This is a genomic window from Aeromonas sp. 604443, assembly GCF_049170315.1.
Taxonomy (GTDB): Bacteria; Pseudomonadota; Gammaproteobacteria; order Enterobacterales; family Aeromonadaceae; genus Aeromonas; species Aeromonas veronii_A.
On the sequence record NZ_JAAKMI010000004.1, the window covers coordinates 1 to 57,671 of the forward strand.

At 60.0% G+C, this 57,671-nt stretch carries 51 protein-coding genes and 1 tRNA gene (1 of these 52 running past the window's edge); 28 read left to right on the forward strand and 24 right to left on the reverse strand.

What is annotated here, in order from left to right:
- Position 1 precedes the first annotated feature (1 nt).
- Positions 2-75 (reverse strand) — tRNA-Met (locus G5380_RS07575).
- A 196-nt stretch (positions 76-271) separates the two neighbouring features.
- Here G5380_RS07575 and glgX point away from each other — a divergent pair.
- Positions 272-2,335, forward strand: coding sequence for a glycogen debranching protein GlgX (gene glgX / locus G5380_RS07580; protein WP_421209289.1), 2,064 nt, complete (start codon positions 272-274; stop codon positions 2,333-2,335).
- Between the two features lie 67 nt (positions 2,336-2,402).
- Here glgX and G5380_RS07585 read toward each other — a convergent pair whose 3' ends face one another.
- The 3 genes from G5380_RS07585 to G5380_RS07595 all read right to left on the reverse strand — a co-directional run bounded on the left by G5380_RS07585 (position 2,403) and on the right by G5380_RS07595 (position 6,069).
- Complete coding sequence (locus G5380_RS07585) at positions 2,403-3,122, reverse strand: hypothetical protein (RefSeq protein WP_151285685.1); 720 nt, start codon at positions 3,120-3,122, stop codon at positions 2,403-2,405.
- A gap of 168 nt (positions 3,123-3,290) precedes the next feature.
- Positions 3,291-4,928, reverse strand: coding sequence for an ATP-dependent endonuclease (locus G5380_RS07590; RefSeq protein WP_421209288.1), 1,638 nt, complete (start codon positions 4,926-4,928; stop codon positions 3,291-3,293).
- 262 nt (positions 4,929-5,190) lie between these two features.
- The gene (locus G5380_RS07595) at positions 5,191-6,069 is read right to left on the reverse strand and encodes a helix-turn-helix domain-containing protein (RefSeq protein WP_421209287.1); all 879 of its coding nucleotides are present in this window, start codon (positions 6,067-6,069) and stop codon (positions 5,191-5,193) included.
- 168 nt (positions 6,070-6,237) lie between these two features.
- On the opposite strand from G5380_RS07595, the gene G5380_RS07600 reads away from it, so the two are divergent.
- Together G5380_RS07600 and G5380_RS07605 are read left to right on the forward strand one after the other, a co-directional pair.
- Positions 6,238-7,155 (forward strand): DMT family transporter, encoded by a 918-nt coding sequence (locus G5380_RS07600; RefSeq protein ID WP_421209286.1) that lies wholly within the window; start codon positions 6,238-6,240, stop codon positions 7,153-7,155.
- Between the two features lie 69 nt (positions 7,156-7,224).
- Positions 7,225-8,091, forward strand: a complete 867-nt coding sequence (locus G5380_RS07605; protein WP_421209285.1) for a LysR family transcriptional regulator — start codon at positions 7,225-7,227, stop codon at positions 8,089-8,091.
- Between the two features lie 76 nt (positions 8,092-8,167).
- On the opposite strand, the gene G5380_RS07610 is transcribed toward G5380_RS07605, so the two are convergent.
- The 4 genes from G5380_RS07610 to G5380_RS07625 form a co-directional block, all read right to left on the reverse strand.
- Positions 8,168-8,944 (reverse strand): TSUP family transporter, encoded by a 777-nt coding sequence (locus G5380_RS07610; RefSeq protein ID WP_199415461.1) that lies wholly within the window; start codon positions 8,942-8,944, stop codon positions 8,168-8,170.
- Positions 8,945-9,147: 203 nt separating this feature from the next.
- Positions 9,148-9,903, reverse strand: coding sequence for a tRNA-uridine aminocarboxypropyltransferase (locus G5380_RS07615; RefSeq protein ID WP_421352597.1), 756 nt, complete (start codon positions 9,901-9,903; stop codon positions 9,148-9,150).
- 178 nt (positions 9,904-10,081) lie between these two features.
- Positions 10,082-11,293: an ROK family protein gene (locus G5380_RS07620; RefSeq protein ID WP_421352598.1), complete on the reverse strand. Its 1,212-nt coding sequence runs from the start codon at positions 11,291-11,293 to the stop codon at positions 10,082-10,084.
- Between the two features lie 132 nt (positions 11,294-11,425).
- Entirely contained in the window at positions 11,426-13,093 is a 1,668-nt protein-coding gene (locus tag G5380_RS07625) for a methyl-accepting chemotaxis protein (protein WP_103251177.1), read from the reverse strand.
- A gap of 123 nt (positions 13,094-13,216) precedes the next feature.
- Between G5380_RS07625 and G5380_RS07630 the strand changes: the two genes are divergently transcribed.
- The 14 genes from G5380_RS07630 (at position 13,217) to G5380_RS07695 (ending at position 28,156) form a co-directional block, all read left to right on the forward strand.
- Entirely contained in the window at positions 13,217-13,672 is a 456-nt protein-coding gene (locus G5380_RS07630; RefSeq protein ID WP_421209284.1) for a YchJ family protein, read from the forward strand.
- Between the two features lie 242 nt (positions 13,673-13,914).
- The gene (gene glpA / locus G5380_RS07635; protein ID WP_150389008.1) at positions 13,915-15,588 is read left to right on the forward strand and encodes an anaerobic glycerol-3-phosphate dehydrogenase subunit A; all 1,674 of its coding nucleotides are present in this window, start codon (positions 13,915-13,917) and stop codon (positions 15,586-15,588) included.
- Positions 15,578-16,843 (forward strand): glycerol-3-phosphate dehydrogenase subunit GlpB, encoded by a 1,266-nt coding sequence (gene glpB, locus G5380_RS07640; protein ID WP_421352599.1) that lies wholly within the window; start codon positions 15,578-15,580, stop codon positions 16,841-16,843. Before glpA ends, glpB begins: the two co-directional genes overlap by 11 nt.
- 51 nt (positions 16,844-16,894) lie before the next feature.
- A complete protein-coding gene (gene glpC / locus G5380_RS07645) occupies positions 16,895-18,097 on the forward strand; it encodes an anaerobic glycerol-3-phosphate dehydrogenase subunit GlpC (RefSeq protein ID WP_040069181.1) in 1,203 nt (400 codons plus the stop codon).
- 624 nt (positions 18,098-18,721) lie between these two features.
- Positions 18,722-20,167: an ammonia-forming nitrite reductase cytochrome c552 subunit gene (nrfA, locus tag G5380_RS07650; RefSeq protein WP_421352600.1), complete on the forward strand. Its 1,446-nt coding sequence runs from the start codon at positions 18,722-18,724 to the stop codon at positions 20,165-20,167.
- 53 nt (positions 20,168-20,220) lie between these two features.
- A complete protein-coding gene (nrfB, locus tag G5380_RS07655; RefSeq protein WP_159143806.1) occupies positions 20,221-20,820 on the forward strand; it encodes a cytochrome c nitrite reductase pentaheme subunit in 600 nt (199 codons plus the stop codon).
- Complete coding sequence (nrfC, locus tag G5380_RS07660) at positions 20,817-21,497, forward strand: cytochrome c nitrite reductase Fe-S protein (RefSeq protein WP_103251173.1); 681 nt, start codon at positions 20,817-20,819, stop codon at positions 21,495-21,497. The genes nrfB and nrfC overlap by 4 nt, the downstream gene beginning before the upstream one ends.
- 87 nt (positions 21,498-21,584) lie before the next feature.
- On the forward strand, positions 21,585-22,538 hold the full coding sequence (gene nrfD, locus G5380_RS07665; RefSeq protein WP_421352601.1) for a cytochrome c nitrite reductase subunit NrfD: 954 nt from the start codon (positions 21,585-21,587) through the stop codon (positions 22,536-22,538).
- A gap of 119 nt (positions 22,539-22,657) precedes the next feature.
- Entirely contained in the window at positions 22,658-23,101 is a 444-nt protein-coding gene (locus G5380_RS07670; protein WP_421255417.1) for a hypothetical protein, read from the forward strand.
- Positions 23,102-23,147: 46 nt separating this feature from the next.
- Positions 23,148-25,115, forward strand: coding sequence for a heme lyase NrfEFG subunit NrfE (gene nrfE, locus G5380_RS07675; protein ID WP_421352602.1), 1,968 nt, complete (start codon positions 23,148-23,150; stop codon positions 25,113-25,115).
- A complete protein-coding gene (locus G5380_RS07680) occupies positions 25,112-25,726 on the forward strand; it encodes a DsbE family thiol:disulfide interchange protein (protein WP_368225333.1) in 615 nt (204 codons plus the stop codon). Before nrfE ends, G5380_RS07680 begins: the two co-directional genes overlap by 4 nt.
- Positions 25,723-26,940 carry a heme lyase NrfEFG subunit NrfF gene (gene nrfF, locus G5380_RS07685; protein ID WP_421352603.1) on the forward strand — a complete coding sequence of 406 codons (1,218 nt, stop codon included), beginning with the start codon at positions 25,723-25,725 and terminating at the stop codon, positions 26,938-26,940. The genes G5380_RS07680 and nrfF overlap by 4 nt, the downstream gene beginning before the upstream one ends.
- Positions 26,941-27,019: 79 nt before the next feature.
- The gene (locus tag G5380_RS07690; RefSeq protein ID WP_421352604.1) at positions 27,020-27,649 is read left to right on the forward strand and encodes a DUF2268 domain-containing putative Zn-dependent protease; all 630 of its coding nucleotides are present in this window, start codon (positions 27,020-27,022) and stop codon (positions 27,647-27,649) included.
- 54 nt (positions 27,650-27,703) lie between these two features.
- On the forward strand, positions 27,704-28,156 hold the full coding sequence (locus tag G5380_RS07695; RefSeq protein ID WP_421352605.1) for an NUDIX hydrolase: 453 nt from the start codon (positions 27,704-27,706) through the stop codon (positions 28,154-28,156).
- Positions 28,157-28,254: 98 nt separating this feature from the next.
- Here G5380_RS07695 and phnX read toward each other — a convergent pair whose 3' ends face one another.
- Genes phnX through phnW form a run of 3 tightly spaced genes read right to left on the reverse strand, consistent with a single transcriptional unit; the run spans position 28,255 to position 31,665 of the window.
- Entirely contained in the window at positions 28,255-29,094 is an 840-nt protein-coding gene (phnX, locus tag G5380_RS07700) for a phosphonoacetaldehyde hydrolase (protein WP_421352606.1), read from the reverse strand.
- Positions 29,087-30,526: an aspartate aminotransferase family protein gene (locus tag G5380_RS07705; protein WP_421352607.1), complete on the reverse strand. Its 1,440-nt coding sequence runs from the start codon at positions 30,524-30,526 to the stop codon at positions 29,087-29,089. The genes phnX and G5380_RS07705 overlap by 8 nt, the downstream gene beginning before the upstream one ends.
- Positions 30,523-31,665: a 2-aminoethylphosphonate--pyruvate transaminase gene (phnW, locus tag G5380_RS07710; protein WP_421352608.1), complete on the reverse strand. Its 1,143-nt coding sequence runs from the start codon at positions 31,663-31,665 to the stop codon at positions 30,523-30,525. The genes G5380_RS07705 and phnW overlap by 4 nt, the downstream gene beginning before the upstream one ends.
- A 265-nt stretch (positions 31,666-31,930) precedes the next feature.
- Here phnW and phnR point away from each other — a divergent pair, with 265 nt between their 5' ends.
- From phnR to G5380_RS07735, 5 genes are all read left to right on the forward strand, one after another.
- A complete protein-coding gene (gene phnR / locus G5380_RS07715; RefSeq protein WP_179214383.1) occupies positions 31,931-32,638 on the forward strand; it encodes a phosphonate utilization transcriptional regulator PhnR in 708 nt (235 codons plus the stop codon).
- A 132-nt stretch (positions 32,639-32,770) separates the two neighbouring features.
- Complete coding sequence (locus tag G5380_RS07720; protein WP_421352609.1) at positions 32,771-33,790, forward strand: putative 2-aminoethylphosphonate ABC transporter substrate-binding protein; 1,020 nt, start codon at positions 32,771-32,773, stop codon at positions 33,788-33,790.
- Between the two features lie 272 nt (positions 33,791-34,062).
- Positions 34,063-35,157 carry a putative 2-aminoethylphosphonate ABC transporter ATP-binding protein gene (locus G5380_RS07725; RefSeq protein ID WP_421352610.1) on the forward strand — a complete coding sequence of 365 codons (1,095 nt, stop codon included), beginning with the start codon at positions 34,063-34,065 and terminating at the stop codon, positions 35,155-35,157.
- A complete protein-coding gene (locus G5380_RS07730; protein ID WP_421352611.1) occupies positions 35,154-36,890 on the forward strand; it encodes a putative 2-aminoethylphosphonate ABC transporter permease subunit in 1,737 nt (578 codons plus the stop codon). The genes G5380_RS07725 and G5380_RS07730 overlap by 4 nt, the downstream gene beginning before the upstream one ends.
- Before the next feature lie 18 nt (positions 36,891-36,908).
- Positions 36,909-38,315: an FAD-dependent oxidoreductase gene (locus tag G5380_RS07735; RefSeq protein ID WP_421352612.1), complete on the forward strand. Its 1,407-nt coding sequence runs from the start codon at positions 36,909-36,911 to the stop codon at positions 38,313-38,315.
- Positions 38,316-38,398: 83 nt separating this feature from the next.
- Here the strand turns inward: G5380_RS07735 and G5380_RS07740 are convergent, their stop codons facing one another.
- Positions 38,399-39,097: a TetR/AcrR family transcriptional regulator gene (locus G5380_RS07740; RefSeq protein ID WP_266134848.1), complete on the reverse strand. Its 699-nt coding sequence runs from the start codon at positions 39,095-39,097 to the stop codon at positions 38,399-38,401.
- A 196-nt stretch (positions 39,098-39,293) separates the two neighbouring features.
- Here G5380_RS07740 and G5380_RS07745 point away from each other — a divergent pair, with 196 nt between their 5' ends.
- Complete coding sequence (locus tag G5380_RS07745) at positions 39,294-41,225, forward strand: amidohydrolase (protein WP_421352613.1); 1,932 nt, start codon at positions 39,294-39,296, stop codon at positions 41,223-41,225.
- A gap of 214 nt (positions 41,226-41,439) precedes the next feature.
- Positions 41,440-42,042, forward strand: a complete 603-nt coding sequence (locus G5380_RS07750) for a DUF6680 family protein (protein WP_216978899.1) — start codon at positions 41,440-41,442, stop codon at positions 42,040-42,042.
- A gap of 185 nt (positions 42,043-42,227) precedes the next feature.
- On the opposite strand, the gene G5380_RS07755 is transcribed toward G5380_RS07750, so the two are convergent.
- From G5380_RS07755 to sdhC, 9 genes are all read right to left on the reverse strand, one after another.
- Positions 42,228-42,824 carry a hypothetical protein gene (locus tag G5380_RS07755; protein WP_216978900.1) on the reverse strand — a complete coding sequence of 199 codons (597 nt, stop codon included), beginning with the start codon at positions 42,822-42,824 and terminating at the stop codon, positions 42,228-42,230.
- 174 nt (positions 42,825-42,998) lie between these two features.
- Positions 42,999-43,871 carry a succinate--CoA ligase subunit alpha gene (gene sucD, locus G5380_RS07760; protein WP_005333542.1) on the reverse strand — a complete coding sequence of 291 codons (873 nt, stop codon included), beginning with the start codon at positions 43,869-43,871 and terminating at the stop codon, positions 42,999-43,001.
- Entirely contained in the window at positions 43,871-45,037 is a 1,167-nt protein-coding gene (gene sucC / locus G5380_RS07765; RefSeq protein WP_216978901.1) for an ADP-forming succinate--CoA ligase subunit beta, read from the reverse strand. The genes sucD and sucC overlap by 1 nt, the downstream gene beginning before the upstream one ends.
- A gap of 171 nt (positions 45,038-45,208) precedes the next feature.
- Complete coding sequence (gene odhB, locus G5380_RS07770; protein ID WP_041210302.1) at positions 45,209-46,396, reverse strand: 2-oxoglutarate dehydrogenase complex dihydrolipoyllysine-residue succinyltransferase; 1,188 nt, start codon at positions 46,394-46,396, stop codon at positions 45,209-45,211.
- 33 nt (positions 46,397-46,429) lie between these two features.
- Positions 46,430-49,240 (reverse strand): 2-oxoglutarate dehydrogenase E1 component, encoded by a 2,811-nt coding sequence (gene sucA / locus G5380_RS07775; protein WP_335819352.1) that lies wholly within the window; start codon positions 49,238-49,240, stop codon positions 46,430-46,432.
- Between the two features lie 115 nt (positions 49,241-49,355).
- A complete protein-coding gene (locus G5380_RS07780; protein WP_216953467.1) occupies positions 49,356-50,072 on the reverse strand; it encodes a succinate dehydrogenase iron-sulfur subunit in 717 nt (238 codons plus the stop codon).
- Positions 50,073-50,088: 16 nt separating this feature from the next.
- Positions 50,089-51,855 carry a succinate dehydrogenase flavoprotein subunit gene (sdhA, locus tag G5380_RS07785; RefSeq protein WP_013723668.1) on the reverse strand — a complete coding sequence of 589 codons (1,767 nt, stop codon included), beginning with the start codon at positions 51,853-51,855 and terminating at the stop codon, positions 50,089-50,091.
- A 1-nt stretch (position 51,856) separates the two neighbouring features.
- Complete coding sequence (gene sdhD, locus G5380_RS07790; protein ID WP_216953466.1) at positions 51,857-52,201, reverse strand: succinate dehydrogenase, hydrophobic membrane anchor protein; 345 nt, start codon at positions 52,199-52,201, stop codon at positions 51,857-51,859.
- The gene (gene sdhC / locus G5380_RS07795; protein WP_005346101.1) at positions 52,195-52,572 is read right to left on the reverse strand and encodes a succinate dehydrogenase cytochrome b556 subunit; all 378 of its coding nucleotides are present in this window, start codon (positions 52,570-52,572) and stop codon (positions 52,195-52,197) included. The genes sdhD and sdhC overlap by 7 nt, the downstream gene beginning before the upstream one ends.
- 64 nt (positions 52,573-52,636) lie before the next feature.
- On the opposite strand from sdhC, the gene G5380_RS07800 reads away from it, so the two are divergent.
- From G5380_RS07800 to G5380_RS07810, 3 genes are all read left to right on the forward strand, one after another.
- Positions 52,637-52,825 carry a hypothetical protein gene (locus G5380_RS07800; RefSeq protein WP_216953465.1) on the forward strand — a complete coding sequence of 63 codons (189 nt, stop codon included), beginning with the start codon at positions 52,637-52,639 and terminating at the stop codon, positions 52,823-52,825.
- Between the two features lie 189 nt (positions 52,826-53,014).
- Positions 53,015-54,301 carry a citrate synthase gene (locus G5380_RS07805; RefSeq protein WP_005346116.1) on the forward strand — a complete coding sequence of 429 codons (1,287 nt, stop codon included), beginning with the start codon at positions 53,015-53,017 and terminating at the stop codon, positions 54,299-54,301.
- 91 nt (positions 54,302-54,392) lie between these two features.
- Positions 54,393-54,710: a DUF4377 domain-containing protein gene (locus G5380_RS07810; protein WP_216953464.1), complete on the forward strand. Its 318-nt coding sequence runs from the start codon at positions 54,393-54,395 to the stop codon at positions 54,708-54,710.
- Positions 54,711-54,787: 77 nt separating this feature from the next.
- Here G5380_RS07810 and G5380_RS07815 read toward each other — a convergent pair whose 3' ends face one another.
- Together G5380_RS07815 and G5380_RS07820 are read right to left on the reverse strand one after the other, a co-directional pair.
- Complete coding sequence (locus tag G5380_RS07815) at positions 54,788-55,228, reverse strand: acetyltransferase (protein ID WP_421209265.1); 441 nt, start codon at positions 55,226-55,228, stop codon at positions 54,788-54,790.
- Positions 55,229-55,286: 58 nt separating this feature from the next.
- Positions 55,287-56,132: a DUF5718 family protein gene (locus tag G5380_RS07820; protein WP_216953462.1), complete on the reverse strand. Its 846-nt coding sequence runs from the start codon at positions 56,130-56,132 to the stop codon at positions 55,287-55,289.
- 339 nt (positions 56,133-56,471) lie between these two features.
- On the opposite strand from G5380_RS07820, the gene G5380_RS07825 reads away from it, so the two are divergent.
- Complete coding sequence (locus tag G5380_RS07825; RefSeq protein WP_216953461.1) at positions 56,472-56,864, forward strand: NUDIX hydrolase; 393 nt, start codon at positions 56,472-56,474, stop codon at positions 56,862-56,864.
- A gap of 77 nt (positions 56,865-56,941) precedes the next feature.
- On the opposite strand, the gene pdxY is transcribed toward G5380_RS07825, so the two are convergent.
- Positions 56,942-57,671 carry the 3' portion of a pyridoxal kinase PdxY gene (gene pdxY, locus G5380_RS07830; protein ID WP_421352614.1) on the reverse strand. 134 nt of this gene lie beyond the right edge of the window, so the window shows 730 of its 864 coding nt (coding positions 135-864); its start codon lies off the right edge, out of view; the stop codon is at positions 56,942-56,944.

Here is a 57,671-nt window from a genome sequence, read left to right on the forward strand (position 1 = left end):
GTTGCGGGGGCCGGATTTGAACCGACGACCTTCGGGTTATGAGCCCGACGAGCTACCGAGCTGCTCCACCCCGCGTCTGAGGTCGCCAATAATAGGCGCCAGCGCACAGATTGCAAGTAAATATCTCAAAAAAAGTTTATTCGTAGATTAATCAGACAGAGAGTGAGGACATTAGCAGCATCATGCTGTTTTTTCAGGCAATAGAGTCAAAGCCACATACCAGGCACTACACTCAGTGAGATGAACACTCCTCATTTTGGGTAGGTATGATATGCGCATCTCCGCCGGTCACTGCCGTCAGTTGGGGGCGACACCCGACAACCGCGGCGTCAACTTCGCCATCTGGGCCCGCTTGGCCAGCCGGGTAGAGCTGCTGCTTTTCTCCAGTGCCGAAGATGATAGTCCCGAGGTAATTCCCCTCTCCCCCCGTTTCAACCGAACTGCCTACTACTGGCATATCCATATTGAAGGACTCCCCATCGGGCAACGCTACGCCTACCGTATCCAGGGACCATGGCGTCCCTATTGTGGCACCCGCTTTGATGGTGACAAGGTTCTGCTCGATCCCTATGGGCGCAGTATTGAACTGGGCCCCAACTATGACCGATGGGCGGCTGCACGCCCCGGCAGCAATATGGCTTGCTGCGCCAAAAATCGGGTAGTCGATACCCGCCACTACAACTGGGAAGGAGACAAACTGCCTGCTCACTCTCTCTCCCGCTCGGTGATTTACGAACTCCATCTGGGGGGGTTTACCAACTCCCCGAGCTCCGGGGTTGATCCTGCATTGCGGGGCACCTATCTTGGATTGATTGAGAAGATCCCCTATCTGCAATCTCTCGGAGTCACCGCCGTTGAACTGCTGCCGGTGTTTCAGTTCGATCCTCAGGATGCTCCCAGGGGGCTATCCAACTACTGGGGATACAGCCCCATGTCCTTTTTCGCCCCCCATGCCCAGTACGCCTGTGGCGATGATCCGCTGACCGAATTTCGCGATATGGTCAAGGCGTTGCACAGGGCCAATATCGAGGTGATCCTGGATGTGGTCTATAACCACACCGCCGAGGGGGGAGATGATGGCCCCACCTTCTCGTTTCGCGGCATCGACAACGAGGCCTACTACATCCTCGACAACAACCAGAAGGACACCAACTACTCGGGCTGTGGCAACACCTTCAACGGCGCACACCCGGTGGTACTGCGGATGATCATGGACAGCCTGCACTTCTGGCGCCAGGAGATGCACGTCGATGGCTTCCGGTTTGATCTGGCTGCCATTTTGTCGCGGGATGAATCGGGCCAGCCACAGGCCAATGCCCCGACCCTGCGCACCATAGATACCGACCCCAACATCGCCGATATCAAGCTGATCGCCGAGGCCTGGGATGCAGGGGGGCTCTATCAGGTGGGATCACTCGCCGGCGCCCGCTGGCGTGAGTGGAACGGCCAGTTCAGGGACGACGTACGCCGGTTTCTGCGCGGGGATGACAACAGCGTCACCGCCTTTGTCGAACGGCTGTGCGGTAGCCCCGACATCTACCACTATCACCACGCCGATCCCGAGAAGAGCATCAATTTCGTCACCTGCCACGACGGCTTTACCCTGTGGGACTGGGCCAGCTACAACAACAAGCATAACGAGGCCAATGGCGAGCAGAACCGTGATGGCTGTGATCACAACTTCAGCTGGAACCACGGCCATGAAGGGGTAACGGACGATCCCCAGATCAATGCCCTGCGCACGCGCCAAGCCAAGAACATGATGGTGGCAACCCTGTTATCGGTGGGATCCCCGATGCTGTTGATGGGGGATGAACTGCTGCGCACCCAGCACGGCAACAACAACGGTTACTGTCAGGACAACGCGACCTGCTGGATGGATTGGCAACCAACTCCCCGCAGCCAGGAGATGTTCCGCTTCATGAAGGAGCTGATCCAATATCGCAAACATCTGTTCCAGCGCCCGGAGCAGGAGAGCATGCCACTGTCGCTCACCGAAATCCTGCGGCACAGCGAGATCTGCTGGCACGGAGTCAATGCCATGCAGCCAGACTTCAGTCCCCACTCCCATGCCATCGCCATGTCGGCCCTGTCAAGCGAAACCCGACTGGCCCTTTACGTACTGTTTAACGCCTACTGGGAGCCCCTCACCTTCAACCTGCCCAGCCCGCCCAAGGGAGTTGGCGGCTACTGGCGGCGGATCCTCGATACCGCCCTCCCCTCACCGCAAGATATCTGCACTTTCGGCATGCCACTGGAAGGGTTGACCAGAGAGTATCTGGCCCAGCCACGCAGCAGTTGCCTGTTTATCTGCGGGGCCGATGACTTCTATTGATTCTCGAGAGTCAGATATGAAAAAGCCCCGGGCCTTGGCTCGGGGCTTGCTCTTTTCAGTACCAGTGTCAGATCAGCTGGTACAGCACGCTGGTAGCGGCGATCTGGGCGATAAGCAGGCCACACAGGGAAGTGGAAACCACCACAGGCGCGGTATCACGCTGCAAGTAGAGCGGGCTGAACCAGAGCAGCAGGGAAGCCACCAACAAGGCAGCCTGTGTCACCACCGCCGGGATCAGATCATCGAGATTGGCTTCAGCCCCTTGCCAGCCCACCAGCACGGCCAGCCAGATAAGGCTGGCCATGGCGCCCGCCAGCGCAGCCAGCGGCAGAAGAGTATTAAACGCCTTGAGGCGGTGACGGGCTCGCAACAGCATCAGGTGAGCAAAGGCAGCTCCCAGCATCACCATCTGCAATAAACCGCTCACCCAGCCCTGCAGCTGCAGCAGCCCGAAGCCATAAACAGCGAGTGGCAACGCCGGCAACCAGAGCAGCGTTGAGGGGACTGCACGCTTGCCCTCCAACCGTGACTGGGCCAGCGACAAGCCGACCCCGAGCACCAGTGCGGCACCACCACTCCAGATCAGCCAACTGGCCGCCTTGGCCTCTACCGCCAGCATCAAGGAGAGCGCGGTAATTACCCAGATGGAAAAGAGCTGCTGAGTGATGCGTGAGCGCTGGCCAGGGCAGATATCACCGCGCCACAACACGATACCGAGGGCAATGAGGGCACCAAGCGCCATCAAGCCGGTAAGGGGAAAGAGCCAAAGTGGGAGTTGGACGAACATGACGCCTCCAGCAGCAAGAATTCGGGGGCGCCACCGGGGCGCCGGAGAAGAGTGGGCGAGTATACCCAAACCTGCGGCTATCCCCAATCACGACAAACAGACCGGCAAAAAATGAGCAGATGCCCCGAAGGTCATGATGCTGCCGACAGGCCCATTATCACACCGACTTCACACCTGACCGCGAGCCAGTGCCACTACCCGCGCAAACATCTGACGCAGCACGGGAGGAATATGCTCGGCACCAAGCCGCTCGGCTTCTTCCACCACCGCCAGCGCCATCCCCGGCTTGCTGCGATGATGAATCGCCTTATTGATGATATGACTGGCACTCCACATGGCTCGTCCGCCCACCCCTGCTTCCCGCCGGAACACGGCTTCAAAACCATTGTGATAGAGGTAATGTTCAATGTCAGAGGCTGGCAACTGAGTCAACCGATCCCGTTCCCGCTCCCCTTTGAGTTGGCCCCGGGCCGAAGCAGCATACTTGAGCCCCGCCTCGTCGCCATCGGTCAACAGGTGCCACTCGATACCAAAATCCCGCGCCACCTTGATCAGCGGTGACTGGCCGCACTGGGCAAACTCGATAATCCGCACCCCTTCGGCCCGCAAACTGTAGCCACAGATCTGGGCCAGCTCGGAGAGCAGCCAGATCTCGGTTTCCCCCTCCACCAGCAGCCAGCAGCGGGCAAACAGCGACATGGGGCGGTTGATCCGCACGTGGAAGGCGATCTTGCGCAGATCGTCACTGCTGTAACGCTCGCCGCCCAGCTGGTGACAGAGAATATCCTGCTGACGGCGCACCAGCCGCCGCACCTGATTGAGCGGCAGGGAAGAGAGCAGATCTCCCGAGTTGGTGGTGAGCAGCTTCTGACCCGGCAGCTGTTCGAGCAATCCCCACGCCAGCGCCAGCATGGTGGGGTGCAGGCGGCTCTCAGGATCTTCGAGGATCATGATGGGGCGAGCCCCCTCCTCCAGCTCGCGATTGCCTCGCGCCTGCAGCAGGGTCGCCGCCATCCCGGCCATCGCCAGTTGCAGGGTGCGGTTATCGGCATGGCGCAGCAGGGTGTGCAGGTTGCCAGGATTGCGCAACGTCATGGGACGATTGATGATGTCACGCTGGCTGCGCGGTTTGTTCTTGATGGGGGCCAGAGCGTTGAAATAGTGATCCATCAGCTGGCGCACTGCTTGCAGCGCCTCCTTCAACTCCGGCTCTCCGATGCGCTGGGGCTCATCGATCAGCTTGTCGGCCAGTTCACTGAGTCTGTGCTCCGAGAGATCTCCCCACTGCAGGGTTTCCACCCCGTTGCGGGCACTGCGAGCGTCCCGCAGCCGGAACACCGGGTTCATGGTGATGAGCATGCAGACCAGCTCGTGGGTATTGGCGATGGGCAAGCTCTTGCCTACCCCGTCGAGAAAATCGTGAATGGTGAGCACAGAGCCATCCGCCTGCAGCTCGGCGCTGGCGCGATAGTGAATGCGGTGGAATTTGTCCTTGTGCAGCACCCAGGAGGGGCAAAGACGGGCCAGCCGACGGGAGTGCTGACACATCTGGGGTCTGTGCTCACTGAAGGTGAGCACCAGTTGCAGATGACGCGAAGGGGCCAGCTCGGGATCTTCCGGTTGGTGAAAATCATCGGCGGTGAACTGATAGGGCTCGGCATTTTGCCCCAGCAGACACCAGAGCGCGCGCAACAGGCTCGACTTGCCCCAGGTATTCTCGCCAATCAGCACTGTGGTGTGATCCAACCCGAGCGAAAGACGATTTATACCGCGAAAACCTTTTACTTCAATACGTTCCAGAAACATCCTGCAATGTCCACGTCACTCAGATTGAGCAATAGTGGCAAAGTTAACTGGAAAATCCTATCGGCAGCCGGGCTTTTTCAACGTGAACTGTGAGGCACTGCAGGTTCGGGAGGGGTGACGACAGCGGTGCGATCTTGCGGGGCATTCCAGTGGCTGAACCAAAGGTGACGGGTACGGATTTGACGTTTGCGATAATTCAATGGGCATTCCTTTCAATGGATAAGTGGTAGAGAGTACACCTCTTTTGCCCAAAGTCTCAGGCTTATCTGTGACGGGAAGATGACAATTGCGCCCGCCACTGCCCCGGCGTCAAACCAAACGCCTCGCGAAAACGATTGCCGAAATGGGCCTGGGAAGAGAAGCCACACTGACTGGCGATGCTGGCCAGCGGCTCGGGGCCAGTCAACAGCTGCTTGGCCCGTTTGAGCCGCAGCCCCAGCAGGTAACGGTGGGGCGGGCAGCCGAGACTCTGGCCGAACATGCGGGCAAAGTGATACTCGCTCAGCCCCGCCTGCTGGGCCAGCTCTGCCAGCGTGACCGAATCGGCCAGATGGGCCTGCAGATACTCCTGCACCCGCTTGATCACCACAGGCGCCAGCCCGCCGCGCAGAGGCGGCAGACCGGGAGCCTCCTCGGTGTGGTGGCGATAGGCGTGGAGGATCAACATCCAGGCGCCGTGGGAGAGTGCCAACCGATCGACCCCTTGCTGCCACTGAAGCTGCATCAACTGGCGCTGCACCAGCGAAGCCGCCTGCGGATCGTCGATAAAGGTCTTGTCCACCAGTTGCAGGTGGCGCCCCTCCTTGTCACACACCTCCTCGGCGATACGGGTGAGGTGAGTCGGGGTGAAGTAGAGATGAAAGAAGCGAAACTCTTCGCGCACCAGCCACTCAGATCTGTGGTGATCCGGCATGATGCACACCTTGCCGGTGCCACCGTGGCCACCCGGCCCATCGAGTCGCTCGGTCTGCTCGCCTCCTTGCAGATAGACGCTCAGGGTGTGGTGGCCCGGCTTGTGATAGCGGGTCTGGTCATAGCAGTTGCGCCAACTGGCGACGCCAAGCCCGGGTTCGAGCCAGCAAGCGTCGTCCAGCCGGGCGCCGGTGCTGACCAGAGCATCAAATACCCCTGCTGTTTTCATTCGCCCCTGCCGCCTGTTCCGGTGTAAGTGTTATGTCGCTGCCACCCATCTTACCGACCGCGCCCGCAGATGACAGCGCAGGGCGATGAAAAACCGCAAGATGGTGCAATCCAGCCATCAGGGCTTGCCCCATAGTGGGTCATCTCTCCCTGACTCACCGGAACAGTGATGAACCTGATGCTCTATCTTGCCACCGTGCTTATCTGGGGCAGCACCTGGATTGCCATCGCCTGGCAACTTGGCCCCATCCCCATCGAGGTGTCGGTGCTCTACCGCTTCCTGCTGGCTGCGGTGGCACTGTTTGCCCTGCTCACCGCCAGCGGCCGCTTTCCGCGCCTGCCGTGGCATGGCCAGCGCTATGCGGCGCTGCTCGGTGCCCTGCTCTTTTCCACCAATTTTCTCTGTTTCTACCACGCCACCCGCTATATCCCGAGCGGCATGTCGGCGGTGATCTTTGCCAGTGCCAGCATCTTCAACGGCCTCAACCTCTGGCTGTTCGAGAACAAGCGCCCCACCCTGCGCTGGCTGCAAGGCTCCTTGCTGGGGCTCTTTGGCACCCTGCTGCTGTTCTGGCCGGTGCTGGCGGATGCGCAACTGGGTGCAAACGGCTGGAAGGGGCTGCTGCTCGCCTGCGGCGGCACCCTCTGCTTTTCGCTGGGCAATCTGGTCTCGGCACGGGGCCAACGCCATGGCTACCACGTACTGCAACTGGTGCCCTGGGGCATGGTTTACGGCGTGGTGCTGTTGCTGGGCTGGGTCATATTGCTAGGCCAACAGCTGGTGGTGCCGACCGATGGCCACTATCTGGTGGCCATGGTCTACCTCGCCCTGTTTGGCTCGGTGATCGCCTTTACCGCCTATCTGACGCTGGTGGGGCGCATCGGTGCCAGCAAGGCCTCCTACGCCACCGTGCTCTTTCCATTGGTGGCGCTTACCCTCTCCACCTTCTATGAAGGCTTTGTCTGGCAGCCGGTCTCGGTGGCCGGAGTGGTGGTGAGCCTGATCGGCAATCTGGTGATCTTCGCGCCGCCCTTGAGCGAATGGCGCATTCGACCGGCCAAGGCAGCAAACGACCCTTGCTCCTGAGCCAGTCAGCCCCTAAGGTAGCGCTGATCAATCTGTGACGATCCTGATGGCGATAAACAAGGGGGCGAGATGTTACTGGAAGGGCTGGAGACGCTGAGCCTACTGGCAAGTGAAGGAACCATGGCCAAGGTGGCCAGTCGCCTCTATATCAGCCAGTCGGCGGTGAGCAAGCGGATTGCCCAGCTGGAGCAGCGCCTCGGCAAGAAGCTGATCGAGCCGGAGGGGCGCCAGATCCGCCTCACCCCGCAGGCCAAGGAGCTGCTTGAGCGAGTGGCCCCGAGTCTGGCCGAAATGAAAGGGGTGCTTGCCGATAGTCAGGATCTGGCGGATCAGAGTCCTCTCCCCATCGCCTGCTCCGAAACCCTGCTGGCGGGTTATCTCGCCCACTTCATGCGCGACTATCTGGAGCACGATCCCCACCTTGCCCTCTCTACCCACCACACGCCGGTCATTCTGGCGCGGGTGCGCAGCGGTGATGCCCTGCTCGGCATCTGCGCCGGTCGGCTCCCACCCGGCCATGGCCTCGGCGCAGATCTGCTACTGGAAGAGCCCTTCTATCTGGTTGGCGAGGGGCAGCAGAGCCTGCCGCCAGCCAGCGCAGAAAGCAGGTGCAAGATCCTCACCATGGATCTGGAGAACCCCTCCAACCGCTACCTGCGCGAACCGCTGGCTGATTTGGGGCTGGAACCCGCCATGGAGCTCGACTCCTATCTGGCGCTCATCGAACTCGCTAAGGCAGGTATTGGCCCTGTGCTGCTCCCCGCTGGCCTGCTGGGACTGGTGGGAGAACAGGGGGAGATGGCACGCCCACTGCCCGGGCTGGGCCGCCCCCTGCATCTGGTCTACCGGCCAAACAGCCTAAAGCGCGAGCGGATTGCCCGGCTGGTGAGCGCCCTGCACCAACACTTTCGCCACTGCAGCGATACACCGCGCTAGCGCTGTAAAACACCAGATATGACAACGGGGCCCAAGGGCCCCGTTAACAATTGCGATGCGGCAAGCAAGGCGCACATCAGATCCAGGCAAACAGCTCGGGATACTGACTCCACACCAGTTTGGCGGACATCAGCAGGGAGACGGTCACCAGCAGCGGCTTGATCAGCTTCACCCCTTTTTTCAGCACCATTTTGGAGCCAAAACGGGCGCCCACAAATTGCCCCAGCGCCATACAGAAGCCGACACTCCACACCACCTTGCCACCGAGGGCAAAAAACAGCAGGGAGGCGATGTTGGAAGTGAAGTTGAGCAGCTTGGTGTGGGCGGTGGCCCGCGCCATGCCAAAACCTGCCAGCGCCACGAAACCGATGGCAAAAAACGAACCTGTGCCGGGCCCGAAGAAGCCGTCATAAAAGCCGACACCGCCCCCCACCAGCAGCGCAAACAGCATGGGGGTGAGACGGCGGGAGCTCTCGGCATCGCTCACCCGCGGCGAGAAGTAGAAGTAGCAGGCAAAAGCCATCAGCAGGAAAGGGAGCAGGCGCTCGAGAATGGCGGCGTCTATGGTCTGCACCGCCAGCGTGCCGATAGCCGCACCGATAAAGGTGCAGATCACCGCAGGCCAGATCATGGCCCACTCCAGCAACCCCTTGCGGGCATAGAACCAGGTGGCGGAGAAGGAGCCAAAACTGCTCTGCAGCTTGTTGGTGCCGAGCACCAGCGCGGGGGGCATGCCAGTCGCCAGTAGAGCAGGCACCGTCAGCAGACCACCGCCACCGGCGATGGCATCGATAAAGCCGGCGACAAGCGCCACACCGAACAGGGCAAACAGGGTAACCAGTTCCAATTCCATCCATAGACCTCTCGAGAGTGGGTTGCCCGAAGGATCGAGCAACCGGAGCTAACCAAAGCGACGTTGTGCGGGGGGCTGCACAGGCTGTTCGCTATCCTAGCGGGCCACTGACCATGAATCTAACGAAACAGTGGCAGACAATTGATTCCTGATTTTCATTAATTAGAACGGGCACGTCCCTGGCCCAACCCTCAAAGTGTCCGTTAGCAAGCCGGTGAAGCGACGTTCGCTTCCTTGATGGCCGCCAGTGCCTCACAGAGATGATCCTCATCGGCACCGGGGAAACGGCTGACCCGACCGGCCATGTAGCGGCTGCTGAACAAGTTGAACCAGTGCTGCAGGGCCTGGCCCGCCTTGAGCTCTCCCGCCACTTCCAGCACACAGGCCGCCACTTCGGCGGTGCAGAGGTGCTCCTCGCTGTTGGCGACCCGCATGCCGTAGGTGGAGAGCGCATCGGGTTTGATGGCGAGCACAGGAAAACCGTCCAGATAGGGGCTCTTGTTGAACATCTTGCGCGCCTCCGGCCAGGTGCCGTCGAGCAGGATAAAGAGCGGCTTTTTGCCGGGTGCCAACGTCACCTCGCCGGTCAGGCGGGCAGGCTCCTTCTCGCAAGCGGGAAAGACTACATAGGGCTGCCAGGCAGGATCGGCCAGCAGGGCCAGCAACTCGGGATGGGGCTGGGTACGTGACCAGAGAAACGCCCAGGTGGTATCCGGCAACACATCGGCGATCAGGCGACCGGTGTTGGAGGGCTTCATCGGCTCGCTGTCATACATCAGCAGGCAGAAACCGGCCTCTGCTTTGAGCTCGGGGCGCCACTCGCAGGCACACCAATCCTCGCGCAGCTGACAGGCCGGACAGCGAACCAGGGTGCCGCCACGGGCAAGAAACGGTCGGGTAGAGATACTCTTGCGCCAGGCCCGCAGGCGGTTGACGGCGTGATCAGGAACAGGCTTCATCTAGGTTCACAACTGGAGTCAAAACAGGAACGGCGACGGTGCCAACATGTCTCGGCGCTATAAAAGCGCCCGAAAACAGGGGGGTCTGCCGGAAAAGCGCAAGATTGTACCGAGTTACGCGCTGGCGGAACAGCAATCCCTGCCCCTTTCGCCAGACACAGTGCCAACTCCTCTTGCCTTACGACTCCTGACAGCTGCGCAGCAGCTCCAGCAACAGGCTGCCATCGCGCAGTGCCTTGTGAACCTGCACCGAAGTGGGCTTGGTGGGATCTTCGTAGAAGTGGGTCGATTCAATCTGCAGCCGCACCAGATATTCGGCGGGTAACTGGCTGGCCAGCGACTGGTGCAGCATGGGGAACAGCAGCCGATCGGCACGAGTGATCTCGCCCCCCAGCAGCAGCTTGCCCGGATTGAGCAGGCAGATGAGATTGGAGAGTACCTTGGAGAGGCGGCCCGCCGCCTGATGGAGAATATCCTGACAGAGGCCGTTGCCCGCCAGCGCCAGCTCGCACAGCTCGCGGATGGTGACGCTCTCGGGCAAGTCGTGCTCCTGCATCCGCTCACGCAGATCCCGGTATTGCGCCTCCAGCGCCTGATTGGTCACCAGGGTGCAGGCGCAGCCAAAACCGCCGCAGTAGCAACGCTGGCCATAGGGCTCGAGCTGCAGGTGGCTGAGATCCCCCAGCAGCGCATTCTCGCTCTCGATGAGCTGGCCATTGACCACCATGCCGACCCCGATGTCGTTGTGGACAAACACCAGCACCGCATCGGCGCAATTTTTGGCGGCCCCCCACTCCCGCTCGGCCTGGATCCATGTGCGCACGTCACCGCTAACCAGCACAGGTACCGAGAACGCCTGTTGCAGAGTCGGGCCAAGGGGCCAGTTGCGCAGATCGTAGAAGGGGAAGTGCTTGACCATGCCGGAGTGGCGCTCTACCTGGCCCGGCAGGCAGAGGGCGATACAGGCCAGATTGAGGGACTTTCTTGGCAAAAACACCTTGATGGCGTGCACCAGACTGCCCAGCAGATCGGCGCGCTCCTCCTCGGTAAAGAGGTGGCGCTGGCGGGCCAGCGAGCGACCGGAGAAATCAAACAGCGCCATATCCACGTAGCCACGGCCAAGACGCATGGAGAGAAACTGAAAGCGGCGCTCGTTGATGCGCAGCAAGGTCTGACGACGGCCACGCCCCACCGAACTTTCACCACAGGTGACCACCAGACCCCCATCGAGCAGTTCCCTAGTGATCTTGGTGATACTGGCAGGCGAGAGGCCGGTCAGGCGGGAGAGATCGGTGCGCGACAGCTCCTTGTGCTCTTCCAGGCTGGCATAGACCAGGCCGTAGTTGAGCTGCCGGATCAAATCGATACTACCTTTCACGATCTCATTCATAGGGTATGGGGCAAAGGCTGAAAAAAAGAGGCTGGCAATTTTCACACATTATTGGTCAATCCCCAAATAAAGTGCGGCCTGAACCGGGGGTCAGGCCGCATCTTGTGGTTGCCGTCACGGACCATTACAAGATCAATAACGGAATTGCGATACCAGTTTGCGCAATTTGTCGCCGGTATTGGCCAGATCGCGGGTGGTGCTGTTGGACTCCATGGCTGCGTCGGTCAGCTCGCTGACGATCTGCTGGATCGCTACCAGGTTCTTGTTGATCTCCTCCGACACCGCATGCTGCTCTTCGGCGGCGGTAGCGATCTGGATATTCATATCGTTGATGGTACTGACCGCCATCACCATGCTGTCGAGGGAGCTGGCAATATGGCTTGCCTCCTGCACCGTCTCCTGACTGCGATCCTCGCTCGCCTGCATCACATCCACCGCCTGCTTCACCCCCCCTTGCAAGCGCTGGAGCATCTCATTGATCTCTTTGGTGCTCTGTTGGGTACGACCGGCCAGCGAACGCACTTCATCCGCCACCACCGCAAAGCCGCGACCCTGCTCACCGGCACGGGCCGCCTCGATAGCGGCATTCAGCGCCAACAGGTTGGTCTGCTCGGCAATGCCGCGAATGACCTCCACCACCGAGCCAATCTTGGCGGTCTCTTGGGCCAACTGTGCGATGACGCCAGCAGCAGTATGCACCTCCCCCACCAGTCGGTTGATGCTGTTGATAGCCGTACTGACCACACCACGAGCTGCGTCGGACTCACGGGCGGCATCACTGGTTGCTGTCGCGGCATTGGAAGCACTGGCCGCCACCTCCTGGGCAGTGGAGCTCATCTCGGTCACCGCAGTCACCACCTGATCGGTTTCCCGGCTATGGCCATGCATCTGCTGGTCATAGTGCTCGCTCAGATGGTGCAGCTTGTCAACAGCGGTGAAGAGATGGTTACTGGTCTCGCCAACCTGACTCACCACCGACTGGATCCGCTCGACAAAGCGGTTGAAGGCGCTGGCCAGCTGGCCAATTTCATCGTCGCTCTGCACCTTGAGGCGCTGGGTGAGATCCCCGTCACCATTGGCAATATCGTTCAATGCCAGCACGGCATCAGCCAGCGGCTTGGTAACCCGATTCCCCACGATCACGGTCGCCGCCAGGGTGACACCCAGGATCAGCAAGATCACCAGCACACTGCTCTGCAGCGACTCGTGCATATTGCTTTCGCGCTCGGCGCGCAGGGCCGCCAGCTCGTTGTCGATGTCATCGATATAGAAACCGGTACCGATAACCCACTGGTATTTGTCGAGCGCAATGTTGTAGGCGAGCTTGGGAGCATCACGACCAATGGAAGGTTTGGCCGTCCAGTACTCGGCAAAGCCATCCCCCTGACGGGCCACCTTGATAATGTCCTGGATCAGCAACTTGCCCTTGGCATCCTTGTCGTTCCAGCGATTTTTTCCCTCCAGCTCGGCACGGGTAGGCAGCAATATAGTGTTGCCCTCGAAGTCATAGACAAAGAAATAGCCATCGCTGCCGTAACGCAACGGCCTGAGCAGCTCTTTGACCTTCTGACGATTTTCCGGAGAATCCGGCTGTGCATAAACGGCATCGACGGCGGTTTTGGCCATCATGATGTAACTGCTGAGCAGCGCTTTACGCTCCTTGATGGCATTCTCCCTCGCCACCACCAGCTCAGACTCTAGGTCGCTCTTGGAGACCATATAGTTACTGAGATTGACCACCAGGGCCATCAGCAGCACGGGTACTGCACCCAATAACAGGATTTTCTGTTTTAGCGTCATCTTTCACATCCTTGCAGCTGTTTTTATTGGAATTCCTTGCTTACCCATCAGTATAGGTGCTGGCAGGGCGAGCCCAGCTTTCGTTACAATTCCCTTAAACAAATCGGCCAGAACGTGAAAATCATGAATCTTTGTCCTTGCGGCTCAACCCTTTCTCTCGAATTGTGCTGTGGCTCACGTCACAGTGGCGCGGTGGCTGACACCCCGGAGCAGCTGATGCGCTCGCGCTACAGTGCTTTTGTGCTTGGTCTGGGGGAGTATCTGGTCCATAGCTGGCACCCGGCCCACCTTGGCGGCCTCACCGCCAAAGAGCTCTCTCGCATCGACACCCGCTGGGACGGTCTCGAGATCATCGCCAGCCAGGGCGGCCCGGAGGATGAAACCGGAATGGTGGAGTTCAAAGCCTGGTTTCTGGAGGGGGATGAGCGCCACTGCCTCCATGAGCGCTCCCGCTTCGTGCGTTATCAGGGCCGCTGGGTCTACACCGAGGGAGAGCAGGATCCGGCGCCCCTCAAGGCGGGGCGCAACGATCCCTGCCCCTGTGGCAGCGGCAAAAAGCACAAGAAGTGCTGCGGCTGACCCCTAACACACCCACCAGACTCGTCAAACAGTGACAAGGGGCATCCGATGCCCCTTTTTTGTGCCTGTTATTCGCCACCAGCCCACAAACCGATGCGATAACAAGCGTGACAAATGTCACACAATGCTCATTAACGCGCGAGCAAATGAGCGTTTGCGAGCGCAAATTTGGCCCATATCAAACATTTCCACTCAGAAGTAGGCCACACTGGCCTCATCTGGAAGAGATGAGACGGGCAACAATGAAAAGAATAACTACACAAGTCGTCATCATAGGCGGCGGTGCCACAGGGGCCGGCATCATGCGCGATTGCGCACTGCGCGGCATCGACTGCATCCTGCTCGAGCGCGATGATATCGCCGCCGGCACCACCGGCCGCAACCACGGCCTGCTCCATTCCGGTGCCCGCTACGCGGTGACGGATCAGGAGTCCGCCCGCGAATGCATCCAGGAAAACCGCATCCTCAAGCGGATTGCCAGCCACTGTGTCGAAGACACGGGCGGCCTCTTCCTCACCCTGCCGGAAGATGACATCAATTTCCAAACCACCTTTATGGATGCCTGCGCCCTGGCCGGTATCGAAACCCGCCAGCTCGATCCCGGTGAAGCCCTGCGCATGGAGCCCAACGCCAACCCGGCGATGATCGGCGCCATCCATGTGCCGGACGGCACGGTCGACCCGTTCCGCCTCGCCGCTGCCAACGTGTTGGACGCTAAAGAGCACGGCGCCCGCATCTTCACCCACAGCAAGGTGCTGGGGCTCTTGCGCACTCAGGATCGGGTACACGGGGTCAAGGCGATCAACACCCGCACCGGCGAAGCGTTCGAGGTGGAGTGTCAGGAGGTGATCAACGCCGCTGGCATCTGGGGCCAGCAAATTTGCGAATATGCCGATCTCGGCATCCGCATGTTCCCGGCCAAGGGCTCCCTGCTCATCATGGATTACCGCATCAACCAGTTGGTGCTCAACCGCGCCCGCAAACCGGCGGATGCGGACATTCTGGTGCCGGGCGACACCATCTCCCTCATCGGCACCACCTCCAGTCGCATCGATTACAACAAGATTGACCAGCTCACCGTCGAACCCGAAGAGGTCGAAGTGTTGCTGCGCGAAGGTATCAAGCTTGCTCCCATCATGGCCCGCACCCGCCTGCTGCGCGCCTACGCCGGGGTGCGCCCGCTGGTAGCGGTGGACGGTGACGACACCGGCCGCAACATCAGTCGCGGTATCGTGCTGCTGGATCACGCCGAGCGCGATGGTCTCAAGGGGTTCAACACCATCACCGGCGGCAAGCTGATGACCTACCGCCTGATGGCGGAGTGGGCCACCGATCTGCTGGCCAAGAAACTCGGTAACAGCAAACCCTGCCAGACCGCCGAACTGAGCCTGCCCGGCTCGCGGGATCCGGAGAAGGTCTCCGCCCCCGGTCTCTCGGTGCCGGTCGAAGGCTCCGCCCAATACCGCCACGGCGAGCGGGTCATCGCCTTCTTCCGTGACAATCCCAAGGCCAACGCCCTTATCTGCGAGTGCGAAATGGTCACCGCGGGCGAAATCGAATACGCCCTGCGCGAGCTCGATGTGGACAACCTCATCGATCTGCGCCGCCGCACCCGTCTGGGCATGGGCCCCTGTCAGGGGGAGCTCTGCGCCTACCGCGCCGCCGGACTGATGCAGGAGTACGGCAAGGCCGACGGTCGCCAGGCCTGCGTCATGCTGCGCCAGTTCCTCGAGGAGCGTTACAAGGGAACCCGCCCCGTCCTGTGGGGCGATGCCTTGCGCGAGGCCGAGTTCACCTACTGGATCTACGAAGGGCTGTTTGGCCTGGGGGAATGGACGGCGCCACAGCTGGTCGCCGATACCCCACGCGACCCAACCAGCGAGACCACTCACAAGGAGAGCCGTCATGAAGTTTGACAATATCGTTATCGGCGGTGGCATGGCGGGACTCTCGGCTGCCCTGCGGCTGGTGGAGGCGGGCCAGAAGACCCTGCTGATGGCCTCCGGCCAGAGTGCCCTGCACTTCTCCTCCGGCTCGGTAGATCTGCTCGAAAGCGAGGGGGATCCCCGCGCTGCGCTGCCTGCCTTTATGGCAGCCCATCCGGATCACCCCTACAGCAAAGTAGGAATGCAAAATATCGAGGCGAGTCTGGCCGATCTGCAGCGCCACTGCGCCGAGCAGGGGCTGCCGCTGGTGCACCACGAGACCAACCATGAGCGCCTGACCCCTATCGGCACTCTCAAACGTACCTGGCTCTCCCCCGATACTTGCGCCTGCGTCACCGATGCACCGATCCCGGACGTGCTACTGCTGGCCACCCTCGAGGGCTTTCGCGACTTTCATCCGGCACTGGCGGCGGCCAATCTGGCGACCCATCCGCGTTTTGCCCACTGCCGCATTCTGACTGGTGACATCCGCCTGCCCCAGCTGGCGGAATTCAGCCGCAATCCCCATGAGTTTCGCTCTGCCGACATCGCGCGCCTGTGTGACAAGCACCATCTGGTGGCCGATCTGGCCAGCGAGATCAGTCGAATGGTGCAGGAGAGCGGCGTGCCCGACTGCCGCCATATCGTGCTACCCGCCTGCCTGTCGCTGGGGCTGGTTGGCCCGCGTCTGGCGGAGCTGGAGCAGCGCACCGGCTGCACCATCAAGGAGGTGGCGACCATGCCACCATCGCTGATCGGGATGCGGATGCAGGAGGCGCTCAAGCGCCGCTTCATGGCCCTTGGCGGCACCTTCCTCACCAGCGAGCGGGTGCTGGGCGCCCGTTACGAGGGGGATCGGGTGGTCGGCGTACACACCCAGAATGGCGATGATCAGCTGTTTGAAGCGGACAACTTCGTGCTCGCCTCCGGCAGCTTCTTTAGCCGCGGGCTGGAGTCCCGTCTGCGTGGCATTCGCGAACCCATCTTCGATGCCGATGTGTTGAGTCTGGAGGAGCGCGATGCCTGGGCCGGTCGCCGCCTGTTCGATCACCACCCCTTCATGGGCTTCGGGGTCAAGACCGACGACAAGCTCAGAGTGCTGCGTGGTGGCAAGCCGTTCACCAACCTCTATGGCGCGGGCAGTGTCTTGGCCCATTACGACCCAATTCGTGAAGGTTCCGGCTCCGGTGTTGCCGTTGCCACCGGCTGGCAGGCTGCCGGCCATATTCTGGGCGCTGCCCAATGATTACTACGTCCCATATCCCGTGTCTTCATCATCGCCGGGAGGAGAACTGACATGCTACTGGATCACGCCAACCAAACTTTCGATCAGTGCATCAAATGCACCGTCTGTACCGCCTACTGCCCCGTGGCCAAGGCCAACCCCGCCTACCCCGGCCCGAAACAGGCGGGCCCGGATGGCGAGCGGCTGCGGATCAAGAGCCCGGAGCTCTTTGACAGCGCCCTCAAGCACTGCACCAACTGCAAGCGCTGCGAAGTAGCCTGCCCGAGCGGGGTGCGCATCGGTGACATCATTGCCAAGGCCAAGCATCAGTACAGCGGTTTCAAACCGGGGATCCGCGAGTTCGTACTCTCCCACACCGATCTGATGGGCAGCATGTCTACCCTGATGGCGCCTGTGGTCAACTTCACCACCGGCCTCAAGCCGATGAAGCTGGTGCTGGACAAGGCGCTGGGGGTCTCATCCCACCGTGATCTGCCCAAATACTCCCAGGGCACCTTCCGCGGCTGGTACAAGAAGCAAAAAGAAGCGCAGGCCCGTTATGAGCGCCAAATAGCCTATTTCCACGGCTGCTATGTCAACTACAACCATCCTCAGCTTGGCAAGGAGCTGGTGCAGGTGCTCAACGCCATGAACATCGGCGTGCAGTTGCTGGAGCGGGAGAAGTGCTGCGGCGTACCGCTCATTGCCAACGGCTTCATGGACAAGGCCAAGCAGCAGGCGGCCTTTAATATCAAGCAGATGGAGAACTCCCTGCTGGGCAATGAGATGCCGCTGCTGGCCACCTCCTCCACCTGTGGCTTCACCCTGCGGGACGAATACCCCCACCTGCTGGAGCAGGACAACCACAAGGTGCGGGATCGCATCTCCCTGGTAACCCGCTTCCTGTGGAACGAGTTCTACAAGGGCAACAAACCGGCGATGAAGCCGCTCAATCTGCACATCGCCTACCACACCCCCTGCCACATGGAGAAGATGGGGGGCGTCATCTACACCCTCGAATTGCTGCGCGCCATTCCCGGGGTCAAGGTGACTGTACTGGAGTCCCAGTGCTGCGGCATCGCCGGCACCTACGGCTTCAAATCCGAAAACTACCAGACCAGCCAGACCATTGGCGAGGGGCTGTTTGATCAAATCAACCGCCTCTCCCCCGATCTGGTGATCACCGATTGCGAGACCTGCAAATGGCAGATCGAGATGAGCACCAGCTTCCGCTGCGAGCATCCCATTCATCTGCTGGCCCAGGCTCTGGCATAAGATGAGCGTGACCATATCCGCTGGTGTAAACCCCGAAGCCGGGGTATTCGTTGGTTCACCACCATGCCTTTGGGGCTGCAACCCAAACAGTATCTGATCACGATAAGACCTGAGAGGAGCCGGCATTGCCGGCTTCTCTCATTGATGTTGCCGACCATCTCGCCCATCGGCGGAACGCCCGGCCCGTACAGACTGTAACCGACAGCCCTCTCAAAAAAAGAATATTTATTCATTTATTATTTTTATACCCATAAATAGATAATTGATATGACAGATAACCCTGCATGCCTTGCCAAATAACACAGGCATACCTCAGGTGTCGCTCCGTCCCGCCACAGAGACTCATTACACTTCCAATATTCTGACTTTCTTAATAATTTAACCGGGATCTCATTTCTGTCTGTTGGTGCTCTCGGTAATTGATCTAGCGCAAGCCCCCCTCTGATAAATCATCATTCTTTTTACCCATTTGGTAATATCCAACTCGAGCAATCGCATAAAAACATGGGTTTTATTCACTAATAACAATGAAGCGGCCTGCCTGCTCCTGCTTGGCGGGGGCGAACCAATGCCCACATCCAGGATGGAACTGTCAGGTCTGGCAATGAGATCGATTAGGGAGTGATGATCGTGAGTTCACGCAACAGACAGATCAAGCTGGGCCTCGCCGCCCTGCTGCTGACTACCAGCCTTGGCACCAGCGGCTGGGCACAGGCAGCCGATGACACGCAACCCAAAGGCAAGATCGAGGCGCGCAGCGAGCTGTTCGCCAAGGATCACGCCGATCAGTTCACCAGCTGGCAAGCCACCAGCGAAAGCAAGGAACGCACCGATGCGCTGGCGGAAGATCCCAACATGGTGGTGCTGTGGGGCGGTTACCCCTTCGCCAAGGATTACAACAAGCCGCGCGGTCACTTCTATGCCCTGACCGATGTGCGCGAAACCCTGCGCACCGGCGCCCCGAAAACAGCCGAAGATGGCCCCCTGCCCATGGCCTGCTGGAGCTGCAAAGGCCCGGATGTGGCCCGCGTCATCGACGAGCAGGGTGAGGATGGCTACTTCAAAGGGATGTGGGCCAAGGGCGGGCCGGAAGTAGTCAACACCATCGGCTGCGCCGACTGCCACGACACCGCCTCGAAGGAGTTCAAGGAGGGTAAACCGGCCCTGCACCTCTCCCGTCCCTATGCCGATCGGGCCATGACAGCCATCGGCAAGCCGTTCAAGGAGCAGGGGCGCTTTGAACGGCAGTCCCAGGTGTGCGGCCAGTGCCACGTGGAGTACTACTTCAGCGGCCCCACCAAGGCGGTCAAATTTCCCTGGGACAAGGGCACCACGGTGGAGCAGATGGAGGCCTATTACGATGAAATCGGCTTTGCCGACTGGACTCATGCCCTCTCCAAAACCCCCATGCTGAAAGCCCAGCACCCCGAGTACGAAACCTGGCGCGCCGGCATTCACGGCCAGAACAACGTCGCCTGTGTCGATTGCCACATGCCCAAGGTGCAGAACGAGCAGGGCAAGGTCTACACGGATCACAAAGTGGGGAACCCCTTCGATCGTTTCGAGCAGACCTGCCGCAACTGTCATACCCAGAGCAAGGAGATGCTGCAGGGGATCGTCAAGCAGCGCAAAGAGGCGGTAATCGAAACCAAGCTGAAGGTCGAGAAGCAGCTGGTACACGCCCACTTTGAAGCCAAGGCGGCCTGGGATGCCGGCGCCACCGAGGCTGAGATGAAGGATATTCTGCAGGACATCCGTCACGCCCAGTGGCGCTGGGACTACGCCATCGCATCCCACGGGGTGCAGATGCACGCCCCCGAAGTGGCCCTCAAGGTACTTGGCAGCGCGCTGGATAAAGCCGCTGACGCCCGCACCAAGCTGGCGCGCCTGTTGGCCAGCAAGGGGATCAGCCACGAGATCGCCATCCCCGACATCTCCACCAAGGAGAAAGCGCAAGCCGCCCTTGGCATGGATATGAAGCAGTTCAACAGCGACAAGGCCCAATTCCTCAAGACCACGGTCCCCGCCTGGGATGCCGAGGCCAAAGCAGCCGGACGGCTGGCACAGTAACGGCGCCTGCGGGTCCGGCGCCAAGTCGGGCCCGCAGCGGATGGAGGCTTCCTATGGGTGATTTAACGATGGATTTTTTACGACTGATGCTGATGGCAGCCATGCTGCTCACCAGCCTGCAGGGTCAGGCGGCCGAGCCGGCAGCAGCCCCTGTTCCAGCTACACATGAGGTGGAATTTTTACGCAATCCCGACAAGGCTTGCACCGACTGTCACAAGGAGCAGAGCGAAGGGATGCACGGCAAGCATGGTCAGGCGACCAATCCCAACAACCTGGCACCTGTCACCTGCACCAACTGCCACGGCCAGCCCTCCCCCCAGCACCGGGAAGGGGTCAAGGATGTGATGCGCTTCAGCCACAGCCTGAAGGATAAAGAGAGCATCAAGCTTTATCCCATCAGCGAGCAGAATGGAGTCTGCATGAGCTGCCACGAGCCTAAAGAGCTGCGCGAGGCGCTCTGGGCCCACGACGTGCACGCCACCAAGCTCACCTGCACCAGCTGTCACCAGTTGCATCCGGCCAAGGAGCCCATGGTGGCGATCCCGGAAAAATCCCGCATCAAGCTCTGCGTCGACTGCCACAGCAAGCAACATGAGGCCAGCAAGGCCCGGCAGGAGCAGTCCAAACCGGCTACCGGCAAGGAGGCATCATGAGCTGCTCTCGCCGTGACTTTATGGCGGGCATGGGCGCAGGGGCCCTTATCATGATGACGGGGCCGACTCGCACCCTTGCCACCCCCCTTGCCCACAGCCAGACCATAGACGGGGTCCGCTATGGCATGATCCACGATGAGACGGCCTGCATCGGCTGTACCGCTTGCATGGATGCCTGCCGGGAAGTGAACAAAGTGCCAGAAGGGGTCTCGCGCCTCGAGATCATCCGCTCAAGCCCCATCGGGGAATTTCCCGACGCCGAGTACCGCTTCTTTCGCAAGTCCTGCCAACACTGCGACAACGCCCCCTGCGTCCACGTCTGCCCGACCGGCGCCTCCCATATTCGCAAGGAGGATGGCATCGTCGATGTCGACGCGGATCTCTGCGTCGGCTGCATGTATTGCCTCGCCGCCTGCCCCTATCAGGTGCGCTTTATCAACCCGGTCACCCGAGTGGCGGACAAATGCGACTTTTGCCGCAAGACCAACCTGGCGGCAGGCAAGGAGCCGGCGTGCGTGGAATCCTGCCCCACCAAGGCGCTGGTGTTCGGCAATCTGGATGACCCGGACAGCCCCATCGCCCAACGGCTGGTGAAGGAGACCACCTATCGCTACAAGCAGGCGCTCGGCACCTCCCCCAAGATGTACCGCGTGCCCAAAGGGGAGATAACGTCATGACCATACAAGCGGCATTTCACTTCCCCTCCCTTGTCTGGGGATTTGCCCGATCGCTATCTACCGCAGTCACAGAAGGAGGAATGGACCATGTGGCATGATGCATTTCACTTCCCTTCCCTTGTCTGGGACTGGCCCATAGCCATCTATCTCTTTCTGCTCGGCATCTCCGCCGGGGCCACCACCCTCTCGGTGCTGCTGCGCCGCAAGGGGGCCGGCAGCGAGAGCGGCATCATCAAGGCGACCGCCATTCTGGCGCCAGCGAGCGTGATCCTGGGGTTACTGATCCTTATCTTCCATCTGGTCCGCCCCTGGACCTTCTGGAAGCTGATGTTCCACTACCAGTTCGACTCAGTGATGTCGATGGGGGTCATGCTGTTTCAGCTCTATATGGCGGTGCTGTTCGCCTGGCTGGCGGTGGTGTTTCGCACCGAGATCGAGACAATGCGCAGCCGGTTGTTGAAAGAGAAGTTCGCATTTGTGGATGGGCTGATTGGCTGGCTCGCCCGCATCGAACGGCTGCTGGCACCGCTGTTGCTGCTGCTCGCCGTGCTACTGGGGGCCTACACCGGCTTTCTGCTGTCAGCCCTCAAGACCTATCCGCTGTTGAACAACCCGGTGTTGCCGGTGCTGTTTCTGGTATCCGGTATCAGCTCCGGCATCGCCTCCACCATCTTGCTGGCGGTGACGCTCTTCAAGGAGAACCATCACAGCCAAGGGGTGAGCTTCGTGCATCGCTTCGAGCGGCCGGTGCTGGCGGTGGAGGTGTTGCTGCTGGTCTGCTTCTTTACCGGCCTCTACTTCGGTGGCGGCCAGAAAGAGGTGGCGATGTGGGCGGCCATCGGCAGCGGTTTCTGGGCTCAGGTGTTCTGGCTCGGGGTGGTGGGCATCGGCATGCTGCTGCCCCAGCTGCTGGCTCTGCTGACCCCGGCGCCCCTGCGGGAGCGAAACGGCCATCTGGTGCTGGTCTGCAGCCTGACTCTGGTGGGGATCCTGCTGCTGCGCTACTTCGTGCTCTATGCCGGCCAGATGACTGTAGTTTAAAGGTATGATCACCAGCGCCAGCCACCTTCGGGTGACTGGCGCTGGCTCGTTGATTCGCAAGTGAAATCTAAATGGGGATAACAACGTTGGAATTTCTTTATCGAGGGTTCAACTGCCATATGACAGTGACCGATGCCATGGTTCCCAAATCGCTATCGGATGATCCAGAGCAAGGCGCTGAGTTTGGTGATGACAGAGTTCAATGCGGAGACTCAGATTTCACATGCGGACTCTCTATCACCAATAGCATTCACTCACACGAATACGGTGGGAATGGTGAACCAACTGGAGGGATATCGACAACCCCGCATTTTGAAGTAGCCAAACGCTATGCCTTGGGAAATGGAAGGTTTGCCAACGGCCATGTCATCCGAATGTCCATCCCAGAATTAAAGAAAGCTGGCGTAACCATCTATCGAGTCAATGATTGCCTTGATACCCCCTCAGTCCCTTCGGATGACGAACATTGGATCTATTTCAAAGGCGAGTTTCCTCAAAGCACCATTGTGGAAACGTTCCACGTCTACTCAGAAGCGCCTTCTGAGCCTGAGTTGAAAGACTGAAATTTGTAATTAATTCAATTAATTTCTAATTGCATTTGGAGGTTGTGTGCTGGCGGAGCTCGGCTATCTCTCACTGTTGCTGGCGACCGGGCTCGCCCTGCTGCAAGGGCTGCTGCCCTGGCTGGGGCTGCGGCTCGCCTCACGGCCGCTGCTCGGCTGCGCAACACCGCTGGCCCTCCTGGTCGCGCTCCTGCTGTTGGCCGCCCTGCTGCTGCTCGCCGGCTGTTTTGGCCTCGATGACTTTACCCTGGTCTATGTGGCCCAGCACGCCAACAGTGCCCTGCCCCTGGGCTTCAAGCTGGCGGCGGTGTGGGGCGGCCATGAAGGCTCCATGCTCTTTTTCGTCTTTGCGCTGGGGCTGTGGGGCGCTCTGGTGGCCCTTTGCTCCAGGCGGGTCGATCCGCTTATTACAACCCGGGTATTGGCCATCATGGGGCTGATCGTCGGCCTGTTCGGCCTCTATACCCTGATCTTCTCCAGCCCGTTTGACCGCCAATTCCCGGGACCACTGGAGGGGCGCGACCTCAACCCCATGCTGCAGGATATCGGCCTTATCATCCACCCGCCCCTGCTCTATCTCGGTTACGTCGGCTTTGCGGTCAACTTCGCTTTCGCCATGGCGGCGCTGCACTCGGGTCGGCTCGATGGCGCCGTGGCTCACTGGAGCCGCCCCTGGGCGCTCGGCTCCTGGGTATTTCTCACCGCCGGCATCGTGCTGGGCTCATGGTGGGCCTACTACGAGCTCGGCTGGGGCGGCTGGTGGTTCTGGGATCCGGTAGAAAACGCCTCCCTCTTGCCCTGGCTGCTCGGCACTGCCCTGCTGCACGCCCTGATTGTCTGCGAGAAGCGCGGCGCCTACGGCCACGCCGTGCTGTTACTCTCCATCTTCACCTTCGCCTTGAGCCTGCTCGGCACCTTCGTGGTGCGCTCCGGGGTACTCACCTCGGTGCACGCCTTTGCGGTGGACCCCAGCCGCGGCCTCACCCTCTTGTTGCTGCTCGGTTTGCTATTGACCTGCGCCCTCACCCTGTTTGCCCTGCGCGCAGACATTCGCGCTCCCTATGCCCGCTTTGGCTTGCTGTCAAAAGAGGGGCTGCTCGGCGCCGCCATCCTGCTGCTCTGCGTGGCCTGCGCCAGCGTGCTGCTCGGCACCTTCTACCCCATGGTGTTCCAGTCGCTTCATCTGGGTTCGCTCTCGGTGGGCGCCCCCTATTTCAATACCATCTTCGTGCCGCTGGCCCTCTGCCTGATGACGCTGATGACCCAGCTGCCGCGCCTGCGCTGGCAGCAGCTTGCCGCAGGTTCCCGACTCAACGCGCTGTTACCGCCGCTGTTTGGCCTGCTTGGCGGCGGGCTGCTTAGCCTTGCCTATCTGGAACAGGGATCGTTTTCCGGTAGCTGGATTGGCATCCTCGCCAATATTGTGAGCCTCTGGCTGATGGCCAGTCTGTTGCTCCCGCTCTTGCAACCGACGTCGCTGCGCGAGCTCACCCTCCATCGGTTCGGCAGCCTGCTGGCCCATCTCGGGGTGGCGGTGTGCGCCCTTGGCATCGCGCAGGTGAGTCACCACAGTCAGGAGGGGGGCACTGTGTTAAGTGCCAACCAACCCTACCAGCTCGGCGCGTTCGAGTTTCGCTATGAGGGGCGCGAGCCGGTGATCGGCCCCAACTACACCGCCGAGCGCATCACGCTTAGCGTGCACAAGAACGGTAAAGAGGTGGCGCGGCTGACGCCGGAGCGGCGCCACTACAGCGTGCGCACCATGAACATGAACGAACCGGGCATCGCGTGGGGAATGCTCGGCGATCTTTACGTGGTGCTGGGTGAGAAGATGGGACCAGATGCCTATGCCATGCGGCTGCACTACAAACCGCTGGTGCGCTGGATCTGGCTCGGCGGCCTGTTGATGATGGCGGGTGGCACCCTGCGTCTGCTCGCCCGTCGCCCCTTGCTCGCCTCCCGTTCCGTTACGGTTGGCACCTCCCATCCCCGGCTCGAACAGGAGGCGTTATGAGATCCCGCCTGCGCCTCTTTCTTCCACTGCTCCTTACCCTGAGCCTCGGCATCCTGCTCTGGCTCGGCCTTGGCAACAATCCCTACAGCCAGGATGAGGCGACGCTCGGCCGTACCCTGCCTGCGTGGCAAAGCAACAATCTGCTGGATGGGAGTCCGATCCAGACTGCCAGCCTCAAGGGCGAGCCCTTTGTCATTAACGTCTGGGCCAGCTGGTGCGCCAACTGCCGCGCCGAGCATCCGCTGCTCAGCGAGCTCGCGGGCACCGTGCCCCTCTACGGTCTCAACTACCGGGACAAGGGGGATGCGGCCCGCGCCTGGCTTATCCAGGCGGGCAACCCCTATCGCGCCGTACTGGCCGACCCTGACGGCAAATTGGCTCTTGAGCTCGGCGTCTACGGCACGCCAGAGACCTATCTGTTTGATGCCGATGGTGCCCTGCTCGCCCGCCACACCGGCGAACTCACCAAAGGGATCTGGCAACGCCAGTTTGCCCCCCTGCTCGACAAGGCGCGAGCGGATGCGCAGATAAAGGCCGCCACAATGGCACCCGCGATTGCGCCATCTATTGCGCCGTCTATTGCAACATCAGCTCGGGAGACACAGCCATGATGTGCCGTTCTCTTGCTTGCGCCCTGCTGGCCCTCGGCATGCTGCTGAGTGCAACTGCATATTCCAGCGGGGTCGATACCTATCAATTTCGCCATCCCGAGCTGCAAAATCGGGCGCAAGAGCTGGCCCGCGCCCTGCGCTGCCCCCAGTGCCAGAACCAGAACCTGGTGGAGTCCAACTCCCCCATCGCCCGGGATCTGCGGCTAGAGGTCTACCGCTGGGTGGACGAGGGGCAGTCTGATGAACAGGTGATCGCCCGCATGACGGAGCGCTTCGGTGATTTCGTCCGCTACGATCCCCCCTTCAAGGCCAGCACGGCGCTGCTGTGGGGCGGTCCCCTGCTGCTGTTGGGGCTGGCGCTGTTGATCCTGTTTCGCCGCCTGACACGCACAAAGGTGCAACCCATCCCTGTCGTTAAGGCAATCGATGAGTCAATCCATCAACCCGCGGCCGATCCGCGCAGCGAATTGAATCTGTTGATCATGCGTGGAGAACAAGTGGGCCTCTCCCCAGACCAGCCACTCTACAGGGAGCTGAGCGCCGCCCGCCTGGCCAGCGCCATCCCGGCGGCTGAGCTGGCCCTGCGCGCGCAACTGGCCAACCAGCATGACAATCGCGGCCGCAATAACTGGCACGGGCGGGCCCTGTTGCTGCTTGGCATCATGGCATTCGTAGCCGTTGCAGCTGTCTATCTGAGCAGCGGCCGCTATCAGGCGTGGCTGGCTTATCAGTCGCGCCCCGATCCGCTGGCGGGGTTGAGCCCGCGGGATCTGCAGGACAAGGAGCTGGGGAGTCTGCATCAGAAGCTTCAGCGCAACCCCGCCGATCTCGACAGCTGGGCGGCGCTCGGCCAGCTCTATCTCTATCGGGGCGAATATGACAACGCCCTGCTCGCCTACCAGCGTCTCGCGCTGCTGGAGGGGGGCGCCAGCGCAGCGACCCAGGCCGCGCAGGCCACCGTGCTCTACTATCAGGCAGGCCAGCAGCTGACTCCCGAGGCAACCCGCCTGCTGGAGAGCGCCCTCAAGCAGGACGCGGGGGAAGTGAGTGCCCTGATGCTGCTCGCCTCCGATCACTTCCTGCATGGCCGCTACAGCCAGGCCATTGCGCTGTGGCAACAACTGCTTGATGGCGAGCGCCCTCGCATCAACCGGGCCGCGCTGATCGAGGCGATCCAGACGGCAAGCATCATGGGCGGGCAACCCCTTGATTGAAGGAGGGTAATCGTGGTGATATGGCGCCGCGACCACGCAAGTGGCTCAGCACTCTCTTTCAATAGACAAGGATGTCTGGATGCAACTCACCCTGTTAAACGACTCGGGCAAATTCGATGGGCTCGATGACACCATTCGGCACGTTTTTGCCGAGACTGCGCACAAATTGAATGCCTTGTTCGATCTCTCCCAACTGGATGTCACCTTCAGCCCTTTTGCCGAAGGGGATGCTCCCGACTCGGGTATCGGTGGCTGGGCCATCAACATGTATCGAATAGAACTCCAGCTTGATCTGGAACGGCCTGATATCAAAGAGGTGATCATCACCGAATTGCCTGCCGTGCTGGCCCACGAAGTCCACCATATCGTGCAAAAGAAGAACAAGGTGGAAGCAGAAACACTGGCCGAAAACCTGATTTTTGAAGGGCTGGCCTGCTACTTTGAACAGAGGTTCAATGGTGGCACACTCCCCTCGCTGTTCAAGGAGTCTCATCATCATGACTGGCAATCGCTCCTGGCAGAGATGACGCCCCATCTATCCAGCAAGCAGTTCAACTTTTTAGACTTTTTCTACTGCCGTGATAACCGGCCATTTCCCAAATATGCCGGTTACTGGGTGGGGTTCAATCTGGTGGCCAACTATCTGGCCAAAAATGGCCTGAATGAAATAGAGGTCATGGGCCTGCCCCCCGAGGCGTATTTCAATTAACACGCCTTCACACTGTTCATGGCTATCACAGAGCCCAAATCCGGAGAGAAGATCATGATCCCCATTCGCTGCAAGGCCGTCTCTGGCGTTGCCCTTACCACTGTCGATGGCGAAACCAAATTGCTGGTGATGAAACGGGTCAAGGGGGGCTTCTGGTGTCATGTGGCGGGCACGGTGGAGGCGGGTGAAACCGGCTGGCAGACCATTATTCGGGAGTTTGGCGAAGAGACGGGTATCCGGGTCACCGAACTCTACAACGGCCAGTATCTGGAGCAGTTTTACGAGGCGAGCCTGAACACGATAGAGATGGTGCCGGTCTTTGTGGTCTATTGCCCGGCCAATCAGGCGGTGACCCTCAACGATGAGCACACAGACTATCGCTGGTGTTCCCTGGCCGAGGCCAAGGCGCTGGTGAGTTTCCCCGGCCAGAAGGCGCTCTACGACCATATCTGGCACCACTTTGTCGACAACGCCCCCTATCCCCTGATGCGGGTCGATATCCGCTGACTGCGCACGGCTTCCCCCTGTAGATGCAACACGCCCCCGGATGGGGGCGTGTTGTATCTAAAGCCAGCCAAGCGCTTTTGTTAGACCCCACCAATGGCCTACGGCCGCTCGCCAGCGGCCAGACGGCGGTTGATATCGGCGATAACCGGGGCGATGTCGGCCAGGGTATCAATCACATAGTGTGCCCCCGCCGCCCGCAGTTTGGCCTCGGCCGGTGCACGCCGGGCGGCGATCTCAGCCTCGCTCATGGCGGCAAACTCGTCCCAAGTGGCACCAAACTCGTTGCCGGAAACCGACAATCCCACCGTCCACATGCCCGCGTTAAGCCCTTCGCTGATGCCGGGTACGGCGTCATCCACCTTGATGCAACGATACACGGCGCTCAATCCGAGCTCAATTACGTTGGCCAGCGCCATCCAGGGGCCGGGGCGACCACCAGCCTTGAGATCGTCGGTGGCGACCCAGTGATCCGGGCGGTAGCCGTGATCGGCCGCAGCAGGTACCAGCGCCTCCATCACCGGACGGGGATAACCGGAGCAGGAGCCGATTTTCATCCCCTGACCCCGCAGAGCGTCCAGCACCGGCAACACGCCGGGGATGGGGTCGGCGAAGCGGGTCACGGCGGCAATCTGCAGCGGCATAAAGGTGTGATAAATGTGGTCAACCTCGGCGTGGCTCATGGGGTGGCTAAAGCGGGCCTGCCAGCGCGCATCCACCGAAGGCAGACGGCCCAGCGCGGCAATATGATCCCACTTGCCAAGGCCCATGGGCTGGCGTGCTTCGTCCAGAGTAACGGGGAAGTCATAGGCGCGGGCGAAGGCCTCGACGAAGATGGAGGTGGGGGCGAAGGAGCCGAAATCGACGACGGTGCCGGCCCAGTCGAGGATCAGCGCCTCTACGTCAGTGGTCGGGTCTACAGCAATCTGCAAGTCAGTCATGGTGGTGTTCCTGTTTCGGTGAAAGTGCGATCTCGCCCAATGCGCGATCGAGAATGGAAATGGCGCGCACCAGATCGGCACGGGCGATATTGAGCGGTGGCGAGAGCTGGATGACGTTCCCTTGGGAGACCTTGAAGCTGAGCCCCAGCTCCAGACAGCGGTAGAGCAGCCGCTCGGCGGCCTGGCTATTGCGGGTGCGACTCTGGTGATCGACCACCAGATCGAGCGCCCACAAAAGACCGATACCCCGCACCTGCCCGATCAACGGGTAACGCTGGGCAAGCGCCGCTAGCTCTGCCGCCATAAAGCGGCCATCCTCCTGCGCTTTTGCCAGCAATCCCTCTTCACGGATGGTAGTGATGGTGGCGAGGGCCGCCGCGCAGCCGATGGGGCTCTTCTCGTGGGTGTAGTGACCGAGCGAAATAGCTGCGGCCTGATTGAAACGGTCGCGGGTGATGAGCGCCGCAAACGGCACCACCCCGCCCCCCAACCCCTTGCCCAGGCAGATGATGTCGGGCTCGATGCCGAACTCTTCAAAGCTAAACCAGTGGCCGGTGCGCCCCAAGGCATTGGGGATCTCGTCGACAATCAGCAGCACCTTGTGGCGTTCGCAGATCTCCCGCACCCGCTGCCAGTAGGCCTTCGAGGGCACCTGTACATCGGTATTGCGGATCGGCTCGGCGATAAAGGCGCCGATCCCTCCCTCCTTCTCGATGACGTACTCCAGATAATCGGCGTAGTGCAGGTCATCCCCCTCCCCGCGATACCAGACGCCGCGATAGCGGGTGGGGGGTGGGATGCGCTCCACCCCGGCCATCAGCGGGCCCATGCCGGCGCGAAAACAGGCCTCGCCACCGACCGAGATGGCATCGAGGGAGGCGCCGTGAAAGGCATCCCACAGGGATACCACCTTGCTGTTGCCAGTAATGAAGCGGGCAAGCTTCAGGGCAATCCCCACCACCTCGCTGCCACCGGGGGCGAACAGCACCCGGTTGAGATCGCCGGGAGCCAGTTCGGCCAGAGTGCGGGCGCAGTCGATGGCAACCTGATGGGTGTAGCGGCGGGGTGCGAACGGCAGATCGGCGAGTTGCTGCTGCACCGCGGCCACCACCCTGGGATGACCGTGGCCCAGCTGATGGACGCTGTTGCCGTGAAAATCGAGGTAACGCTTGCCCGATACACTGGTCAGCCAGCTCCCCTGCGCCCCCTCAATCAGATCGAGACAGGGGGTGGAGAGGGCCTGATGGAGAAAGTAGCGGCTATCTTCCGCCAATCCGGCCTGTACATCTTCGCTCTGACCCGCCCACCAGCGCGCCCGCCCCTCGCCGAGGTTGATATCCCCTTCGCTGTCGGCGCGGCCGCTGCCGTGCAGCTTATGGTCATGCAAATCGCGGCCACGCAGATCACGACCCTGAGCCAGCATGCTGGTCATCGCGCGTCCCCTTGCCAGTAGCAGGCGCTGGCCATGGCGGCGAGCAGATCGCGCACCCGCTCAGGGGTCACGTCGCCGATATTGCCGATACGGAAGCAATCGGCTTGGGAGACCTTGCCCGGATAGATGACAAAGCCCTGCGCCTTGAGCCGCTGGTAGAAATCGGCGAAGCGGTAGTCAGGGTGGGCCGGAGAGTAGAAGGCGGTGATGATGGGAGATTGCCACTGCTCGGGCAGCAGCGGTGCAAAGTCTAGAGCGGCCATCCCCGCCACCAGCGTGCGCTGATTCTCGCTGTAGCGCTGATGACGGGCTTCAATGCCCCCCTCCTCGTCCAGCTCGCGCAGGGCCTGGGCAAAGGCAAGCACGGTATGGGTGGGCGAGGTAAAGCGCCACTTGCCCCCCTGCTGCTCCATGGTCTGCCACTGGGCATGCAGGTCAAGGGAGACCGAGCGAGCACGACCGGCACAGGCCGTGAGCGCCACGCGGCGAGCGATGACGAAGCCAAAACCCGGCACCCCCTGAATGCACTTGTTGGCCGAGCTGATAAGAAACTCGATGCCAAGGCGCCCCATGTCGATGGGGATGCCGCCAAAGCTGCTCATGGCATCGACGATCAGGCGAATGCCGCAACGCTGGCAGAGCGCAGCCACCTCCTCAAGGGGGTTGAGCATGCCGGTGGTGGTCTCGCAGTGCACCATGGCCAGATGGGTGATCTCGGGGTGGCGCCCCAGCATCGCCTCGATGGTAGCGGGCTCCGGGCGGGTGGTCTCGCCGCAGTCCAGCTCATGGTGACGCAGGCCAAGACAGCGGGCCATCTCCCCCATGCGGGCACCGTAGGCGCCGTTGTTGATGATCAGCAGACACTCATCGATGCCTATCGCCGAGCCCAGCACGCTCTCCACCACATAGCTGCCACTCCCCTGAAGCAGCACAGCTCTGTAGTCACTTTGATATTCAGGGCCAGTTGCCAGCCGCACCAGCTCGCGGCGAATGGGCTCCACCACCCCCTGGTTGTAGTCCGCATCCCAGGTGCAGCTGTCTTGCAGCATGGCGGCGCGCACCGTGGCGGTGGTCGAGAGGGGGCCCGGGGTCAGCAGCAGGTAATCGACGGCGGCGGGGGCCGCAAGAATATGGGTCATGACTTCGCTCCTTTTGGTATATACCAGAATGAGCGCATTGTGGGTAACTGCCCCGCCAAGGTCAAAGGGGTGGCGCTATGTGCAACAAAAAATTCATTTTCAGCGCCGGGATCGCGATAATCTAGGAAATCTGAACAACAGGGGCGATGCTGGTATCTACCAACGCATGTTGATGTCGCCGTGTAACGACCGGGCAGATGACCTGCCCTGTGCCCAGCCCATTGCCCAACTCATTGCGCAACTTATTGCAAAACCAGGGATTTTCATGAGCAAACCGCAATATCTGCAGATCAAGGATGCCCTCGCCAACCAGATCCTGGCGGGGGGTCTGGCCCCCAACGACAAGCTCCCCTCCGAGCGGCTGCTGGGGGAACTCTATGGCACCACCCGGGTTACCATCCGCGAGGCACTGGTTCAGCTGGAGGCAAACGGCCTTATCTATCGGGAGGATCGCCGCGGCTGGTTTGTCACCCCGCCGCGCTTTCGCTTGAACCCCAGACGCACCTCCAACTTTCACCAGATAGTGCGGGAGCAAGGGGGTGAGCCGCGCACCGAGCTGCTGGAAAAAAGCCGCCAGGCGGTACCGCCCGCGTTGATGGTGCAGCTGCAGCTCAAGCCGTTCGACAGCCTGTTTCTGCTAAAACGGCTGCGCTACGCCAACGGACGCGCCATCTGCTACTGCGAGAACCACTGCCTGCCAGAGCGGGTGCCCGGCCTGCTGGAGCTGGATCTCAACGGCAGTCTGACCGAGATCTACCAGGCCCATTACGATCTCCACTATGCCCGCATGCAGGTGCGCTTCTTCCCCACCGCCCTGCCGGACGAAGTGGCCAAGGCGCTGGGGGCCACCGCCGGTCTGCCCGCCCTGCGCCTCGAGCGGCTCAACTTCGATCAGCACGGCCGGGTGCTCGACTTCGATCTGGAGTACTGGCGCCACGACAGTCTGGAGATCGAGGTGGATACCCAGGATTAGTCACGGGCAGATCAGGAACGGCAAATCGCACACGGGAAAACGTCACGGGGCTGTCACGGTCACGTCATAAAGATCCCCTAGCCTCTCTCGACCAATCTGGTTTATACCAAGCCAACTTATATGGAGAAGAGGATGAAACAGGGAACCCATCTGCTGGCCACCGCCGTGCTGGCTGCCATGACCGCCCCGGCACTGGCCGCGACCGATCTCACCGTCTACACCGCCTTCGAACCGGAGCAGCTCAACGAGCTGAAAACCGCGTTCGAGCGCCAGCATCCGGACATCAACATCAAGTGGGTGCGTGACTCCACCGGCGTGGTCACCGCCCGCTTGCTGGCAGAAAAAGCCCAGCCCAAAGCGGATGTGGTGTGGGGACTGGCCGCCACCAGCCTGATGCAGCTCGATCAGCAGCAGATGCTCAATGCCTATGCACCGAAAGGACTGGATAAGCTCGACAGCCGCTTTCGCGACAGCAAGGCCGAGCCGCACTGGATCGGTCTGGACGCCTTCTTCAGCGCCATCTGCTTCAACAAGGTAGAGGCAGAAAAACAGGGGATCCCGGCCCCCACCAGCTGGGCCGACCTCACCAAGCCCATCTACAAGGGCAAGGTGATCATGCCCAACCCCAGCTCCTCCGGTACCGGTTACCTGAGCGTTGCGGGCTGGCTGCAGACCATGGGCGAGCAGCAGGGCTGGCAATTCATGAACGGCCTGCATCAGAATATCGACCGTTACACCCACTCGGGCTCAGCCCCCTGCAAGCTGGCCGCCAGCGGCGAGACGGTGATCGGTATCTCCTTCGACTTCCCGGCTACCAGCCTCAAGGCCAAGGGTGCCCCCATCGAGGTGGTGTTCCCGAAAGAGGGTTCGGGCTGGGATATGGAAGCCGCCGCCATCATCAAGGGCACTCCCAAGCTGGAAGCCGCCAAACAGCTGCTCGACTTTGCCGCCACCGAACAGGCCAACGCCCTCTACAACAAGTCGTTCGCCGTGGTCGCCATTCCCGATGTAGCCCAACCGAGAGCGGGCTATCCGGCGGATATCAAAGGCCAGATGATCGACAACGACTTTAGCTGGGCAGCCCGCGAGCGCAACGCCATCCTGGCCCAGTGGAGCGCCAGCTTCGACGGCAAGACCGAAGCCAAACAGTAAGCGTGAAGGGCGGCGGTTTGTTCACGCCAGACACACCACCGCCAATAAACTGCCAGTCGAAGGCCAACAGCTGTTGGCCTTCGCTTTTTGGTTTTAACTTCCCAAGTTTGTATTGCCTTCAATTAGCGATGCTTAGTCCATTCGCACAGTGCCCAACTACTTGCTGGCGACCCGATGTCATTTGACTGTCATCAAGCTGTCATCCCCCGATCACCTGACCGTCACACTTCACCCGCAAACTGGTATATACCAAATCAGTAGCGAGTCGAACCATGACCCAGCCCTATCTGGACATTCAACATCTCAACAAGCAGTTCGGTGCTTTTCAGGCCCTTAAAGGGATCTCTCTGACCATTGAGCCAGGGGAGTTTATCTGCTTTCTCGGCCCCTCCGGCTGCGGCAAGACCACCCTGCTCAGAGCCATCGCCGGCTTGGATCTGCCGGACAGCGGCGAGATCTGGCAAGGGGGACGCAATATCTCCCAGCTGCCGCCCCAGCAGCGCGACTTTGGCATCGTGTTTCAGTCCTACGCCCTCTTCCCCAACCTGACGGTGGCGCAGAACATCGCCTTCGGCCTTGAGAATCAGGGGTTGGCGCGGGATCTCATCAAGGAGCGGGTCGATCACTGGCTGGGGCTGGTGGATCTCACGGCCCAGTCCCACAAATACCCGAGCCAAATCTCCGGCGGCCAGCAGCAGCGGGTGGCGCTGGCCCGGGCGCTCGCCCTTTCCCCCGGTCTGTTGTTGCTGGACGAACCGCTCAGCGCACTGGATGCGCTGGTGCGCACCCATCTTCGCAGCGAGATCCGCGCCCTGCAGCAGCGCCTTGGCATCACCACCATCATGGTGACCCACGATCAGGAAGAGGCGCTGACCATGGCCGATCGCATCGTGGTGATGGAGGGCGGCCGCATCGTGCAGGTGGGCACCCCGCAGGAGATCTACCACCAGCCTGCCAGCCGCTTCGTGGCAAGCTTCGTCGGCACCATGAACTTCCTCGAGACCCTGGTGCTGAGCCCCACTCAGGTGCGCCTTAACGAGCAGCCGCTGCAACTTGCCAACCGGGCCGCGGCCGGCAGCAAATTGCAGGTGGCGATCCGCCCCGAGGCGATCACCCTGAGTGCGCCGAGCGAGCTGTCTCTTGGGCAGCACGGCATCGACGCGCAGATCGATCAGGTGGAGTTTCTCGGCGCCGCCCAGCGCCTTATCTGCACAGCCGACACCTATCTGGGCCCGCAGCAAATTCTGGTGGAGCGCCCGACCCACGAGCTGCCCCGCCACGAACAGGATGGCTGGCGCAGCGGCATGCGCTGCTCGCTGCACTGGCCCGCCGCGGCCATGCAACTGTTTGAGGGAGAGCGCCCATGACTGCCCCCTTCGCAACCTCCTCCCTGTTGTCGACAGCGACAGTCCGGCAAGACGCCCGCTGGCAGCGCCTTTGTCGCGGCTGGAGCCGGGATCAGCTGCTGCAACTGATCCTGCTAGTGCTCGGCATCGCCCTGCTCACCGGCGGTCTGCTGTTGCCGCTGCTCACCATGCTGCAAAAGAGCCTGCAGGATGAGAACGGCCTCTGGGTGGGGCTTGCCAACTTCAGCGCCTACTTCGACTCCCCTCATCTGGGGCGCACCATCGGCAACACCCTCTGGCTCGGAGTGCTGATCACCGCGCTGGTAGTGACCATCGCCTTTGGCTACGCCTATGCCCTCACCCGCACTTGCATGCCGGGCAAGCCCCTGTTTCGCCTCATCGGCCTTATCCCGCTATTGATGCCCTCCCTGTTGCCCGCCATCAGTCTGGTCTACTGGTTTGGCAATCAGGGGATCGCCAAGGGGCTGCTCGGCGGCGAGAGCATCTACGGCCCCATCGGCATCGTCATTGGTCTGGGCTTCTGGTGCTTCCCCCACGCCCTGATGATCCTTATCACGGCTCTCGGTCAGAGCGACGCCCGCCTCTATGAAGCCTCCCGGGTGCTGGGCAGCAGCGGCTGGCGCACCTTTGTCACCGTCACCCTGCCTACCGCCCGTTATGGCCTGCTCAGCGCCGCCATCGCCGTCTTCACCCTCACCATCTGCGACTTCGGGGTTGCCAAGGTGATTGGCGGCCAGTACAGCGTGCTGGCTACCGATATCTACCGGCAGGTGATCGGGATGCAGAACTTTTCGCTGGGCGCCGTTGCCAGCGTCACCCTGCTGCTGCCGGCACTGTTGAGCTTTGCGCTGGAGCACAGGGTACGCAGCAAGATGCAGGAGCAGAGCAGCACCAAGGCGGTGCCCTATCAGCCCAAACCCCATCGGCTGCGTGACCTGCTGGCGCTCGGCTGGTGCACGCTCTGGGCCCTGCTGTTTCTGGCGCTGGTGGGGATGGCCATTTACGGCTCCCTGGTGCAGTTCTGGCCCTACAACCTCGAGCTGACGCTGGATCACTACGCCTTTGACAGCAACAGCGTCTACGGCTGGCAGCCATTTACCAACACCTTGCAGTTGGGCCTCTATACCGCGCTTATCGGCACCGTGCTGGTGATGGTGCTGGCCTGGGCGCAGGAGAAGGGACGCCACTTCGCGCCGCTGCGCCAGCTGCTGCATCTGCTCGCCATGCTGTCGCTGGCAGTACCCGGCATGGTGCTGGGGCTCGGTTACATCTTCTTTTTCAACGGCAATCCGCTCTTTGGCAGCCTCTATGGCACTCTGCCGCTGATGGTGCTCTCCTGCGTCATCCACTACTACACGGTGGGCCATATGACGGCGCTGACCAGCCTCAAGCAGTTGCCCAAGGAGCTGGAACTGGTGGCCATCTCATTGCGCATTCCGCTCTGGAAGGCGTTCTGGCGAGTCACCCTGCCCGCCTCCCTGCCCGCGCTGCTGGAGATCTTCATCTATCTGTTCGTCAACGCCATGACCACCACCTCGGCAGTGATCTTCCTCTATTCGAGCGACAGCGTGCTCGCCTCCATCGCCGTGCTCAATATGGAGGATTCCGGCGATACCGCCACGGCCGCCGCCATGGCCACCCTGATCCTGCTGGCCGCCGCCACCGTCAAGCTGCTCCAGCTCTTTTTGAGCCGCGCCCTGCTGGATCGCACCCAGCGCTGGCGCCACCAATAACCTTATCGAGGAGTCATCATGTCCACTCTCCCCTTCTGGCTAGCCGAAGCGCTCGCCGCCGAACAACCCGCGCCGCCCACGCCACTTCACGGCAACCACGAGGCCGATATCTGCATCGTCGGCGGCGGCTTTACCGGGCTGTGGAGCGCCATCGCCCTTAAACAGGCCGAGCCCCACCTGCACGTCATAGTGCTGGAAAAAGATCGCTGCGGCAGCGGCGCCTCCGGGCGCAACGGCGGCTGCCTGCTCACCTGGTCGGCCAAATACCTGACGTTAAAGCGCCTCTTTGGCGAGCAGCAGGCCGCCTGGCTGGTACAAAGATCCGAGCAGGCGGTACACGAGATCGCCCACTTCTGCGAAACGCACAACATAGAGGCAGAGCTGAGGGTCGAGGGCACCTGCTACACCGCCACCAGCGAGGCCCAGCGCGGCCTGATGGAGCCGGTATTGCAGGAACTCAAACGCGCAGACCTTAACCAGTGGCAGGCGATTGAAGAGGGTGAACTGGCGAGCCAGTGCGGTTCCCACGTTCATCTGGAGGGGCTCTACAGCCCTCACGCGGGCTCGGTGCAACCGGCGCTGTTGGTGCGCGGTCTGCTGCGGGTGGCGCGGGAACTGGGGGTCGAGGTCTATGAACACTCCCCCATGCGGCGCCTTGAGGCGGGCCAGCCTGCGCGGGTGCAAACGCCACAGGGCGAGGTGCGTGCCCGCAAGGTGGTGCTGGCCCTCAACAGCGCCATGGTGCAGCACTTTCGCGAGTTTCGCCGCAGCATAGTGCTGGTCTCCTCCGATATGGTGATAACCGACCCCGCGCCGGATGCACTGGCTGCCCAGCAGCTTGAGCACGGCCGCTCCGTGGTGGATGGCCGCACCTTTGTCCATTACTACCGCTCCACCCCGCAAGGACGGCTGATGCTGGGCAAGGGGGGCAACACCTTCGCCTTTGCCAACCGCCATCTAGCAGAGTTCGATGCGCCGAGCCGCTATCTTGCCCCCCTCACCCGCACCCTGCGCCGCTTCTTTCCGGCGCTTAAAGAGGTGCCCATCGCCGCCAGCTGGTGCGGCGCCTCCGACCGCTCGGTCGATGGCCTCCCCTTCTTCGGCCACTGGCGAGGGCAGCCCAATATCGTCTATGGCCTCGGCTACTCCGGCAACGGGGCGGCGCAGAGCTGGATGGGCGGTCAAGTACTGGCGGCTTTGGTGAGAGATGAAGTGCGGGAGGAGGATAAACCCTGGCGTGAATGCGCGCTGGTCAGCGGCCCGCGCGGCTACTTCCCGCCAGAGCCATTCCGCTGGCTGGGCGCCATGGCGGTACGCAATGCCATCCGACGCAAAGAGCGGGCGGAAGATGAGAACCGACCGGTAGCCTGGTATGACAAACAGCTGGCCAAACTTGCCGATGCGGCGGGCAAGGCGGATAAATAATCGCGCTGACTTCGCTCTTGCACGGTTCAGCCACGTCTGGCTACAACAAGCAAAGCGCCGACCCGCACACCTTGCGGCGCCTGTTATGGCGCCGCCTTTGCCTGTACTTCCGTGCCCATAAGCAGGGCTGGCCTTGCCTGCCACACCCGTGCCGGGTCGGACTCGGCAATAGCGGCGGCGATCAGCTGCTCGCTCCAGCGACGATGCAGCAACCACATCCTCTGGCCCGCCTCCCCATCACCACGGGTGCACTGCTTGGTCACATCAGCGGTGCGATAGAAGTAGCGCACCAGACTCGTGAGCTCGGCCTCCGGCCAGCGGCAGCCAAAGTCGCGCAGCAGGGATGACCAGAAGTCAATCTGGCGCCGCTCGTGCTCCTGCTCGACCACGTGCAGTTCGGGGATGAGATCCATGGCGTGCCACAAGGCACCATAGCCGACAAAGCGACGATCAAGCTCTTCAAGCGCCAGATCCAGCAGCACCAGCACGTGCGGCCAACTGGTCGCCTGGGTTCGGATCTGCTCTTGCGCCTCACAGATAGCTGCCAGCCACCCCATAGCGAGACGGCAAATGATCGCCTCCTTGTTGGGATAGAGGTGGTAGAGCGATTTGATCCCGACACCGGCCCGATCAGCAATGGCATTGGTGTTGAGGGCGGCAAAACCTCGCTCCTGCAGCAACAGCAGGGTGGCCTGTTCAATGCGACTTGCCACCTCCTGACTGCGCTGCTGCCGGGGCTGACGCCGCATATGCAGGGCGGCAGGCACTCGTTGTTCTGACATCTTCTCTCCTTCGAACCACTGAGGTCCCCTCTTTGCCCGGGTCACGACCGGTAGTGGCTCATTGACATCCATGAGACAAGGTAAACAAAAAGCTAAATAAATGCAGTAATTACTGGATTTTTTCAGAATAGCTGCAATAAACATATCTGCTCAGATCTGCAGTAATTACTGCATTTAACCCAAGGAGAGCAGTGCAATGGATAGCAAACATACCTCAACCCGATTTGGCATCACCCTCCTGTTGGCCGCAGGCCTGCTCGGTGGCTGCCGAAGTGACACCAATGATACGAATGGGGCAACGACCCTCTATCTCAACGGCAAGATCCACACCCAGGATGGGCAGCGTCAGGTAGCCGAGGCCATGATGGTCAGTGACGGCCAGTTTATCTATGTGGGCAACCAGGAGGGGGCCGAAGCGCTCAAGCACCCCACCACCCGGGTGGTGGATCTGCAAGGCCGAATGGTACTGCCCGGCCTGCATGACAACCATATCCATCTGCTCGGTACGGTGGCGCTGGACATGTGCGATCTCGATGGCAAACCCGTCACTCTGGATCAGCTGGCCGCCAAGATCAGCACATGCCTGCCCCGCTATGCGGCCAAACCGGGGGAGTGGCTGGTAGTCAACCAGTGGTCTCCCTACGAGGGCAATACGGCAACCGCCAGCCATGCCACCCTGCTGGCAGCCCTCGATGCCGCCGCCCCCGACAATCCGGTGGTGCTGGCCGGGGTCGATGGCCATGCCAGTGCCTACAACTCCCGCGCCCTTGCCATGGCGCAGGATAACGACGGCAACACAATCGGCTTCAATGGAACTACGCTGGCCCCCGGCGGGGTCTTCGAGCCCTTTATCCCCTATGTCGACCTGACCAGCGGAGTGGTGCGTGACACGGCCCGCAGCGCCATTCCAGTGCCCGATAGTGGCGTTCTGAGCGCCAGTGATGAGCAGGCAGCCAGCCAATACGACCAGATCCTGCCCGCCATTGCCGAGCTGATGGCCTCTCGCGGTATCACCAGCATTCAGGATGCCTGCGCCACCGACTTTATCCGCCAGCGACTACTCACCATGCAGTCACGGGACCTGCTGCATATGCGTGTCACGGCCGCCACCTGCTTTAGCGATGATGATTATCAGGGCAAACTCGATATAGAGGGGCATCTTGCCAAGGCCAGCCAGGTGAGAGAATCCTTTGCCAACAACCCGCTGATCAAGGCCGATGCGGTCAAGATCTTCCTCGACGGTGTGCTGGAAGGGGATCCCTTCACAACCCCCCCCTTCCTGCCCAATGCCGGCATGCTGGCAAACTACCACACCCCCCATCTGGCCAGAGACCCGGCTACCGATGAAGTGACCATCACAGCCGACAGCGAGGAGTCCGGCAACAACGGGATCGTCAACTACCGGGAGGCCGACCTCACCCGCTATATAGGGGCGCTGGACAAGGCAGGCTTCAGCATCCATATGCACAGCATCGGTGATCGCACCACCCGCACGGCGCTGGATGCCCTCACCGCCGCCCGCGCCAGCAACGGTGATAGCGGCATTCCCCACACCCTGGCCCACCTGCAGGTGGTCCATCCCGATGATCAAAAACGGCTCGGCGAGCTTGGGCTCTACCTCACCTTTACCTATGCCTGGACCTCCCCCCAACTGGCCTACGACATGCTGGTCGCCTCCTTTATCCAGCCGACCCGGGTGGGCCAATCCCTGAGCGATGCCCTCTACGATCCCCTCGGTTATCTGCACGACGCCCTCTACCCAGTCGAGAGTTCACGCAAGGCGGGCGCCATACTGGTCGCTGGCAGCGATGCCCCGGTCGACAGCCGGGATCCCCGCCCCTTCGAAAATATGGCGACCGGGATCATCAAGGCTCCCCAAAGCGGCGATGACTATCGCGCCAGCCAGCGCATTACCCTGGACGAAATGCTGGCGGCCTACACCATCAATGGCGCGCGCGCGGTGCGCCAGCAGGCCATCAGCGGCTCCATCGAAACGGGCAAATCGGCCGACTTTATCGTGCTGGATCGGGATCTCTACCAGCTGGTCGCCGCCGGCAAGCCGGAGCAGATCGCCGATACCCAGGTAGTCCAGACCGTCTTTCGCGGGCAGACGGTCTTTAGCCAATAGGCTCCAGCACAATGGCGAGTGTGAGCATCTCGTCAGCGGCAAGCGAAGCCTATATGCCCCCTGCCCGATGCCTCTAGCAGCAAAATGCCGACCCCTAGGTCGGCATTTTATGCCTCAGTGCTATTACACTGGCACACCCAAAAATGATATTTTTATCACTTAAAACCAAGAGATTCGTGGCATAATATCCACACCAAATTCGGAGATTTTAAATATGATTGAGAGTTTTGAAATGCCATTGAAAGATATAATAATGACTGTTGCCGTAATTTTAGGTCCAATACTAGCAGTTCAGGCTCAGAAATATATCGAGCGAATACAGGATAAACGTAATCGTAGAATGGCCTTATTTAAAACTCTCATGTCTACTAGGGCAGAGCGTTTAAATAGAGATCATGTTCAAGCATTAAATATGATTGATATTGAGTTTTATGGTCGTTTACTACCATTCATTAAAACTCGTTACCAGACTAAAACTGAGCAAGCTGTTACTCATGCTTGGAAAATTTATAATAATCATCTCAACCATAAAGATGATTACGAATCACTCGACCAGTGGATTAAGAAAGGAGATGAATTATTTACAAACATGCTATATGCAATAACACAATCACTGAACTATGACTATGATAAAGTTCAACTGCAAAGGGACTGCTATCGACCTATAGCCCATGGTAATATTGAAAATACGCAATTAGCTATACTTGACGGGCTAGATCAACTTGTAAATAAAGGACGACCATTGCCAATGTATGTTGTTAATTTGCCAACTCAAGACCAACCCACCAGTGATGAGCAGTACAATAAGCATGATTAATCAAAAAATCACTTTACGGTATGGCCAATCCGACAACTTCTCCACCAAGAGTGCCACCCTATGGGCGGCATTCTAATTAAAAATGGTAAGTTTAATATAATTTAAACTCTATTAATTAGAACTTAAATGTGGACTCCCCATCGCTAGCCTCACACAAAAACAAAAATTAAATCAAGCTGTTATAATTATAATGTGTCATATTTTTGCATGTGCTCTGGGCATCTAACCTTTAGACCTCGGCCATTAATAATTTCAAATATGTCATCTTCATAACCATCAAGATCTACATACTCAATGGCATACTTACTCCAAAAATACTCTAGTATTGGATCTATAACATTATAAATAAAATACGTTGTTTCCGTTCGTAGATCTCTATCCGGCGTTGCAAAATGCTGAATACAGTTTCTTAACTTACCAAACCTATTAAATAAATCTATAGCCTCAATTTTGTAACCTGTTGCAGCCCATAATCTTTCTGGCAAATCAACATATTGTATTGTTTTCCCACTTTCAAATAGATCATTTAATGACAGAAATCCATCTTCTTCTTTAGTTGATTTAGGCAAGCTAGAAAAAATAAGTAAAGGATGCTGTTCTGCAATAGCTGCTTTAATTATCAACTCAGCTGCATGCGCAGCTTGAAGCACTCCATACACTCCCTCATCCAATCGAGAATCATAACCATAGCTTGTATAAAAAACATTCTTTTGTGCTTGGGATAAGACTCCAATCCCCATAGCCAATATATGTTCTGATATGTTTTTCAACTCAGGGTTCATAAAAACCTCTCATCACATTACATCTTAAAATCAATACTGGAACTATTTCACCCAAAAACCATTTTCCGAAATGTACGTTAAAAAACGAAGAAATGGGAAAATTTTTCAAACTATTCCCATAAAAAAGCCGCCCATTGGGCGGCTTTTTTATTAGAGATAACGGGCGATAAGGAATTACCAGCCGGTTACTTCGCGCAGGGCCTTGCCGATATCGGCCAGGGAGCGGACGGTTTTCACGCCAGCATCTTCCAGCGCGGCAAACTTCTCGGCGGCGGTACCCTTGCCACCGGAGATGATGGCGCCAGCGTGGCCCATCCGCTTGCCGGGAGGTGCGGTAACACCGGCGATATAGGAGACCACCGGCTTGGTGACGTGGGCCTTGATATAGGCGGCCGCGTCTTCCTCGGCGTTGCCGCCGATCTCGCCGATCATCACGATCGCTTCGGTCTGCGGGTCGTTCTGGAACATCTCCAGAATGTCGATAAAGTTGGAGCCCGGGATGGGGTCGCCACCGATACCGACGCAGGTGGACTGGCCAAAGCCTTCGTCAGTGGTCTGCTTGACCGCTTCGTAGGTCAGGGTGCCGGAGCGGGAGACGATGCCCACCTTGCCCGGCTTGTGAATGTGGCCCGGCATGATGCCAATCTTGCACTCACCCGGGGTGATCACGCCCGGGCAGTTGGGGCCGATCATCCGCACGCCGGTCTCTTGCAGCTTCACTTTGACGTCCAGCATATCCAGCGTCGGGATGCCTTCGGTGATGGTGACAATCAGCTTGATGCCTGCGTCGATCGCTTCCAGGATCGCGTCCTTGCAAAACGGTGCCGGAACATAGATGACGGAGGCGGTAGCACCGGTCGCTTCGACCGCGTCACGGACGGTGTTGAACACCGGCAGGCCCAGATGGGTGGTGCCGCCCTTGCCCGGGGAGACGCCGCCCACCAGCTGGGTGCCGTAGGAGAGCGCCTGCTCGGAGTGGAAAGTACCCTGACCGCCGGTAAAGCCCTGGCAGATGACTCGGGTGTCCTTGTTGATCAGTACGCTCATCAGTTGGCCTCCGCTGCTTTGACGACTTGCTGCGCGGCATCGGTCAGACTCTTGGCCGCAATGATGTTGAGGCCGCTCTCGGCCAGCTTGATACCACCCAGCTCGGCGTTGTTGCCTTCCAGACGGACCACGACGGGCACCTTGACCCCCACTTCCCTGACCGCACCGATAATGCCTTCCGCGATCATGTCGCAGCGAACGATGCCGCCGAAGATATTGACCAGCACCGCCTTGACGTTGCTGTCGGAGAGGATGATCTTGAACGCCTCGGTCACCCGCTCCTTGGTGGCACCACCACCAACGTCAAGGAAGTTGGCCGGCTTGCCGCCGTGCAGGTTGACGATGTCCATGGTGCCCATGGCCAGACCCGCGCCGTTCACCATGCAGCCGATGTTGCCATCGAGGGCCACATAGTTCAGCTCCCACTGGGCGGCGTGCGCTTCGCGGGGGTCATCCTGTGACGGGTCGTGCATTTCGCGCAGCTTGGGCTGACGGTACAGGGCGTTGGCGTCGATGTTGATCTTGCCGTCCAGGCAGTGCAGGTTGCCCTGCGCGGTGATCACCAGCGGGTTGATCTCCAGCAGCGCGAAGTCGCAATCCAGGAACATCTGGCCCAGACCCATGAAGATCTTGGTGAACTGTTTGATCTGATCGCCGACCAGACCCAGTTTGAAGGCCAGCTCGCGGGCCTGATAGGGCTGCGGGCCAACCAGCGGGTCCAGGGTGGCCTTGTGGATCAGATGGGGGGTTTCGTGGGCGATCTTCTCGATGTCCACGCCACCTTCGGTCGAGGCCATGAAGACCACGCGGCGCGAACCACGGTCAACCACGGCGCCCAGGTAGAGCTCTTTGGCGATGTCGGTGCAAGATTCCACCAGGATCTTGGTGACCGGCTGGCCGTTGGCGTCGGTCTGGTAGGTCACCAGATTTTTGCCAAGCCAGTTTTGGGCAAAAGCACGGATCTCATCCTTGCTCTTGGCCACTTTCACGCCGCCCGCTTTACCGCGGCCACCGGCGTGTACCTGGCATTTGACGACCCAGGTATTGCCGCCAATCTTGTCGGCCGCTTCGGCCGCTTCTTGTGGGGTAGCACAGGCATAACCTTCGGAGACCGGCAGGCCATACTCGGCAAACAGCTGTTTTGCCTGATATTCATGCAGATTCATAGATGCTCTATCCGTGTTGTAGGTATTTCCGTCCGGGGCTGGTGTTTCTCAATCCCCTGTGAATGGGGGCCTAGGCGGCCCCTCGTTATCTTTCAATCGCTCGGGTATTACTCAAACGTCCAGCAGCACATCCGGCTCGGGGCGCAAACCCCTTGCCCGGGTGCCACAGGCTTAGACGTCCAGCAACAGACGGGTCGGGTCTTCCAGCAGCTCCTTGACGGAGACCAGGAAGCCTACCGATTCGCGTCCGTCGATGAGACGGTGATCGTAGGAGAGCGCCAGATACATCATCGGCAGGATCTCGACCTTGCCGTCAACGGCCATCGGGCGATCCTGGATCTTGTGCATGCCCAGAATGGCGCTCTGGGGCGGGTTGATGATCGGGGTGGACATCAGGGAGCCGAACACGCCACCGTTGGTGATGGTGAAGTTGCCGCCAGTCAGTTCATCCACGGTCAGCTTGCCGTCACGGCCCTTGCCCGCCAGATCCTTGATGGCCTTCTCAATGTCCGCCAGGCTCATGTTGTCGCAGTCGCGCAGCACCGGCGTCACCAGACCACGGGGGGTAGAGACGGCGATGCTGACGTCGAAGTAGTTGTGATAAACCACGTCATCACCATCGAGCGCCGCGTTCACTTCCGGATAGCGCTTGAGGGACTCCACCACCGCCTTCACGTAGAAGGACATAAAGCCGAGCTTGATGCCGTGCTTCTTCTCGAAGATCTCGCCGTACTGCTTGCGCAGATCCATGATGGGCTTCATGTTGACCTCGTTGAAGGTGGTCAGCATGGCGGTGGTGTTTTTCGCTTCCAGCAGACGCTCGGCGATGCGCTTACGCAGACGGGTCATCGGTACCCGCTTCTCGCTGCGACCGGCCAGTGCGGCAACCGGAGCGACCGGAGCCGCAGCAACGGGAGCGGCGGCTGCAGGCTTGCTCAGGGCCTTGATGTAGGCTTCCACATCATCCTTGGTGATGCGACCGCCCTTGCCGGTGCCGGTCAGCTTGGCCACGTCGATGTCGTGCTCGCCAATCAGACGACGCACCGAGGGACTCAGGCCATCGGCGCCATCATCGGCCACCGCTTCGGCCGGCTTCTCCTTGGTCTCTTCACCGGCTACGGCAGCCGCCTTGATGGTGGCAATCAGCTGGCGGGAGAGGACGGTCGCCCCCTCTGCCTGCAGGATGTCGCCCAGCACGCCAGCTTGCGGTGCCGGTACTTCCAGCACCACCTTGTCGGTCTCGATGTCGACCAGCACTTCATCACGGGCAACCAGATCACCCGGCTTCTTGTGCCAGGTGGCAATGGTGGCATCCGCCACTGATTCCGGCAGATCCGGTACCTTGATCTCGATAGTCATCTAATCAGTTCCTTGTTACTTCTTGTTCAGGGCTTAGGCCAGAGTAAGGGCATCTTCCACCAAGGCTTTCTGCTGCTTGGCATGGACGGACATGTAACCAACCGCCGGTGAGGCGGACGCCGGACGACCGGCATAACGCAGGGTGGCTCCGGTCGGCAGCACGTCATCGTAGTTGTGACGAGTGCAGTACCAGGCGCCCTGGTTTTGCGGCTCTTCCTGACACCAGACAAAATCGGTGACGTGGCTGTAATCGTCCAGAATGGCGCGCACTTCCTCTTCCGGGAAGGGGTAGAGCTGTTCGATACGCACGATCGCCACATCCTTCTGCTCCGCCTTGCGACGGGCTTCGAGCAGGTCGTAGTAGACCTTGCCGGAACAGAAGACCACCCGCTTGACTGCTTTCGGATCCAGCGCATCGATCTCGCCAATGGCGTTCTGGAAAGTACCTTCCGCCAGCTCTTCAAGCTTGCTCACCGCCAACGGGTGGCGCAGCAGGGATTTGGGGGTCATCACGATGAGCGGACGGCGCATCGGACGTACCACCTGACGACGCAGCATATGGAACACCTGCGCCGGGGTAGAGGGCACGCACACCTGCATGTTGTGCTGGGCACACATCTGCAGATAACGCTCCAGACGAGCGGAGGAGTGCTCCGGGCCCTGCCCCTCGTAACCGTGCGGCAGCAACATGGTCAGGCCGCACATCCGGCCCCACTTCTGCTCACCGGAGGAGAGGAACTGATCCACCACTACCTGGGCACAGTTGGCGAAGTCGCCGAACTGGGCTTCCCAGATGGTGAGGCCAGCCGGCTCGGCGCTGGCGTAACCATATTCAAAGGCCAGTACCGCGTTCTCGGTCAGCACAGAGTCATACACCTCGAACGGGCCCTGCTCGTCGTGCAGGTTGCACAGCGGGGTGTAGGTGCTGGCATCGGTCTGGCTGTGGAGTACGGCGTGGCGGTGGAAGAAGGTGCCGCGGCCGGAGTCTTCACCGGTAAAGCGGATGCGGGACCCCTTGTCCACCAGAGTGGCGTAGGCCAGGGTCTCGGCAAAGCCCCAATCCACCAGCTTCTCGCCAGCGGCCATCAGACGGCGGTCTTCGTAAATCTTCTCGACCTGACGCTGCAGCACGTGGGTGGCCGGATACTGGCTCACCCGCTCGCCGAGGCTCTTGAGGTGATCCATCGGCACAGCACTCTCATAAGCCATGTTCCAGTCGTGGCCCAGATAAGGGGTCCAGTCGACGGAGTGCAGCTCCATCGGCCGCCACTCTTTGCTTACGCGCTCGCCGCGATCCAGCGCTTCGCGATACTCGTTGACCAGTTCGGTCGCCCGCTCCTGAGCGAGGCTCCCCTCGGCCACCAGCTGATCGGCGTAGATCTTGCGCGGAGTCGGGTGCTGCTTGATCTTCTGGTACATCAGCGGCTGGGTCGCGCTCGGCTCGTCCGCTTCGTTGTGACCGTGACGACGGTAGCAGACCAGCTCGATCACCACGTCGCGTTTGAAGGTATTGCGGTAATCCAGTGCAATCTGGGTCACCAGCACCACGGCTTCCGGATCATCCCCGTTGACGTGCAGCACCGGCGCCTGCACCGCCTTGGCGATGTCGGTGCAATATTCGGTGGAGCGCAGGTCACGGATATAGGAGGTGGTGAAACCAACCTGGTTGTTGATGACGATGCGCACCGTCCCGCCCACGCCATAGGCACGGGTCTGGGACATGTTGAAGGTCTCGGCCACCACGCCCTGACCGGCCATGGCCGAGTCACCGTGAATTGTGATGGGCAACACGCTGGAGCCATCCTTGTCACCGCGACGATCCATGCGGGCACGGACCGAGCCGATGACCACGGGGTTGACGATCTCGAGGTGGGAGGGGTTGAAGGCGAGCGCCAGATGGACGTTGCCACCCGGGGTGGCGAAGTCGGAGGAGAAGCCCATGTGGTACTTCACATCACCGGTACCCCAGGATTCGCCATGCTTGCCTGCAAACTCGTCGAACAGATCCTGAGCGCGCTTGCCCAGCACGTTGATCAGCACGTTGAGGCGGCCGCGGTGGGCCATACCGATAACGGCCTCTTTGCAGCCCTGCTCACCGGCGCGACGGATCAGCTCCTTGAGCATGGGGATCATGGCGTCGCCCCCTTCCAGCGAGAAGCGCTTGGCTCCCGGGAACTTGGCGCCCAGATATTTCTCCAGCCCTTCGGCGGCGGTCAGGCTCTCGAGGAAACGGGTCTTCTCTTCGAGGGTGTAGCTCCCCTTCCCTTCAATGGATTCGAGGCGCTGTTGCAGCCAGCGCTTCTCTTCCGTGGAGGTGAGGTGCATGTAGTCGGCACCTATGCTGCCGCAATAGGTCTTCTTCAACGAGGCGTAGAGGTCGGAGAGCACCATGGTCTCGCGACCGATGGCGTAGGAACCCACATTGAAGGTGGCCTCCATATCTGCGCCCTGCAGGTTGTGGAACGCAGGATCCAGTTCGGCAACGGTTTCACGCTGCCACAGGCCCAGCGGGTCCAGATTGGCATTCTGGTGACCACGGAAACGGAAGGCATTGATCAACTGCAATACCCGCACCTGCTTGGCATCCACTTGCGGATCGGAGACGGGGGCACTGTAGCGAGAGGGATCCTTGGCCAGACGACGGAAATAATCGCGGACCTGGGAGTGGGGTTGTTCGACCGCATGGCCATTGACCTGGGGCAGCTCGCTAAACAGGCTGCGCCACTCATCGGATACGGAGTCAGGATTTTCCAGGAAGGATTCGTACAAATCCTCGATATAGCTTGCATTCGCACCAGCCAGGTGAGATGACTCCAACCAGGCCTTCATCACGCCGTTATGCATTTCTATCCCTTGTACTTCTTGTTACTGCTACGCAGCTTGTAGGGTTCAAACAGCCATCCTGCCACGGGTGGGATGGCTATCCGGAAGTCGGGCCAGCACAGGACCGGCCCAAATACTAAACAGCCCGATTGAGCAACATCGACTTGATCTGGCCAATCGCCTTGGTCGGGTTCAAGCCTTTCGGACAGACGTTCACGCAGTTCATGATGCCGTGGCAGCGGAACACGCTGAAGGCGTCGTCCAGATTACCCAGCCGTTCGGTGGTCGCGGTGTCGCGGCTGTCAGCCAGCCAGCGGTAGGCGGCAAGCAGCCCGGCCGGACCGATGAACTTGTCGGGGTTCCACCAGAAGGAGGGGCAAGAGGTGGAGCAGCAGGCACAAAGAATACACTCGTACAGGCCATCCAGCTTGGCACGCTCTTCGGGGGATTGCAGGTGCTCACGCACCGGCGGCAACTTGTCTTCATTGATGAGGAAGGGTTTGACCTTCTCCCACTGGGTGTAGAACTGGGTCATGTCGATCACCAGATCACGGATCACCGGCAGGCCGGGCAAGGGGCGGATAACGACCTTGTTGCCCTTCTTCAGCAAATCGGAGAGCGGGGTGATGCAGGCAAGACCGTTCTTGCCATTCATGTTGAGACCGTCAGATCCACAAACCCCTTCGCGGCAGGAGCGGCGGAAGGCGAGCGTGGGATCCAGCTCTTTCAACTGGATCAGTGCATCGAGCACCATCATGTCGGAACCTTCAGGAATATCAAGATGATAATCCTTCATATGGGGGACGTTATCAACATCCGGATTGTATCTGTAGACAGAGAATGTGACGTTCATAGGGCTGGCTCCGCAATCAGTAAGTCCGAACCTTGGGCGGGAACGCCTCACGGGTCTTGGGTGACATGTTGACAGCACGACGGGTCATGGACTCGGTGTCCGGATGATAGAGGCTGTGGCACAGCCAGTTCTCATCGTCGCGATCCGGGAAGTCGAAGCGGCAGTGAGCACCGCGACTCTCGGTACGGAAGTTGGCGGCAACCGCCGTGGCAAACGCCGTCTCCATCAGGTTGTCCAGCTCCAGGCACTCGATGCGCTGGGTGTTGAACTCTTTGGAGGTGTCATCCAGACGGGCTGACTTGAGGCGCTCGCGGATAACCTTGAGCTCGGCCAGCCCCTCTGCCATCGCAGCCCCTTCGCGGAACACGGAGAAGTTGTTCTGCATGCAGCGCTGCAGGTCTTTGCGGATCTGCACCGGGTCTTCCCCGTCACGGCAATTTTCCCAGCGGTTGAAGCGGGCCAGTGCGGCATCCAGATCCGACTCAGAGGCATCGCGACCATGTTCCATCTCGCCCAGAGTGTTGACCAGATGCATGCCGGCCGCGCGGCCGAACACCACCAGATCCAGCAGGGAGTTGCCACCCAGACGGTTGGCGCCGTGCACCGAGACGCAGGCAATCTCGCCCACCGCAAACAGACCGACCACCGGCACATCGTTGCCGTTCTTGTCCTGGGTCAGGCACTGGCCATTCACGTTGGTCGGCACGCCACCCATCATGTAGTGGCAGGTCGGGATGATCGGGATCGGCTCTTTGACCGGATCCACGTGGGCGAAGGTGCGAGAGAGCTCGCAGATCCCCGGCAGACGGGATTCCAGCACCTCTTTGCCGAGGTGATCCAGCTTGAGCTTGATGTGCGGGCCCCAGGGACCGTCGCAGCCACGGCCTTCACGGATCTCGATCATGATGGAGCGGGCCACCACGTCGCGGCCGGCCAAGTCCTTGGCGTTCGGGGCGTAACGCTCCATGAAGCGCTCGCCATCTTTATTGAGCAGATAGCCGCCTTCACCACGGCAGCCTTCGGTTACCAGCACCCCTGCCCCGGCGATACCGGTCGGGTGGAACTGCCACATCTCCATGTCCTGCACGCCGACGCCGGCACGCAGCGCCATGCCGACGCCGTCACCTGTGTTGATGTGGGCATTGGTGGTGGACTGGTAGATACGACCGGCACCGCCAGTCGCCAGCACGGTGGCCTTGGCCTTGAAGTAGACGACTTCACCGCTCTCCATATCGATGGCGGTACAACCCACCACGTGGCCATCCTGGTTTTTCACCAGATCCAGCGCATACCACTCGGAGAAGACGGTGGTCTTGTTCTTGACGTTCTGCTGATAGAGGGTGTGCAGCAGGGCGTGACCGGTACGGTCGGCGGCCGCTGCGGTACGAGCAGCCTGCTCGCCACCGAAATTCTTGGACTGACCACCAAACGGACGCTGGTAGACAGACCCGTTATCGAAACGGGAGAAGGGCAAGCCCATGTTCTCCAGCTCATAGATAGCCTCGGGACCGGTTTTGCACATGTATTCAATGGCTTCCTGATCACCGATGTAATCGGAACCTTTTACCGTGTCATACATGTGCCACTGCCAGTTGTCGTCGTGGGCATTGCCCAGCGCAACCGTGATCCCGCCCTGAGCGGAAACAGTGTGAGAACGGGTTGGAAAAACCTTGGACAACAGAGCGCAGCTCTTGCCGGACTGGGCAATCTGCAGCGCGGCGCGCATACCGGCACCACCGGCACCAATCACCACAGCATCAAATTCACGAGTTGGAATAGTCACCTTACACACCCCACAGCACGACGAAACCCGTCATCAGATAGACAAACAGCACCACGACCAGGGCAAATTGCAGCGCCCCGCGCAGCCCTACCGGCTTGATATAGTCGGTCAACACCTGCCACAGACCGATCCAGGCATGGATCAGTACGCAGAGCAGGGCCAACAGGGTGAATACCTTGGTGAAGGTATTGGCGAAGAAACCTGTCCACACCTCGTAGGTGATGTCGTTGAACGCGACAAAACTCACCAGATAGAGGACATAGCAGGTCATGATGAGGGCGGTGGCGCGGATCAGGATGTAATCGTGAACGCCGCTGCGCCCGAAAGTTGCAGAATTGGTTACCATACAAGCACTCCCGCTAATACAGCCAGGATCGCGGTGATCACGAAGGCCACACGGGCACTCTGATTACCGGATTCCAGCTCTTCCCAATAGCCCATGTCCATGACCAGATGACGCAAACCGCCCACAATGTGGTAAGCCAGCGCAGTCAGGATCCCCCACAATACGAATTTGACCAGGAAGTTGTCCATGATGGACACCACGGTCTCAAATCCTTCGGGAGAGGCGAGTGAAGTGCCAAGCATCCACAGCAAGATGCCCAGTGCAACAAAGGTAATAACCCCTGAAACACGGTGCAGGATGGAGGCGATGGCAGTGACAGGAAAGCTGATCGTTTGTAGGTCGAGGTTGACCGGTCTCTGTTTGTTTTTCACGCTTGCCCACTCAGCTCTATTGAGCACGTTAGTTATTGTTTTAACTCACACTTGAGGGCACGGGATGGTGATTGTTGGCTATTTGTTACCAAAACACTCTGAAAAAGCCAAAACGCGAATTTTTGGTTTCACATCAGGCTTTGCCAAAGCGTTTCAAACACCAGCAGCCATGACCCACGTGGCGCAGTATATCGACGGCCTTAACCGAAGACAATCAAACAGCTACAAAGAAAACACAAAACCGCAAACTTGATCGCATATTTAATTTAACATTCCGTTAATGCCTTTAATGCCGCCCCAGCAAAATTGACATTGATAGGGAACTCTGTTTCAAATAGGGCGCTCCAGCCACCTCGGTATGGGTAACAACCTTTGCCAGCGTCATAAAAGTCGTAATAGAGTAGGACTGGAACCAAATTATAAAGAGCAAAGGAGACGTGCTATGGCTGATAAGATAGCCACCCTACACCTGCCCGGGAAAGATCCGGTTGAACTGCCGATCCTCTCTGGAACCGTTGGACCGGATGTTGTCGATGTTAGAAAGCTGGGTGGGCAAGGGTATTTCACCTTTGACCCGGGCTTTATGGCGACCGGTTCTTGCAAATCTGCCATCACCTACATTGACGGGGATCAGGGTGTCTTGCTGCACCGTGGCTACCCCATCGCCCAGTTGGCCAAAGAGTCCAACTACCTCGAAGTCTGCTATATCCTGCTCTACGGCGAGGCGCCCACCAAGGCACAGTTTGCCGATTTCCAGCGTACCGTGACCCGCCATACCATGGTGCACGAGCAGATTGCCTTCTTCTTCCGCGGCTTCCGTCGTGACTCCCACCCCATGGCCATCATGTGTGGTGTGGTGGGCGCACTCTCTGCCTTCTATCACGACGCCTTGGACATCAACAACGAACAGCACCGCGAGATCTGCGCCTTCCGCCTCATCTCCAAGATGCCGACCCTGGCGGCCATGTGTTACAAGTACTCCATCGGCCAGCCGTTCATGCATCCGCGCAACGCCCTCTCCTATGCAGGCAACTTCCTGCATATGATGTTTGCGGTACCGACCGAGGAGTACAAGGTCAATCCGGTGGTCGAACGCGCCATGGACCGCATCTTTACCCTCCATGCGGATCACGAGCAGAATGCCTCTACCTCAACCGTCCGTCTGGCTGGCTCCTCCGGTGCCAACCCGTTTGCCTGTATCGCCGCAGGTATCGCCTCCCTGTGGGGTCCGGCCCATGGTGGTGCCAACGAAGCCTGCCTGCGCATGCTGGAGGAAGTAGGCTCGGTGGATCGCATCCCCGAGTACATCGCCAAGGCCAAGGACAAGAACGATCCGTTCCGTCTGATGGGCTTCGGTCACCGTGTCTACAAGAACCATGACCCTCGTGCCACCGTGATGCGCGAAACCTGCCACGAAGTACTGACCGAGCTGCAGATCAAGGATCCGCTGCTGGACGTGGCCATGGAGCTGGAGCGCATCGCGCTCTCCGACCCCTACTTCATCGAGAAGAAACTCTACCCGAACGTGGACTTCTACTCCGGTATCATCATGAAGGCGATCGGTATCCCGATGAACATGTTCACCGTGATCTTCGCCATCTCCCGTACCATCGGCTGGATTGCCCACTGGAACGAGTTCCACTCCGATCCGGATAGCAAGATCGGCCGCCCGCGCCAGCTCTACGTGGGCCACCCGCAACGGGACTTCACGCCGCTTGATCAACGCTAATGAACTGAATCAACATGGTTTGTTACAAAGGCGGTCATTGACCGCCTTTTTGTTTGCCGCTTTAATGCCCTTTTCAGCTCAAGGAGCCCTTATGAAACCTCTGCTTGCCAGCGCCGTCCTGCTGCTCACCGCCTGTCAGGGCACCACGGTCCAACAGGGTGAGACCCTCTATATCAACAGCCAGCTGGTCGATTGCGTCGGGGTTGGCCCGATGCAGTGCATGCAGGTTCGCAGTGATGAGCAGCAGCCCTGGACGCTGTTCTACCAGAATATTGAAGGTTTCCAGTTCGAGCCGGGCTACCGGTATCAGCTCACAGTCAGCAAGGAGCAGCTCACCGATGTACCAGCCGATGCCCCCTCCCTGCGCTATCAGCTGATCAAGGTGGTGAACAAGGTCGCCAGCAAGTAACAAACACTATCAAAAAACGGGGGATGGCTGATGCCATCCCCCGTTGGTTTATGGGTACTGCGCCTCATCAGGCACGATCAGGTCGGCGCCAGCGCCATATGTAGCAGCGGATAGGGCTTGCCCTGACCATCCAGCGGCGAGCGGCCCGTCACGGTGAATCCCATCTTCAGATAGAAGCCCACCGCCTGTTCGTTCTGCTCGTTGACGTCAACCAGCGTCGCGCCGCACTGGCTGATGGCATGTGCCACCAGCAAACGCCCCACGCCACTGCCGCGCACCGCCGGTGCCACAAACAGCATCTCTATCTTGCCATCGCATAGCCCGCAAAAACCGGCAATACGCCCCTCTTCTGTGCGGGCACAGTGCAGTGTCACCGCATCGAAGTAGTGCTCCAGAATAAGCGGCTTGAGCGCGAGGATCTCGGCCTCGGGCAGGAAGTGGTGGGACACCCGCACCGAGGCCTCCCACAGCGCGATCAGGGCCGGATAATCGGCCCGCGTTGCAGTATCAATCTTCATCAATGACTCTTTGTTGCAGCCCGCAGGATGACTGTGACCTCCCCGCGAGCCAACCTGATTAGCGCGCCTGTACCGCTTGCAGCAGCACCGACATATCAGCATCAAAGTGGCGGCTGCGGATCGCTTCGCGAATATCCGCTTCGCTATAACGGCTGCCCGGGTAGACCACCACGCAGGAGGTGTCGCCCGGTTTGAGGAAGTGGGTCTCGCCAAACGGGGTATAGCGGGTGGCACCGATACTGATGAGCGCATGGGGAGGATGTCCCGCCTGCGCCAGCAGTCCCTGAATGTGCTCCGCCGGCCCCTCATCCTGCTGATGATTGAACTTGTCGATGGCCCAGTCGAGCAGCTTGCCGTGGAAGTAGCTGTAGTCGATGGCGGCGCTGTCTACCCCGTAAGCGTGCAGCTCGCCATCGCGCTCCAGATAGCAAGCGATGCGATAGTCATCGAGCTCGCAACCGGCGGCAAAACCGGAAAGCGGCAGCAGATTGGCCGCCAACCCCTTGCTCTCTTCGCCCCAGTTCTTCTTCTCGCTGATCTTCTTGGCATTGGGACGACGGATGGAGCAGTCGTTATAGGCGCCAAAGGCACGGGGATGGATCGCTACCACCTGCTTGCCGGCATACTCCAGCTCGCACCAGAGGGCCACTTCCGGCTCGATCTGCACCTTCTCGTCACCACTGACCGCCGCCTCCGGCAGGAAGATAGCCTTGTCGCTCAACGGGAATACCCCGAGCTGACCCGGATGGCCCGGCACGAAAAAGGGGAACAGCGCCTTGGGCGCCGTGGTATCCCGCACGACTACCGCCACGAAATCCGACGCTTCACCCGCCTGCTCCAGATGACCGGCGAAATTCCCCGCGACCCCGAGTCCGATAAATTTGCTCTCTGCTGCTATCTGCATCTTGCTCACCTGCATCTTGACCACGCAAGGTAGCAGGCCCGTCGCCCACTACCGCTAAAGTGGCAAGATTAAACCACAAGGGCCCCGCCTTCGCCCAGTCCGGCCCTGTCGTGGTGTGCGCCAGTCCACTTTTTTAGGGACGAGAAGGCTGTGGTGAAACAGCCATTGCGTACTCTTCCAGCTACGCTGGTCACCACGCAGGAAACAGTGCGTTTCCTGCCTCTCCCCTCTTTCTCCTTGGGACTCAACCTCATCTTTGTTAGGCTGCCTGCATGCAAAACAACGGTGCGCTTGAGTGCGCCACTGCTCATCACGGTAACCCCATCGGAGAGAAAACGGATGATCGACAAACTCGCCTGGCTCACCTTTAAAGATCGGCAACTGCTCTGCGCCCGCTCCCACGGCAAAGCCATCTACTACATCCCCGGCGGCAAGCGGGAACCGGGTGAGAGCGACGAGGCGGCGCTGATCCGCGAGATTGAGGAGGAGCTGGCTGTCACCCTGCAGCCCGATACCCTGCGCTTTGCCTGCGAGTTCAGCGCCCAGGCCGATGGCAAACCGGCAGGAGTCGAGGTGCGACTGCGCTGCTACACCGGCGAAGCGAGCGGCACCCCAATCGCCTCGGCCGAAATTGCCGAGCTGCGCTGGCTCGATAGCTCTCACCTCGATGAGCTCTCCCCCGTCTCTCGTCTGCTTTTTGCCTGGCTGGTTGAGCAGGGGTTGATCCGCTGACCCCATAGCCGGGAGCGATACAAACAAAAAAGAGGTGAGCCAATGGCTCACCTCTTTTGCTTCAGACATGGCAGCAATCAGGGCAGTATCACCGCTCGCACCTCCACCTTCGGCGAATCAAACGCATCTTGCGCGGCGATCAGTTGCAGCTCGTAAGCCTGCTGGCGCCAGGTCTCCTGCAGCACCGCATCCACCGAGGCGTTGGTGCGCTCGAACGCGCTGACCGCATCGTGACCGGCCAGCAAATTCGCCAGCATCAGGGCGCTGATAAGATCGCCCACCCCCACCGGCTGGCGGGCAAAGTCATAAAGCGGACGGGCAATCAGGTAATCCCCTTGCGGGGTGGCCAGCAGCATCTCGAAGCGGCTGGAGTCCTGCGCCGCACGACCGAGATGCTTGACCAGCACCAGCTTGACGCCGCGAGCCAGCAGTTGATGGGCAGCGGCGCGGGTTTGATCCAAATCCGCCAGATGAGTGTCGCAGAGGGTCTCCAGCTCCAGCAGATTGGGGGCCATCATGTCGGCCACCGGCAGCGCCTGCTCGGTCAGGAAACGGGTGACGCCGGGAGCAACGATACACCCCTTCTCCGGGTGACCCATCACGGGGTCGCAGAAGTAGATGGCATCGGGGTTGGCCGCCTTGACGGCGTTGACCACGGTCAGGATCTCGTCCCCCTGCTCGGCGGAGCCAAGGTAACCGCTCAGCACGGCGTTACACTGGCTCAACACCTCGATATTGCCCAATCCGTTCACCAGCGCACTGATATGACCCGCCGGCATCGCCATCCCCTGCCACCCCTGGGCATAT

Excerpts from the sequence above, each read along its gene's own strand:
- glgX (WP_421209289.1), top strand. The coding sequence starts at position 272 with ATGCGCATCTCCGCCGGTCACTGCCGTCAGTTGGGGGCGACACCCGAC.
- G5380_RS07585 (WP_151285685.1), bottom strand. The coding sequence starts at position 3,122 with ATGTTCGTCCAACTCCCACTTTGGCTCTTTCCCCTTACCGGCTTGATG.
- G5380_RS07590 (WP_421209288.1), bottom strand. The coding sequence starts at position 4,928 with ATGTTTCTGGAACGTATTGAAGTAAAAGGTTTTCGCGGTATAAATCGT.
- G5380_RS07595 (WP_421209287.1), bottom strand. The coding sequence starts at position 6,069 with ATGAAAACAGCAGGGGTATTTGATGCTCTGGTCAGCACCGGCGCCCGG.
- G5380_RS07600 (WP_421209286.1), top strand. The coding sequence starts at position 6,238 with ATGAACCTGATGCTCTATCTTGCCACCGTGCTTATCTGGGGCAGCACC.
- G5380_RS07605 (WP_421209285.1), top strand. The coding sequence starts at position 7,225 with ATGTTACTGGAAGGGCTGGAGACGCTGAGCCTACTGGCAAGTGAAGGA.
- G5380_RS07610 (WP_199415461.1), bottom strand. The coding sequence starts at position 8,944 with ATGGAATTGGAACTGGTTACCCTGTTTGCCCTGTTCGGTGTGGCGCTT.
- G5380_RS07615 (WP_421352597.1), bottom strand. The coding sequence starts at position 9,903 with ATGAAGCCTGTTCCTGATCACGCCGTCAACCGCCTGCGGGCCTGGCGC.
- G5380_RS07620 (WP_421352598.1), bottom strand. The coding sequence starts at position 11,293 with ATGAATGAGATCGTGAAAGGTAGTATCGATTTGATCCGGCAGCTCAAC.
- G5380_RS07625 (WP_103251177.1), bottom strand. The coding sequence starts at position 13,093 with ATGACGCTAAAACAGAAAATCCTGTTATTGGGTGCAGTACCCGTGCTG.
- G5380_RS07630 (WP_421209284.1), top strand. The coding sequence starts at position 13,217 with ATGAATCTTTGTCCTTGCGGCTCAACCCTTTCTCTCGAATTGTGCTGT.
- glpA (WP_150389008.1), top strand. The coding sequence starts at position 13,915 with ATGAAAAGAATAACTACACAAGTCGTCATCATAGGCGGCGGTGCCACA.
- glpB (WP_421352599.1), top strand. The coding sequence starts at position 15,578 with ATGAAGTTTGACAATATCGTTATCGGCGGTGGCATGGCGGGACTCTCG.
- glpC (WP_040069181.1), top strand. The coding sequence starts at position 16,895 with ATGCTACTGGATCACGCCAACCAAACTTTCGATCAGTGCATCAAATGC.
- nrfA (WP_421352600.1), top strand. The coding sequence starts at position 18,722 with ATGATCGTGAGTTCACGCAACAGACAGATCAAGCTGGGCCTCGCCGCC.
- nrfB (WP_159143806.1), top strand. The coding sequence starts at position 20,221 with ATGGGTGATTTAACGATGGATTTTTTACGACTGATGCTGATGGCAGCC.
- nrfC (WP_103251173.1), top strand. The coding sequence starts at position 20,817 with ATGAGCTGCTCTCGCCGTGACTTTATGGCGGGCATGGGCGCAGGGGCC.
- nrfD (WP_421352601.1), top strand. The coding sequence starts at position 21,585 with ATGTGGCATGATGCATTTCACTTCCCTTCCCTTGTCTGGGACTGGCCC.
- G5380_RS07670 (WP_421255417.1), top strand. The coding sequence starts at position 22,658 with ATGACAGTGACCGATGCCATGGTTCCCAAATCGCTATCGGATGATCCA.
- G5380_RS07680 (WP_368225333.1), top strand. The coding sequence starts at position 25,112 with ATGAGATCCCGCCTGCGCCTCTTTCTTCCACTGCTCCTTACCCTGAGC.
- nrfF (WP_421352603.1), top strand. The coding sequence starts at position 25,723 with ATGATGTGCCGTTCTCTTGCTTGCGCCCTGCTGGCCCTCGGCATGCTG.
- G5380_RS07690 (WP_421352604.1), top strand. The coding sequence starts at position 27,020 with ATGCAACTCACCCTGTTAAACGACTCGGGCAAATTCGATGGGCTCGAT.
- G5380_RS07695 (WP_421352605.1), top strand. The coding sequence starts at position 27,704 with ATGATCCCCATTCGCTGCAAGGCCGTCTCTGGCGTTGCCCTTACCACT.
- phnX (WP_421352606.1), bottom strand. The coding sequence starts at position 29,094 with ATGACTGACTTGCAGATTGCTGTAGACCCGACCACTGACGTAGAGGCG.
- G5380_RS07705 (WP_421352607.1), bottom strand. The coding sequence starts at position 30,526 with ATGACCAGCATGCTGGCTCAGGGTCGTGATCTGCGTGGCCGCGATTTG.
- phnW (WP_421352608.1), bottom strand. The coding sequence starts at position 31,665 with ATGACCCATATTCTTGCGGCCCCCGCCGCCGTCGATTACCTGCTGCTG.
- phnR (WP_179214383.1), top strand. The coding sequence starts at position 31,931 with ATGAGCAAACCGCAATATCTGCAGATCAAGGATGCCCTCGCCAACCAG.
- G5380_RS07720 (WP_421352609.1), top strand. The coding sequence starts at position 32,771 with ATGAAACAGGGAACCCATCTGCTGGCCACCGCCGTGCTGGCTGCCATG.
- G5380_RS07725 (WP_421352610.1), top strand. The coding sequence starts at position 34,063 with ATGACCCAGCCCTATCTGGACATTCAACATCTCAACAAGCAGTTCGGT.
- G5380_RS07730 (WP_421352611.1), top strand. The coding sequence starts at position 35,154 with ATGACTGCCCCCTTCGCAACCTCCTCCCTGTTGTCGACAGCGACAGTC.
- G5380_RS07735 (WP_421352612.1), top strand. The coding sequence starts at position 36,909 with ATGTCCACTCTCCCCTTCTGGCTAGCCGAAGCGCTCGCCGCCGAACAA.
- G5380_RS07740 (WP_266134848.1), bottom strand. The coding sequence starts at position 39,097 with ATGTCAGAACAACGAGTGCCTGCCGCCCTGCATATGCGGCGTCAGCCC.
- G5380_RS07745 (WP_421352613.1), top strand. The coding sequence starts at position 39,294 with ATGGATAGCAAACATACCTCAACCCGATTTGGCATCACCCTCCTGTTG.
- G5380_RS07750 (WP_216978899.1), top strand. The coding sequence starts at position 41,440 with ATGATTGAGAGTTTTGAAATGCCATTGAAAGATATAATAATGACTGTT.
- G5380_RS07755 (WP_216978900.1), bottom strand. The coding sequence starts at position 42,824 with ATGAACCCTGAGTTGAAAAACATATCAGAACATATATTGGCTATGGGG.
- sucD (WP_005333542.1), bottom strand. The coding sequence starts at position 43,871 with ATGAGCGTACTGATCAACAAGGACACCCGAGTCATCTGCCAGGGCTTT.
- sucC (WP_216978901.1), bottom strand. The coding sequence starts at position 45,037 with ATGAATCTGCATGAATATCAGGCAAAACAGCTGTTTGCCGAGTATGGC.
- odhB (WP_041210302.1), bottom strand. The coding sequence starts at position 46,396 with ATGACTATCGAGATCAAGGTACCGGATCTGCCGGAATCAGTGGCGGAT.
- sucA (WP_335819352.1), bottom strand. The coding sequence starts at position 49,240 with ATGCATAACGGCGTGATGAAGGCCTGGTTGGAGTCATCTCACCTGGCT.
- G5380_RS07780 (WP_216953467.1), bottom strand. The coding sequence starts at position 50,072 with ATGAACGTCACATTCTCTGTCTACAGATACAATCCGGATGTTGATAAC.
- sdhD (WP_216953466.1), bottom strand. The coding sequence starts at position 52,201 with ATGGTAACCAATTCTGCAACTTTCGGGCGCAGCGGCGTTCACGATTAC.
- G5380_RS07800 (WP_216953465.1), top strand. The coding sequence starts at position 52,637 with ATGGTGATTGTTGGCTATTTGTTACCAAAACACTCTGAAAAAGCCAAA.
- G5380_RS07805 (WP_005346116.1), top strand. The coding sequence starts at position 53,015 with ATGGCTGATAAGATAGCCACCCTACACCTGCCCGGGAAAGATCCGGTT.
- G5380_RS07810 (WP_216953464.1), top strand. The coding sequence starts at position 54,393 with ATGAAACCTCTGCTTGCCAGCGCCGTCCTGCTGCTCACCGCCTGTCAG.
- G5380_RS07815 (WP_421209265.1), bottom strand. The coding sequence starts at position 55,228 with ATGAAGATTGATACTGCAACGCGGGCCGATTATCCGGCCCTGATCGCG.
- G5380_RS07820 (WP_216953462.1), bottom strand. The coding sequence starts at position 56,132 with ATGCAGATAGCAGCAGAGAGCAAATTTATCGGACTCGGGGTCGCGGGG.
- G5380_RS07825 (WP_216953461.1), top strand. The coding sequence starts at position 56,472 with ATGATCGACAAACTCGCCTGGCTCACCTTTAAAGATCGGCAACTGCTC.